The sequence below is a fragment of the Tsukamurella conjunctivitidis genome (assembly GCF_007858475.1).
In the GTDB taxonomy this organism is placed as follows: Bacteria; Actinomycetota; Actinomycetes; order Mycobacteriales; family Mycobacteriaceae; genus Tsukamurella; species Tsukamurella conjunctivitidis.
In genome coordinates this window covers 54,722-95,484 of the sequence record NZ_VIGX01000015.1, presented here as the reverse complement: position 1 = coordinate 95,484, position 40,763 = coordinate 54,722, and the positions used below count along the sequence as shown (strand labels likewise).

Here is a 40,763-nt window from a genome sequence, read left to right as displayed (position 1 = left end):
GGCGCCGAGGCCCGGTCGGCTTGTGCTGGCGGCGCCGTCGGAGGCCCGAGGACGGCCGGGGCGGCCGGTGCCGGCGGCGCGGCGGGGGCGACCGGTGTGGGCGTGGGCTTCGGCGGAGCCACGGGCAGCGTCCCGCGCGCGGCGGGCGGCGCCTTCCGCGTCGCGGGCACCGCCGGGCGGGCCACGGGGAGGGGGCGCGACGCGGTGACGGACGGCCGCGACGCCCGCGTGCGAAGCGGCAGCGTGGACGGGGTGCCCTGCGGTACGGGCGTCCGGCGGCGTCGCTCGCGGAGCGTCGTGGTGGTCCGATCCACCGAGCCCCGGGGGTTCGAACCGGTCATGAGGCCGCGCTCTCCGAGAGATCCAGGGACGACGGTGCGGGAAGGTACCCGCTGTCGATGAACCACTCGAAGTACCGGCGGAGCAGTGCACCGTCGATCGGCGGGCAGACGATGCCGGTACCGGCCAGGCCCTCCCGCACGTTCGCGTCGTCGAAGGTGGCGTCGGGCATGTTGTCCAGCGGGGTGGACGAGAGGAACGGCGCCAGCGCCGCGGCGGTCTCGTCTCCCTCACGCTCGGCCATGTCCGCCGCGCGCTCGCACCACTGCCCGAACGGGAGCTCCTCGCCGGCGTAGCCGAAGTCGGACATCCACCGCACCAGGTCCGGCACGGCGACGGTCTCCCGGGAGACGACGTGGAACGTGCGCCCGGCGAGTTCCTGCCGGCGTGCGAGGTGCGCGATCGCGCCGACCAGGTAGTCCACGGGCGTGATGTCGGTGGACATGTCCATCGTCGGGGCCGCGCCGAGGGCGACTCCCAGGCGGATGGTCTGCCACAGGAAGTCCGACTGCTGGCACGCGCCGGTCAGGCTGTGCCCCGCGACGCGGCCGGTCCGGTAGACGTACGTCGGCACGCCCCGTGCGCGCGCCTCGAAGACCAATTGTTCACCGACCCACTTGGACTGGGTGTAGCCGAAGGTGAATCGCGGGTCCTGGACCGGGCTGCGGTCGTCCTCCGCGAAGATCGTGTCCTGCGGGTAGGAGAACCGGGAGAAGACGTAGGTCGTCGAGACGAAGTGGACGGGTTTGACGGGACCGTCGCAGGCCAGGGCGAGCACCTGCACGGTGCCGTCGACGTTCGCGGACTTCAGGGTCGGGTAGGGCCGGAGGAAGTTCACGTCGGCGCCGCAGTGCATGATGCCGTCCGTGGTGGATGCCAGGTCCGCCCAGGCCGAGGGGCTCAGCCCGAGGCGCTCGCGCGTCAGGTCGCCGACGACCGGGACGATCCGGTCCGCGTAGGAGTCGTCCCAGATGCCGTAGCCGCGCATCGTGGACCGGATCCGTTCCATGCCCTCCCGGGGATCGCCGGCCCGGACCAGGCAGTGCATGGTGGCCCCCGAGGTGCGGATCAGCTCAGCGAGGAGGAAGGAGCCGACGAAACCCGTCGCGCCCGTGACGAACAGGTTCCGCGGGTCGACGACGCTCCGCACCGGTGCGCCCGGCGCGGGCCGGATCTCGTCGGGGAGAACCACCTCGTCTGCGAGGACCAGGGGGCTTTCGAAACCTGCGCCGCCCCGCTCGAGGATCGCCGCCAGCCGCTCGATGGTGAGCTCGCCGGCGAACAGGGCCGGTAGGGGAACCACCCGGCCGAGCTTCTCCCGGATCCGGAAGACCAGTTTCGTCGCGAGTAGCGAGTGCCCGCCGAGGAGGAAGAAGTCGTCGCGGACGCCGGGAGCGGTCGGCAGGCCGAGCAGGTCGCTCCAGATCGCGGTCAGGTCGCGCTCCAGGTCGGTGCGGGCGGCGATGTACTCCGTGCCGCTCACGGCGGAGAGCTCGACGGACGCACCGCCGCGGGCCGCGAGTGCCTTGCGGTCGATCTTGCGGTTCGGCGTCAACGGGAAGGCGTCGACGACGGCGAACGCGCTCGGCACCATGTACGGCGGCAGGGTCTCGCGGAGGTGTCCCAGCAGGGCGGCGGCATCTCCCAGTGCCTCTGCGGAGCACTCGAGATAGGCGGTGATGGCGGATCCCTCGGCGTCGACCGCGGCGATCGCCCGGACGCCGGGTACCGCGGTCTCGAGTGCGCTCTCGATCTCACCGAGCTCGACCCGGAAGCCGCGCACCTTCACCTGGGTGTCGATGCGGCCGCCGAATTCGATCCGCCCGTCGCGGAACCGGCGTACCGCATCGCCCGTCCGGTAGGCGCGCACCGGCTCGGAGCCGGCCAGGGTCACGAACCGGTCGGCGGTGAGGTCGGGCCGTTCGTGGTAGCCCAGAGTCACTCCGTCGCCGATGATGCACAGCTCGCCGAAGACGCCGTGGGGTACGGGCGCGGCGGTGGCGTCGGTGACGACTATCCCGGTTCCGCGGATCGGGTGGCCGATGGGGATCGTGCCGGCGGCGACGTCGGCGTGGGTGACGCGGTGCACGGTCGACCAGATGGTGGTCTCCGTGGGGCCGTACATGTTCCACAGCTCGTCGGCCGCGACCAGGAGCCGGCCCGCGAGCACGGCCGGCATCGCCTCGCCGCCGCAGAGCGCGCGCAGCCCGCGGGTACCCGGCCAACCGGCGTCGAGCAGCAGGTGCCATGTGGTGGGGGTGGCCTGCATGACGGTCACCGCATGCTCGTCGAGCAGGGCCGCGAGCCGGTCGCCGTCACGGGCGTCGTCACCGTTCGCGATGACCACCCGTGCCCCGGTGGCGAGCGGGAGCAGCAGTTCGAGGACGGCGATGTCGAACGACGGGCTCGTGACGGCCAGCAGGGTGTCCGACGGGGTCATCCCCGGCTCGGCGCGCATCGCCTCCAGGAAGGTGACGACGTTGCGGTGGGAGACCCGCACGCCCTTCGGGCGGCCCGTGGACCCGGAGGTGTACAGCATGTAGGCGGTCCGCGTCGCCGGGTCGCCCGTCGGCGGGTCCGGTACCGGACCCGCGGGCGCGTCGGCGACGTCGATCCACGGGAGGTCCAGGCCCGGCACCTCGGCGAGATCCCCGGCGGTCGTGATCAGTACCGGGATGCCCGCATCGGTGCAGATGAACGCGAGGCGCTCCGCCGGGTAGGCGGGATCGAGCGGCACGAACGAGTACCCGGCGCGCATCGTCGCGAGCATGGCGACGATGACCTCCGCGGACCGCGGCAGGAGCAGTCCCACCGGTGTTCCGGGCGGAGCGTCGAGGTGCTGCGCGATCCGCGCGGCGAGGCGCCCGACGCGGGTGTCCAACTCGGCGTACGTGATCCGCTCCGTGCCCGCGACGATCGCCGTGCGGTCCGCGGAGTCGTGCGCCGCGGCGAGCACGTACTCGTCCAATGCAGGGGTCTCCGGCTGTCGGACCGGCGGTTCGATCGCGGGCGCGGAGCTCGACAGCGGCAGAGTGGAGACCGGTCTCCCGAGGGGAGCCCCGGGGGCGGTGAGAGCACCGAGCACGGCCGTGAAGCCGTCGATCAGGGCGTCGGCGGTCTCCTGGTCGAACAAGTCGGCCGCGACGTCGAGGGTCCCGGTCATCGAGCCCGGCGTGGTCGTGATGTTGAGCAGGACGTCGAACTTGGCGCAGCCGTTGTACAGATCGCGCATCTCCATCTCGGGCGCGCTGCGGTCCTCCTGCATGTTGAGGATCGCCTGGAACAGCGGCGGGCGCGCGGGGTCGCGGCCGAGGTCGAGCGCCGACAGCACGCGATCGAACCGGGCGTCCTGGTGTGAGAAGCCTGCGCGGACGGTGGTGTTCACCTGGGCGATCAGCCCCTTCACCGTCTCACCCTCCGGGAGTTCCACCGGCAGTGCGAGGGTGTTGAGGAACGGGCCGATCACGCGCTCGGTGCCCGGCTGGGAGCGCTGCGCCACCGGGACGCCGACCACGACGCCGTCCTGCGCGGACCACCGGGCCAGCACCGTCGCGTAGGCGCTGAGCACCGTCACGAACGGGGTGACACCGTGCTCGGCGCTGAACGTGCGGACGGCCGCGGCCAGCTCTGCGGAGAGCGCGAACCCCGTCCGGCGTCCCCGATAGGCCTGCCGGGCCGGCCGGGGGCGATCGGTCGGCAGGGTCAGCGCGGTCGGCGCACCGTCGAGCCGCTCCGTCCAGTACGCGATGTCCCCGGCGTCTTCGCCCGCGTCCGCCCGCTCCCGCTCCCACAGGGCCACGTCGGCGTACTGGAAGGGGACGGCGGGGAGCTGCTGCAGCCGGCCCACCAGCCGGCCGGTCGCGAGCCGGCCCAGCTCGGCGAAGAGGATGCCGGTGGAGTAGCCGTCCGCCACCATGTGATGCAGCGTGATCTGCACCCACGTGCCGCCGGAGTCCGTGCGCGCCAGCGTCGCCCGCAGCAGTGGATCCCGCTCGACGTCGAACGGCGTGCGCGCGTCCTCGCCGAACCGGTCCCACATCCGCGCCTCGTCGATCCCGTCGAGCAGGGCGACCTCGGGCCGCTCCGCGGGGGCGATGCGCCCGACCGGTTCGCCGTCCTCGACGCCGAACCGCGTGCGCAGCACCGCGTGCCGCTCGATGACCTCCTCCAGGCAGTCGGTGAGGACGCCGTGCGGGACGTCGATCGGCAGGCGCGCGACCCCGGACATGACGTGCATGCTCGTGCCGGGGTGGAACTGCTCCAGGAACCACATGTTCTCCTGGGTGGCCGAGAGCCGTACGGCGTCGCCGTCGCGCACGCGGGCCGCGATCGGAGGCGCGGCCCGAGCGGTCGACGGTGCCCTCCCCAGCCGGGCCAGCAGCGCGCGGCGCTGGCTGGGACTCAGCGCCGCGAGGCGGTCTGCGATCTCGGTCATCGGGGGCCTCCGGCGTTCGGTTCGGTGGTCTCGGACTGCGCGAGCAGGGCGGCGACCGCGTCGCCGTCCAGGTCCGCGAGCAGTGCCGCGAGGTCGTCGACCTCGGCGTCGGGATCTGTGTCTCCCGCAGGGACGTCGAGGGTGGCGAGGAGCTCGGCCGCGATGGTCGCCACCGTCGCGCCGTCGAGCAGGAAGGCGATCGACGGGGCGGTGCGGAACTGCTGCTCCACCCGGATGCGCAGTTCGGTGGCGAGCATCGAGTCGACGCCGAGGCGGCCGAGGGGCTCGTCGTCGGGGATGTGCTCCTCCGCCATCCGCAGCACGCGGGAGACGGTGAGCCGCACCCCGTCGACCGCTATCGGCGTACGGTCCTCGGCGGTCGCGGAGCCGATCCGGTCGAGGATCGACTCGGACCCGTCGTCCTCCTCGTCCTCCCCGCGACCGAGGTGGGCGACGAGGATCGGGGTGAGCGCGTAGCTGTCGATCACCGTCGGCCAGTGCGCCGAGACGACGCCCTGCTGCACCTCGGAGGAACCGAGCAGCTCCGCGAGCAGCGTCATGCCCGTCGCGGGATCGATGAGGTCGATGCCGCGCTGCCCGTAGAGCTCTCGCAGGCCGAGGCTCGCGATCATCCCGGCGTCCCACGGGCCCCAGTTGATGGACAGCGCGGGCAGACCCAGCGCACGCCGGTAGTGGGCCAGGGAGTCGAGGAAGGCGTTCCCGGCGGCGTAATTGCCCTGCCCGGGTGACGGGATCACCGCGGAGATCGAGGAGAACAGCGTGAAGAAGTCGAGCGGCTCGCCCGCCGTCGCCTCGTGCAGTGCCCAGCCGCCGAGGACCTTCGGCCGGACCACTCGCTCGACCTGCTCCTGCGTCATCCGCACGAGGATCTGGTCGTCGACGGCGCCGGCGGAGTGGATCACGCCGCGCAGCGGCGGAACGCCGGCGCCGTGCAGGACGGTGAGGCGCTCGGCGAGCGCCCCGGCGTCCGTCACGTCGACGGTCACGATGTGCACCGTCGCACCCGCGGTCTCCGCGGCCCGGACCGCCGCCACGGCGTCGCGCTGCGCGGGATCGGTGAGCTCGTCCCACGCGTCCCGCGCGGGGAGCCCGGTCCGGCTGGTGACGATCAGGTGTCCGGCGCCGCGTTCCGCGAGCGCGGCGAGCACGAGCCGGCCGAGCGCGCCCAGCCCACCGGTGACGAGATAGGCGCCGTCACCGCGCATCCGGGCGGGGATCCGGCCGCCGGACCGCGCCGACGGGTGCAGGCGTGCGACCAGGCGCTCGCCGCCGCGGAAGGCGACCTGGTCCTCGTCGGTGGCGGCGACCGTGAGCTCGTCGAACAGCAGTGCGGCGCTGCCGTCGCGGTCCCGGGGGTCGAGGTCCACCAGCCGGGCCTGCAGCCCCATCAGTTCGTGGTGCAGGACCCGGCCGACGCCGAGCAGGGGCGCCTGCAGCAGGCCCTGCTCGCCAACACCGCCGGCGACGGGCTGCGCGCCGTCCGTGACGAGGAACGTCGGTGCCGCGAGGCCGCGCTGCTCGAGCTCGGCCGCCAGGTGCACCACGGAGAGGACGGCGTCGTGTGCCGCCCAGCGGAGCGCGTCGGTCGCCCCGGCCCGGACGTCGAGCGACCAGAGGTGGACGACGCCGCGCAGTCCCTCGGCGGGGACGGCGCGATCGAGGGCCGCCGCCAGGGCGTCACGATCGGCGGGCGGGGTGCCGCCGTCCGCGGCACCCGCGCGGAGCAGTACGGGGGTTCCGCCGGCCGCCGAGAGCCGCTCGGCCAGGTCGTCCGCGACGCCGGATCCGTCCGCGAGGATCAGCCAGACGCCCTCGGCGCGGGCGCGGTCCGCGTCGTCCGCCGGCTGCGGCTCCCACGCCTGCTCGTACACCCAGTCGGTGCCCACCCGCGGCGAAGCGGCCACGTCGTCGAGGATGCGAACGGTGAAGCCCTCCACCTCGGCGACCACCCGGCCGTCCTCGCCGGCCAGGACCACGTCGCCGCTGATCGTGGCGGAATCGTCCGAGGTGCGGGCGACGGCCCGTGCGAGTACGGGGCCCTCGGGCCGGGCGTGGATCACGACGCGGTCGACGCCGACGGGGATCAACTTGGCGCCCGCGGCCCGCTGGAAGGCGAGCGGTAGGAGCAGTTGGAAGGCCGCGTCGAGCACACTCGGCTCGAGGACCGGCGACCGGTCGGCGACCGGTTCCGCGGCGGCGGCGCGGATCCGTGCGCTCGCGACGCCATCGCCGACGATCACGTCGTGCAGCAGTCGGTACGCGGGCCCGTACGCGAATCCCGTGTCCCGGAATCCCGCGTACAGGGTGTCGGTGGCGATCGACGCGCCCACGGCGGGCGCGACGTCGATGTGCGGTCGGACGGACGGTGCGGGCCGCAAGGTGGCCGTTGCGTGCCGGGCCCACCGCCCGGCTCCCGGAACCCTGCCGTGCATGGCGATCCGGCCGGACTCGGGGTCGAGGCTCGTGTCGATCAGGTAGGTCCCGCCGCCGCCGTGCACCAGCGCCGTCTCGAACGCGACGTCGAGCAGGGTGCAGGCCGTGGCGCCGTACTCGTCACGCGCGACCTCCGCCGCGATCTCGAGGTATCCGGCGCCGGGGAAGAGCGTCGAGCCGTGCACCACGTGGTCGCCGAGGGACCGCGGTGCGGTGCCGTCGAGCAGCCGCCGCCAGGCGGGGAGGGCGCCGTCGGTGCGGTTGCCGAGGTAGGGCTCGACGGTGTCCGCGAGCCGCTCCCGGCGTCCCGCAGCGCCCTCGGACCAGTACCGGCCGGTCTGCCACGGGTAGGCGGGCAGCGGCCGCATCGGGGCGCGCGGCGCGAGCGGGCCGAAGTCGACGTCGACCCCCCGGATCCACAGGTCGGCCAGCGCCGCGGCGAAGGAGACGGCGTCCTCGCCGTCGCGGCGCAGCGACGCCGTCGTCGACACCGATCGCCCACGGGCCGCTGCGGCCTCCGCGATCGCCCGGCCCAGCACCGGGCTGGGTCCGATCTCGACGAAGGTCGCGGCACCGGCGTCGAGCAGCGCGTCCGTCGCTGCGCCGAACAGCACGGGGCGGCGGATGTTGCGCCACCAGTACTCGGCGTCGTGCGGTTGGGAGCCGTCGGTCGGGATCGTCGCGCCGGTCACCGTCGAGTAGAGCGGGATCGACGGTGCGCTCGGGGCGAGTCCGGCGAGGGCACTGCGGACCTCCGCTTCGAGGGGATCCATCGCGCGGCTGTGGTACGGGACGTCGCCGGGGACGAGACGCGCGAAGACGCCGTCGGCGCCGAGCCGCTCCGCGAGGGACTCCAGCGCCGGGAGGGCGCCCACGAGTGCGACCGAGTCGGGCCCGTTGATCGCGGCGAACTCCACCTCGCCGCGCGTCACCTCGGGAAGCTCGCCGGCGGTGGCCTCGCCGAGCGCGACGGCGAGCAGTCGCCCGCCTCCGCTCGCGGTGTGCTGGATACGGGCGCGGTGCACGATCACGGTGATCGCGTCCTCGAAGGTCAGTGCGCCCGCCTCGAGTGCGGCGGCGACCTCGCCGGCGCTGTGCCCGACGACGAGGTCGGGCCGGACGCCGAACGCCTCCCACAGCCGGGTCAGCGCGTACTGCACGCCGAAATTCGCGATCTGCGCGACCACCGACTCGGCCATGCGCGACTCGGACTCGGGGGCCAGGAGTTCGGCGGTCAGCGACCAGCCGGCGAGCGGTGCGATCGCGGCGTCGCAGCGGTCGATCGCAGCGCGGAACACCGAATCGTGCTGCAGTAGGCCGCGGGCCATTCCCCACCACTGCGGGCCCATTCCGGTGTAGACGAAGACGAGCGGCCGGGCGTCGGCGAGCGCCGAGCCGGCCCGGACGGCCTGGTGCGGGATGCCCTCGGCGGCGGCGCGCAGGGCGTCCGCGGCCTCGCCGGCGTCGGCGGCGACCACCGCGAGTCGTGCGGTGCGGTGGGCGCTGCGCCGGTGTGCGAGCGCACCGGCGAGCGGGACCGGACCCTCGGACTCGACCAGTCCCGCGTAGGCGCCCGCGAGCTGCGCGAGGGCGGAGTCGCTGCGCGCCGCGAGCGGGAGGACGGTCGCGATCCCGTCCCGCGCGGGCTCCACCGCCGGGGCGTGGCGCACGGGCAGGTCGACGGGGGCGGATTCGAGGATCGCGTGGGCGTTCGTGCCGCCGAAGCCGAAGGAGTTGACGCCCGCCCGCACGGTGCCCTCGGGACGCAGCGACCTCGGCTCGGTGGCGATCTCGATCCGCAGCTCGTCGAGGTCGATGGCGGGGTTGAGGGCGTCGAGGTGGAGGTGCCGCGGGACGCGGCGGTGACCCAGGGCGAGAGCGGATTTGATGAATCCGACCACGCCGGCGGCGGCTTCGAGGTGGCCCAGGTTCGTCTTGACCGAGCCGATCACGAGCGGACGGTCCGCCGGGCGATCGTCGCGGTAGACCTCGCCGATCGCGTTCGCCTCGATCGGATCGCCCACCGGGGTGCCGGTGCCGTGCGCCTCCACGTAGTCGACCGTGTCCGGGGCGATGCCCGCGGTCGCCAACGCGGCCTCGATGGCGCGCTTCTGGCTCGCGCCGTTGGGGACCGTGATGCCGTTCGTCCGCCCGTCCTGGCTGACGGCGGTGCCGAGCACCGTCGCGTAGATCCGGTCGCCGTCGGCCCGGGCCCGAGCGAGGGGCTTGAGGACGACGAGCGCGGCGCCCTCGCCGCGGACGTACCCGTTGGCCGCCGCGTCGAACGCGCGGGAGGTGCTGGTGGGGGAGAGGAAGCCGCCCGTCGACGCGGCGACCGTGAAGTTCGGGCTGAGCATCAGGTTGACGCCGCCGGCGAGGGCGAGCTCGCTCTCGCCGTTCCAGATCGACTGGCACGCCAGGTGGATCGCCACCAGCGAGGACGAGCACGCGGTGTCGATGGACATGCTGGGGCCGAGCAGATCGAAGGCGTGGGAGATGCGGTTGGACAGCATCGTCATCACGACGCCCGTCGCCGTGTGGGCGGCGACGGTGGGCGGCTCCGCGGCGGAGGTGGAGAACTGCATCTGGCTGTAGTCGAGGGTGAAGCCGCCGGTGAAGACCGCGGTCCGCGAGCGCTCGAGGTCCTCCGCCCGCAGGCCCGCGTCCTCGATGGACTCCCACGCGACCTCGAGCAGCAGCCGTTGCTGCGGGTCCATCGAGCTCGCCTCGACCGGGGAGATCCCGAAGAAGGCGGGGTCGAACGCGTCGACCGGGTCGGTGAGGAAGCCGCCGCGGCGCACGCGGCTCTTGCCCGGTGTGCGCTCGGACTCGTAGTAGCGGTCGGTGCTCCACCGGTCGGCGGGGATGTCGACGACGGCGTCGCGGCCCTCGTCGAGCAGTTCCCAGAAGTCCTCGGCGGAGCGTACGCCGCCCGGCAGGCGGCAGCCGATCCCGACGACGGCGATCGGATCGCGGCGGGCCCCGTCCGGGCGCCCGCGGCCCAGTAGCTCGTCATCCTTCACGGCGATTTCCCCCATCCCATGGCCGAATACGGTCCGACGGTCACTCCCCAGTCACCGTGCTCCTACTGTGTCGTTCGGTCCTTAAGGCCCGCTTGTTACGTGCCAATCGATGCGATGAGGCATCGGCGCGGCCGCGGAGCCCGGTCCGCGCGCCGGTCCCGTGGCCGCGCGCGGACAGGTGTCGGTAGTCTGGAGTCGTTTGCCCCCGGCACACCGGTGGGTCGTTTTCGCGTGAGACAGGGCAGGGACTGTGGCTGAGTTCATCTACACCATGCAGCTCCTAGAACAGTCTTAACAGCCTGCAGCCTGAACGTCAATAGGCTGGCATTAAGCCCCAGTTCAACACACTCTTTGGCGAGATCCATCTACTGATCCGACAGCGGTTTGCTTCAACCGATCGCAACTGAGGGTAGTAACCAGACAGGAACCGTTACTACACTCCCTCCATGGGTTCAATCAGTCGCACGGAACGCAACGGGAACGTCCGATACGTCGCACGCGTCTCCCTCGCCGGCAAGCAGACAGCCAAGAGCTTCACCAACGAGAGGGCGGCCAAGACATGGATTCGAGAGCGTGAAGCCGCGAAGAGCGACCTGACCGGAAGGCCCGATCGCGACCCCGTCCGTAAGGCCGTCGAGGCGCACCTGTCGGACGCCGCTACAACCGGAGCGAGGCTCACACGAAAGCACCTGCTCGAAAACCTCGGTGACCTTGAGTGGAAGCCGCTCGACACAGTCCGCCCGGAAGACGTGACCAGATGGCGAGACACGCTTGTGACAGGCCGCCCCTGGGCAGACGGAAAGCCACTCGCAAGGACCACCGTCAACACACTGATGTCGATCCTCTCCGCGATCTTCAACGAAGCGGTCTCGAAGGGGCACATACCCCGGAACCCCGTGAAGGGAGTTCGACGGGTGCCGGGTGCGTCGATAACGGTGGAGCCGCACGAGCTAATCACGGCGGCAGAAGTTCGTGCTGTTGCAGGGGCGGCAGAGGAACCGGTTCGGACGATGATCAGGATGATGGCGCTGACCGGCTTGAGGCCGGGGGAGGTCTGCGGTCTTCGAGTGCGATCAGTTGATCTGGACAAGGGGGTTGTTCGGATCACCGAGCAGGCCGACGGACATTACGGCGACTGGGGGTGGAAGGCTCCTAAGACTCCGCAGGCTCGGCGGGTTGTGCCGCTTGGGCAGGCAACGATTGAGCTGCTGCGGTCGCGCGTGGAGGATGGGACGGCGGGGGAGCCGTTGTTCTTGACGGAGCTTGGTCGGATGTACTCGACGCCGAGGCTGGGGGCGTTGTGGCGGCGTGCCGCGAAGAAAGCGGGCGTTGAGGGACACAGTCTGAAGTCGCTGCGGCACTTCTACGCGAGCGCGTTGATTGAGGCTGGGCGGTCGCCGGTGGCTGTGTCGGAGTTGTTGGGGCATTCGTCGCCGACGATTACGTTGGAGGTGTATTCGCATCTTTGGCCGGGGGAGCACGCGGCTACGAGGGCTGCTGTCGATGCGCTGGACCTGTCGTGAGGCTGTCGTTGAACTCGCTTCTGCTGTCGAGTGGGATTTCGGAATACGCTTCCGATTTCCCCAGTTGATTGAGCACTGTGCGCGGGGCTACTGCGGACTAGCCGCGCCATCGCGGACGCCTCGAACGTCTCACGGGAGACTGTGAATCGGGATGTGGCCTCACCTGGCCCAAACTGGGCCACCTGAAACAGGTGCGTACAATGACGCACCTGTGCTCGGCCAGGAAGTGCTATCAACACTTCCTGGGGTGTGGCGATCACTTCCGGAGCTGGAAAGATTGTCACCCGGCATACCCGCGGTCTGGAGCAGCCATCGTCGGCGTGTCGCACCTACGGCGTGTCCTGCGGTTTCCCCGCCCCGTAACGGCGTGTTCGCGAACATGACAGCCGCAAGACGTTGTGTGGACGGCTGGAGGGCGTAGCCGGGTATAGCGTTCTCCTCATCGGCATTCGAGTCGAGTTGAGCACAAGGGGAACAGCTTTGGAGTTCTTGACGACGGAGCAGGTGGCCGGTCGTTGGCAGGTCAATCCTGCGACCGTTCTCGGCATGGCGAAGGCGGGGCGCATACCGTGTGTGAAGATCGGGCGGGCGTACAGGTATCCGTTTGAGGGGCTTAGGCGATGGGAGACGGCCCACTTGCTGAGGTGATCAACCGGTCGCGCAAGTTTCCAACTTCTGGATTTTGCGCACTATGGCGACGGAGGCGGAAGTGTCGCAACGCGTTGCGGAAGGCGCTTACGGCAGCCAACCACAACGGCGGTATCCGCCGTGCCCCACTCGTATGGAAGTTGTTGCCATACTGGTCAATTCGAGACGGTGGGGCTTGACGGGCCGCTACCGGGCGTTCATGCTGACGAGGATCGTGGCGGCAGCAGAGCAGGGGGCGTGCATGGATCGGTACCTGACGACGCGGGAGGTCTGCGCACTCACCGGGTATCACGAGAAGACCATTCACAACGCGGCGAGGCAGTACAAGTCGACCCGCGGACGCAAGGGGCTCAAGTCCTGCCGGCAGGGACGTCACGGTGACTACCGGTACCTCGAATCCGATGTGCATGCCTGGATGCAGGGGCGTTGAAGCGTCTCGGCGGCCTTATCGCGGGCGTCACCGCTTGAGGGGTCCGGTAAATTTACCGGACCCCACCCAGTGCAGGCGTGTGATGGCCTCGTGCGCGCGGGTTCCAGGCGGCGTCATCTCGCGGGCAGTGAATCTGATCGTCATGACCGGCTCCCCGTGATAGCGCGGATGATCTGGAAGACGGCGGCGCACCAGAGCGCGATGAAGAGGATGCCGATCGCCGAGTAGATCTGCATCTCGTTGCCCTGGCTTGTGATCGCGGTGATCGCTGCAATTGCGACGAAGACCCATTGGAGGATCTGGAATAGTTCGCCTCCGTGGGCCTGTGCTCGTGGCTTGTGTGGTGGTTCGGGCTTGAGTGGTTTGAGGTCGTTTCTGTTCATGCTCTGATGATGCTCCCGACCTGGTCTGTGAGGGTTCAGTATCGCCGAATTTGCTAGCAGATATCGCTTACAGTGGGAACTGATATACTTAGTATGTAAGGACGTTTTCGAAAGGCGTCCAATTCTCGGCCATCGCCGAATCATACTCCCTAATCAGGCTTCGTACCTGTACCCGTACCCGTGTCAACCCGGGCTTCGGGCGTACCCGAGTACACGGGTACAAGGCTTCCAACTCGAACTTTTCATGAGGGACAACAATGACTTCTGTTTACGTCGATGTCGCCCGACGCCTCGCGGGCAACTTCAACCCGCCCGCGCCGACGATCCTGACCACCGCGGGCGGACACCCCCTCTTCTATTCGGGAGAACTGAACCTCGTTTACGGTGACGCTGAGTGCGGGAAGACCTGGCTGTGCCTAGCCGCTGTGACCGAAACCCTCACCAACGGTGACGGGGCAGCAGTGATCGACCTGGACCACAACGGAGCCGACTCCACCCTGTCCCGCCTTCTCAACCTCGGCACCGATGCATCCGACCTCAGCGACCCCGACCTCTTCCGCCTCTACGAGCCACTCGACAAGATCGATCTCGATGCCGTGGTTCAGGATCTCCTCGACTGGGAACCGGAACTGGTTGTTCTCGACAGCCTCGGCGAGATCATGCCCCTCTACGGGGCGTCCTCGAACTCCGCCGACGACTTCACCCTTGTCCACAAGGACGTCATCAAGCCGCTCACCGCTGCTGGCATTGCCGTAGTGGTCGTGGATCACCTCGCGAAGAACGCTGACTCTCGTGCGATGGGACCTGGCGGAACGGCTGCGAAGCGCCGCGCTGTCGGCGGCCTCTCAGTCCGCGTCACCGTTGAACGCCCGTTCGCGCCAGGTATGGGCGGCTCCGCCAAGTTGCAGCTGAACAAGGACCGCCACGGCGGCGTTCGGAGGAACTTCGCCACAGATGCCGGCGGCGGGGAACCGGTAGTCGGACGCTTCACCCTCACCCCGGCAGCAGACGGCCATGAAGGCGTCGATTGGGAGATCGAGAGCATGACCACGAAGGCAGCGGCCAAGCAGGACCGTCCGGTACGTGACCGAGCCACCGGCGATGCCGCCAAGCTCCGGGACGCAGGTTTCGACTTCAACACCGTTCGCGAAGTCAAGGAGTATCTGCACGTGGGGCAGGCACGCGCCCAGAAAGCTTTGGACGCGTACCGACTTGGTGTCGATCAAGAGGCTGCGTAGACCCCACGTACTCGTGTACCCGGGTACATCCGATAGGCGGGTGTGCACGGGTACAGGTACATCGAGAAGAACACACTGTTCGCCCGCTGCTCTTGCGGGTGAACGCCCGCGCGGCGAGCGCATTCCAGGGGGCGGATCGCCGCCCCCTGGACCCCCTCGACCCTAAGCGAGCTTAGGGGGTGAGAAACCTTCTTATTCAGTAGATTTGGAGATCCATCATGAGCTTGAACATCGATCAGAGCGGGCCTCGGCATGTTCTGGCCGCTCTTGCAGCGCATCCGCCTGGCACGGTCTTCACGACCGATGATGTAGCGGCGGCGGTGGTCCTCGCTCACGGCTCGGTGCCTTCCATTCTCGCCCTGTTGGTGAGGGAGCGTCTGGCTGAGCGCGTCGTGCGGGGACGCTACGTCATCACTGACGCGGGTCGCGCACACCTCTCGGAGCTGAGCCGGTGACCTTCACCGTGTCCGCCGCCAACCGAGGACGCGGCTGCCGAGTCGAACACCCCGACGGCCGACACCTCATCACCAGAACCCGAACAGAAGCCGAGCAAGTCGCTCGCCTCCTCCTTGGCCATCACATCCGACGCGCGGAAAAAAACGACGCCCTCAGGGAGAACGTTTTTCCTTTGAGGATCACTCGCGGCGATACGGACTACGAACTGCGCCGAGGAGATTTCCACGTCAAGGTCCAGCATTCCGAGCTGGTGCCGCTCGCGAACATGCTCGTGGATATCGCTGAAGGCAGCGCTGCGCCGGAGGAACTATGACTACCCGAGATCACCGCCGTGAGTTGATACCGCTCATCGCTACCCGACCGCGCCACCTCGCCGAGCTAGCCGACATCCTCGGTATCTCCGACATCGTGACGGCAACCGTGCTGGGCTGGCTCCGACTCCACGGATACGCCGTGCACCTCGACGCGCACGGCTACATCGCCACACCCGCCGGGATCGCATGGCACCAGACCGAAGGAGCAACACAATGACAACCCACGCATGGCGACTCTGGAACGTCGACGAAACCGGACACCTCTCATCACCCGTCCGACAACTCGAAGGCAACATCGTCGACCACCTCGCAAACCCGACAGCATACGCCGAATGCGAACACGGCGGCATCACCGAAAACTGCAAATGCGGGCTTCACTACATGGACGACCCATGGGTACTACTCGGCGGATTCGTAGCACTGCAAGATGATGTTGTGCTCACCTCAGGAATCCCAGGCGACATCGTCCTGCCCGGCGCAATCCCCATTCAACTCTACGGGGGACACGAATACCGCACCGAACGCTACACAATAACCGGAATGATCGCCCCCGAACGATTTCAGAAAGCCCTCATGTCGCGGTTCGCTGTGCCGGTACTGCCAGGGATAACGGGCAGGCCGCACATTATGGGCATTCTACCCAACAGTGTCCCGCAGCTCGCAACGATCGTTGACCAGCTCACGGCAATCCAGTGATCGGGTGGAGAATCTGGCTAGTCGACGGAACGGCTCTCGTGCCGCCGGCCTACCGAACAGAACCGACTCCACAACAACGCCTAGACCGCCAATCCGCCTTCAACAACCCCCAGCGCATAAATAATGCTGAGTGTGCCCACGGCGGAATCAGCATCGATTGCGCCTGCGGAATCCACTTCGTACCCGAATACACGCCGCTACTCCCGCACATTTCACGACATGTACACGCGCTCACAATAGGCACCGCAAGCGGCATCATCCTCAGCGATGTTGACACCGAACAGTGGCCGACTGCGAAACGCTCCGAAACTTACACAATATCGGGCATCCTCATACGCTCTGACCTCGTTAAGACTGTTGGCACCAAATACGGCTGCGTAACAATCGGGTGGACGCACGGACACCTACGCAATTCGCGCTCGTGGCGAGCCTCGGACCTTGCTGATATAGCCAAGCTGCAACGTAGAACTGGAAACCTCCGATGACGTATTCGTATCTAATACAGACTGACACCGAACCCATCGCGGTAGCCCTCACCGCCAGTGGGAGGATCGCGCTGTCGCAGGACGGAGTGACCGTGTACCTGCCGGGGGCCTCGTGGGACACGCTCCGCGCGGCCGTAGACGCCCTCCATCCGCCAGACGCGCCGAACATCTCCACGCCCGCACGCACCGGACGCACCTGGTGAACATCTACCCCATGCCCCGAGTCATGCACTCCTGCGAACAACGCACCCTAGCCATCGACACCACCCGCAAGGCGGTCGTCCACATCGACGATGTGCCTCGGCTCATCGACCTGCTTCAGGCCGCTCTTGACGCACAGCGCAGGCACGACCAGCGCGGCGACCAGTGACCGACGCACAGGTGCTCCACACCCTCGTGGCGCAGCTCCTTGACAACCTCAATTCGCGCGGAAAGGAAGAACAATCCAACTCACGAATCCGCACGGAGGACAACACCTCTCCAGCACACGTACAGCACCACGACTGCTCACAGTAGGTCTGAGCCAACACCCTCACATGGTCACCATCACGGCCCAGCACGCACGCACAACCCTCACCTACGCCGAAGCATGGAAGCTGATCGACACCTTGAGCGATGCGCTTGAAGTCTTCGAAAGGAACAGATGAGAAATCCGAAACCAATCGATATCGACAAGACCATCGACGAGGTCATGAAGGCCGAATATGAATGGCTCGAATCCCTCGGCGCTGAGCATGTCAGATTGCGCCAGCCCAGGCCGGGGCCGAGCTATTTCGAGGACTGGGATATCGACTAAGCGGCGACCGGTTCGCCCTCGTCGGCAAGACCGGCAGCAAAACCTTCCGCGTAGTTTTTCAGATCCTCGACACACTGTTCCTGCGTCCGCTTTACGATGGCTCGTTCTTGACGCTCACCGGCGCTGAGCAACAGCAGGAACCCCGCGCCAGCGAACACCAGACCACCAAGCAGGAACGCGCCCAGATCGGGAGTGAGCGTGATGCCGGCGATGACCACAACCAGGGCGATGATAGCGCGCATAGCAAGAACCTCCGAGATGGAGAAGCGAATGGGAATACATCAACAATAGCCCACCGGCACACGCAAACACAAGCACTAAAAGACCGTCACGGGAATGGGTGGGGGGAGGGCATGACCCCAACCTCGTGACCGACTCCTTTGCGTGTCGGCCTGCCCCCGCACGCCAGGATTCAGCCCTTGGAGCTGGGACGATTCACCTGCGGCTTCGAAGCGGAAAACGGTATTCGGGCGGAAGAATGAATTGGACTTAAGAAGTGGAACGATGATGAATGATCGATTGAAGAATGTGGTGCGGTCTCCTTTGACTGCGAATGCGGTGCGCCTCTATTTGGGGCTCGCGACTATCGCGGTGGATCGGGTGACGCCTGAGACTGACTTCACGGACGTAGGGCGAATATCGGGCATGTCTCGGTCATCTGCTTTCCGCGCGGCGGCGGAGTTGGAGCGTGACGGCTTCATCGTGCGCATCTCGGATACGTGGTGTGCGCCGATCTGGAGGCTCACATAGATGGACCCAACCGATACCATGGGCGAGGCTGGAAAGTCGCTCTACGTGGCTCTCAGCGCCCATTACGTTATTGATGATGTGAACCTTGCGCTGGTGCTGGAAGCGTGCAGGATTGTGCAGCAGACTGCACGGATCAATGATGCTCTTGAGGGTGCTCCGCTGACTGTGGTGAACGCGCGCGGGGACACGATTTGCAACCCGCTTGTCCCTGAACTCCGGCAGCTTTCGACGGCGTTGCGAGGGATCTTCAACAGCCTGGGTGTGTCAAAGCTCGAACAATACCGGTCAGCTCGACAGCGCGGCCCAGCTGGACAACTGATTGATAAACACCGCGAGCGGATTGATATTCAGAACCATATCGCAGAGTTGCAGAAAGAACTAGAGGATCGGCAGCGGATGGAAGACTTCCTCGCCGGCAACCTCGACTAACAAGAAGGATTGAAATATGGACATGGGACACAACGTAATTACCGCGCAGGACCACGCGCGCGCCGTCTACGAGGTCACCGCGACTAACCTCGGTGAAGTGCGCAAGGCCGTCGATGCCCTCGACCAGCTGGGAATCCGCGTGAAGGCGGAGAAGGACAAGTTCAACAAGATCCGCAATTTCGCGGGCGAGATCGCAGCGATCAGCAAGTTCAAGGCGACCGAGCTGAATGTCGATGATGTTCTGCGCGAGGCTCGCGAGGACGCTCCGAAGCTGGACGAGATCGCTGCGCGTGTGTCCGGTACGCACCTCCATGAGTTGCGGCAGGGTCTGGCTGTCCACGGGGAGGCTGCGTGCTCGGCGATCGATAAGGTCCGCGCCGACCTTCATGCGCGCTGGTTGGAGCTGTCGCCAGAAGTTGGTCACTTCAGCGCTGAGGATGCGATCACTCACGATCGGGTGGACCTGTGGCAGGAGTTCCGGACGTTGGCAGGCCAGTGGAGCACTGTCCGTGTCTGGGAGAACGCTCTCCTGCGGGTTAATGCGCTGCCGTCGGAGCGGGGGCGGAACTCTGCCGGCGGTGGTCGGGTCCGCAAGGGGCACGACGTGTGGCAGCGGTACTCGGGGCTGTTTGACCTGCGCATCGAGGACGACCTCGCGCCGGTTGCGTATGCGGTTGCTGCGGAGAAGTTGGAGGGTGCGGGCGATGGAGTGACGGACGCGAACTCGAACATGTCGTTGGTCGCCCTCAAGTAGAGCCTGGGAGGTCGACTTGCTCCCGGTTTGTATGAGTTTGGGCGGTGATCATGGCAGGATTCTGCTCATGATCCCTGCTCTCGAAGCCAACGGTTGGCTCCCGCGCGGTCGGTTCTGCGCTGGCCTGGATGAGGTGGAAGAGCGGTTTGTACTCAGCGGCGAGTTCGGTGACTCGGCGAGGCGTCCCGAGGTCTGGGAGGACTTCAAGTCATTGCTGGCGTTGATCGCGGACTTGAAGGCGAAGGTGCCTGCCGTGTTTCTTGGCGGGAGCTTCGTGACCGACGCCATGGAACCCAGCGATGTCGACGCGGCGATCATCGTAGACACGTCCCGCATAAGGCGACCCGAAACTCTACAACGGGTTGCCAATACGATTGCGGGAGCTAAGCGTGCAGGGCTGGCCGTGGACGGGTTCATGATCCCGTGGCACCCTGATGGGACCCAGTACGGCCAGGAGCCCGCTTACGTCGAGCTGCGGGGCGTGTGGGACGACTTCTGGCAACGCTACGTGCCGAAGCCTGACCGCAACCCCCCTCAGCGGCATCACGCCATGCCGTTGAGGGGCTACTTGGAGGTGACAGTCGATGGCTACAGGTAGATCGTCCGACCCTCGCCACCTCGCGGAGCTGGCACGCCGGATCGAGGACCTCGACCTTCCGACGTTCGAGTCGTCTGAGGAAGTCGCGCGGTCTGAGGTTGCGCGGGCTGCCAGACATTTCGGCTTCGCGCAACCGTCGTTCAGGTCTTCTCTGAAGCTGCGCTTCACCGGCGAGGGAGTGAACGGCAACTCGCTTGAGGGTGACGTCGCGGCTGACGTGATTGGAGCGATTTCTGAATCCGTAAGCGAGGCAGGGTCGAGCCTTCGCAATCTTAGCAGTGCCGAAACGAAATTGTACCTTTCCCCGACAGTCGAAGCCGGGTCGACGATCTTGGAGCTGTACAGCGCTCCGGCGCCTTCTGCGGAAAGACTGGACATCGAGATCGATGACACCCCGGTCGACGGGGCAATCGATGCACTATTGGATGTTTTGGCAAGCGATTCGGATCAGCTTGAGGTTCCTGGGGCTCTTGGAAAGAAGCTCTACGCGCTGTCCAAGAGCATCATCGACGGCCGTGTCGATTTGGAGCTGACTTGGACCCGTCCTCGTGGCGCGAGGCGAAAGTTGGGATTCGATCGGGAATCGGCTCGGGCACTCCGAGACACGCTTGATGTGGACACAGTCAAGACGATCGATGTCGAAATGCGCGGCCAGCTTACATCGATCTCGACCGGCGGTGAGATCGCGATCGTGCCCCAAGGGAAGAAGACGGCGGTGAAGGTCGACGCCCGGAAATGGTCGCCGACGGAGTTGCGCACCTTGTGGGCGGAGAATGTTGTTGCAACCTGGGCGGAGACGTCCACTAGTCACCCCATGCGTGCACACGTTTCGGTGGTGCGAAAACTCTTGACCATCAGGGCGGACGCAGCCGTCGAATGACCGAGCGGGAACCAACCGACGATGAGCTGGTCGACGCCTTCGAACGCGCTCACCCAGGAGCGGATGACCGTATGCGGCTTGCGCTGTGGTTGGGGCGGAAGGTGACCGCGGAGGAGTGGCCCGACTCGTGATGCACGCTGGTAATCTCCACGCATGACGAACCCGAACACGCCGTTCATCCCGCCGCAGATGCTCCCCGTACCTCTGTACCGTCAGCCGGTAGTAGTCGCAGCCCTGATCGTGTTCGCGGGCCTGATCTTCGCGGGATTGATGGTGTGGCAGCCGTTCGCGAAGCCCGATCACCTGAGGGTGCACGACACCTTCACGACGACAAAGTCATGCGTCACGTACAAGTCGTCAGTTTCATGTAACTAGACACGGAAGCGCCCCGCTCAGTTAGTCAGAGCGGGGCGCTATTCGTCGTTATCGGGATCTCCCGACGCTACCGGGCGTTGTACGCGTCAATCACCGGCTGAGCGATACGCCCACGATCGGACACCGTATGCCCATTCTCCCGCGCCCACTGCCGAATCGCGTTCGACTGCTTGCGATCCAGAGGTGTGCTGCTGCTGGAGCTGGTGCGGGCGCGCGGCTTGCGGCTGCTGACCTTCCTGCCGGCCTCTACGAACGGGGCCACGGCCTTGCGGAGCTTGTCGGCATTCTTCTTGCTCAGGTCGATCTCGTACTCAACGCCGTCGATTGCGAAGGTCACCGTCTCGTCTGCCGAGAGGGTGTCGTCGATGTCGTCGGTGAGGGTGACTACTACTTTGCGGGCCATGCAGTGAACTGTACAAGCCGCGCCTGAAACGACTCACTGGGTCGACTTGTCCAACATCGCCAGGATTTCACCGCCGACTTCGACCAGAGTGCGGAGCGTTTGCACCGGAACGCCGTATATCTCGTGCGTGTCGTCAATCAGGATGTGTACCATCCCGTCGCCGAAATGAGCGACTTTCACGCCGTCGCGCTCGATGCGCAGTTCGCGCGTAAGCCGTGCGCACGCATCGTCCAGCCATGTGGTGACCTGAGCCCGGATGGTCGCGATCTGTTCCTGGGTGAGGTTGTAGGGCTGCGGCATGAGGGCATCGAGGGCGTCGTGAAGCTGGGAGTCCGCGGCGGAGGAGATCTCGGGTGTGGTGGTCATGACGGTTCCTTTCGAGGTGATGGTGGTCGGTGCGGGGGATAGGGGCAGGCTCATGCGAACCACGCCCAGGCGAGCCATACGAACGCGTAGAGGGCGACGTAGGTGCCTGTAACGAAGGTGAGCGCGCCGAGGAACCTGCGCAATGCCAGGCGGGCCGCAGAACCAGCGGTGGGTAGACTGGGGTCAATGGGCATGACGGGGAGATCCGTTCTGCTTGTGGCCCTCGTGAGCGTGGCAGCGCTCCGAGGGTCAACTTATGGACAGGTCGCGGAGCAGCGCAGTAGCAGATCAGTAACCCGCAGCCCGCACGAGGCGAAGTAACACCAGGTCACGGAGGTATTGCGGTGAGTGAGTTCATCTACACCATGAAGAAGGTGCGCAAGGCGCACGGCGACAAGGTCATTCTCGACGACGTGACGATGTCGTTCTACCCGGGTGCGAAGATCGGCGTGGTCGGGCCGAACGGCGCGGGTAAGTCGTCGATCCTCAAGATCATGGCGGGCCTGGATCAGCCGTCCAACGGTGAGGCCTTCCTCGATCCGGAGGCCACCGTCGGCATCCTGATGCAGGAGCCCCAGCTGGACGAGTCCAAGACGGTCAAGGAGAACGTCGAGGACGGCCTCGGCCAGACCATGGTCAACCTGCGTCGCTACAACGAGGTCGCCGAGCTCATGGCCACCGACTACACCGACGAGCTCATGGAGGAGATGGGCAAGCTGCAGGAGCAGCTGGACGCCGTCGACGCCTGGGAGGTCGATTCCCAGATCGAGCAGGCGATGGACGCGCTGCGCTGCCCGCCGGGGGACTCCACGGTCGAGCACCTCTCCGGCGGTGAGAAGCGCCGCGTCGCGCTGTGCAAGCTGCTGCTGAGCAAGCCCGACCTGCTGCTGCTCGACGAGCCCACCAACCACCTCGACGCCGAGTCGGTGCTGTGGCTCGAGCAGCACCTCGCGAGCTACCCGGGCGCCGTTCTGGCCGTGACCCACGACCGGTACTTCCTCGACCACGTCGCGCAGTGGATCTGCGAGGTCGAGCGCGGCAAGCTGCACGGCTACGAGGGCAACTACTCCACCTACCTGGAGAAGAAGGCCGAGCGCCTCGAGGTGCAGGGCAAGAAGGACCAGAAGCTGCAGAAGCGGCTCAAGGAGGAGCTCGCCTGGGTCCGCTCCGGCGCCAAGGCCCGGCAGACCAAGAACAAGGCGCGCCTCGAGCGGTACGACGAGATGGCGGCGGAGGCCGAGAAGCACCGCAAGCTCGATTTCGAGGAGATCCAGATCCCGACGCCGCCGCGTCTGGGCAACGTGGTGGTCGAGGTCAAGAACCTGGACAAGGGCTTCGACGGGCGCGTCCTGATCAAGGACCTGAGCTTCACGCTGCCGCGCAACGGCATCGTCGGCGTCATCGGCCCCAACGGCGTCGGCAAGACCACGCTGTTCAAGACCATCGTCGGCCTGGAGTCCCCGGACTCGGGCGACGTGAAGGTGGGCGAGACGGTCAAGCTCAGCTACGTCGACCAGAACCGCGCGAACATCGACCCGAAGAAGACCGTCTTCCAGGTGGTCTCGGACGGGCTCGACTACATCACCGTCGGCCAGAACGAGATGCCCGCCCGCGCCTACGTGAGCGCGTTCGGCTTCAAGGGACCGGACCAGCAGAAGCCCTCGGAGGTGCTCTCCGGCGGTGAGCGCAACCGCCTGAACCTGGCGCTCACGCTCAAGGAGGGCGGCAACCTGATCCTCCTCGACGAGCCGACCAACGACCTGGACGTCGAGACCCTCTCGAGCCTGGAGAACGCGCTGGAGCAGTTCCCCGGCTGCGCCGTGGTGATCTCCCACGACCGGTGGTTCCTGGACCGGACCTGCACGCACATCCTGGCGTGGGAGGGCAACGTCTCCGAGGGGCAGTGGTTCTGGTTCGAGGGCAACTTCGAGGCCTACGAGGCGAACAAGATCGAGCGCCTCGGCGCCGAGGCGGCGCGCCCGCACGCCGTGACGCACCGCAAGCTCACGCGCGACTGAGCCCCTCCGCGAACGACGACGCCCCCGGCCCGCGCCGGGGGCGTCGTCGTTCATTACTCGCCCGTAGCCCCCACCCCGGACGTAATGTGGTGCCCGGAGCTCACTGGCTCCGTCACACCATGGCAACGGCGCCGCGTGCTGACCCCGCATTTGGCGTGCCGCTGCCACGACCCCGCAGGAGGAGCACGCCCGTGGCGCAGTCCGCGATCGATCCGTCCGTCTTCACTCGCGTCGCGTCCGTCGTGGCCGCGCAGCCGCCCGGAAAGTCACCGTCGGACTTCGTGACCTGGCTGTCCGAGGACAACGCCCGCATCCTCGGGGCCCGGGTGGACGGTGACGGGACCGGCGTCCTCGCCGAACCCGGCGCGAACCTGCGGGCCGTCATCGACGCGATGCCCGCGCCCGAGCCCGGGGCCGTCTCGGTGGTGGAGCTGGCGCAGCCGCTCGGTGATGCCGCCGGCTCGCCGTTCCTCCTGGCCGCGGCGCCCGCGGACGGCGGCCCGGTGGAGCTGTTCGCGATGGCGCTCACCGTGCTCGGCCTGCACCACAACGTCTTCGGTATCCCCATGGTCGGCGCGAAGATCGAGCGCGTGCTCGCCCGCATCGGCGTGGACCGCTCCGATCCGGCCAACCAGCGCCTGATGGAGTACATCCAGACCTACCCGCGCCTGCGGCTCGTCGTCGCCGACGAGGACGAGCTCGCCCGTGTCTTCGGCGCCCTGCGCGATCTGGGGGACGACGACCTCGCACTCTTCCTGCGGACCGACAAGCTCGCGCGGTTCGCCCGCGCCCTCGTCTACCTTCCCCGGGACCGGTACACCTCGCGTGCGCGCGGTGTGCTCATCGACGTGCTCGAGGACGAGACCGGCATGCACGTCGACCGGTTCACCGCGCGCGTCACCGAGTCGGCGATCGCTCGGATCCAATTCGTGCTGCTGCCCCGCGGTGAGGACGCCGTACCCGTCTTCCAGGCGGGCGACGAGGCCCGCATCCGCGCGCGGCTCGGCGACGTGAGCCGGACCTGGGACGAGGACGTGCTGTCGGCGGCCGCGGCCACGGGCGCCGATGCCGCGACCGTCTCGGCGTACCTCCCGGGCATCTCGCCCAACTACAAGGAGGACCAGTCCCCGGAGGTGGCGCTGCTCGACATCCGTCGGATCGCGGCCCTGCCGGCGCAGGGCAGCGACCTGGTCTTCTACGACCCGCCCGGGGACCGCGGCGCGAACCTCGGTTTCACCATGTACATGACCGGCGGTCAGGTCACGTTGTCCCAGGTGCTGCCGGTTCTGCAGTCCCTGGGCGTCGACGTCCTGGACGAGCGGCCGTACACGGTGCGCCGGCCCGACGGTGCGCTGTGCTCGGTCTACGACTTCGGGCTGCGGGTCTCGCCGGTCCTGCGCGCGACCGCCGCGGAGGGCGTCGCCGAGGCGGACCTCCCCGCTCACCTGGCACGGCTGCGGGGCCTGGCGAGCGAGGGCGCCGCCGCCGTGTGGCGCGGCGAGGCCGAGGTCGACAGGTTCAACGAGCTGATCTTCGCCTTCGGCCTGGATTGGCGGAGCGTCGCGCTGCTGCGCGCCGTCGGCCAGTACCTGCGCCAGTGCGGCTTCCCGTACAGCCCGGGCCACATGGCGCAGGTGCTGCTCGAGCACCGTGACGCGGTCCTCGCACTGGGCCGGCTGTGGACGGCCACCTTCGACCCGATCGCGGCCGATTCCGACGCGGCGGAGGCCGCCGAGGCCGACCTCAAGGCCGCCTTCGCCGCGGTGACCAGCCTCGACGCCGACCGGATCCTGCGCGCCTACCTGCACGTCATCCAGGCGACCGTGCGCACCAACTTCTACGCCGACAAGCCGGTCATCTCCATGAAGCTGGAGCCGGGCCGCATCCCCGAGGCGCCCAAGCCGCGGCCGCGCTTCGAGATCTTCGTGTACTCGCCCCGCGTCGAGGGTGTGCACCTGCGCTTCGGCATGGTCGCGCGCGGTGGCCTGCGCTGGTCGGACCGCCGCGAGGACTTCCGCACGGAGATCCTCGGCCTGGTCAAGGCCCAGGCGGTCAAGAACGCCGTCATCGTGCCCGTCGGCGCCAAGGGCGGCTTCGTCGTCAAGCAGGCCCCGCAGCTGACCGGCGACGCCGCGGCCGACCGCGATGCGCAGCGCGCCGAGGGCGTCGCGTGCTACCGCATGTTCATCTCGGGCCTGCTGGACGTGACCGACAACCTCGGCCCCGACGGTGCGGTCCTCCCGCCCGAGCGCGTCGTGCGCCGGGACGCCGATGACACCTACCTCGTGGTCGCCGCGGACAAGGGCACGGCGTCCTTCTCCGACATCGCCAACGACGTCGCCGCCGGCTACGGCTTCTGGCTCGGCGACGCCTTCGCCTCGGGCGGCTCCGAGGGCTACGACCACAAGGGCATGGGCATCACCGCCCGCGGCGCCTGGGAGTCGGTGAAGATGCACTTCCGCGAGATGGGCGTCGATACCCAGTCCGAGGACTTCACGACGGTCGGCGTGGGCGACATGAGCGGCGACGTCTTCGGCAACGGCATGCTGCTCTCCGAGCACATCCGGCTGGTCGCGGCGTTCGACCACCGCGACATCTTCCTCGACCCGAATCCCGACGCCGCCACCGGTTTCGCCGAACGGCAGCGGCTCTTCGACCTGCCGCGGTCGTCGTGGAAGGACTACGACACCACGAAGATCAGCGAGGGCGGCGGCGTCTTCAGCCGCGATGCGAAGTCGGTGCCGATCAGCCCGCAGGTGCGGGCAGCACTGGGCCTCGCCGACGACGTCACCGAGCTGACGCCGCCGGAGCTGATGCGGGCCGTGCTCCTGGCCCCCGTCGACCTGCTGTGGAACGGCGGCATCGGTACGTACATCAAGGCCTCCACGGAGACGAACCTGGACGTCGGCGACCGCGCCAACGACGCGATCCGGGTGGACGGACAGCAGTTGCGGGCGAAGGTAGTGGGTGAGGGCGGCAACCTGGGCGTCACCCCACTCGGCCGCATCGAGTTCGACCGCGCCGGCGGCCGGATCAACACGGACGCGATGGACAACTCGGCGGGGGTGGACTGCTCCGACCACGAGGTGAACATCAAGATCCTGCTCGACCGGCAGATCACCGCGGGCGCGATCCCCGAGGGCGAACGCCACGACCTGCTCGTCAGCATGACCGACGACGTCTCGCGACTCGTGCTCGCCGACAACGTCTCGCAGAACACGGCCCTCTCGGTCGAGCGCTCGCTCGCCCCGAAGATGGTCGACGTGCACGCGCGGATCCTCGCGGACCTGTCCCGCAACCGCGGCGTCGACCTGCGACTCGAGGCGCTGCCGACCCGCAAGGAGACCGACAGGCTCCAGGCCGCCGGGCTGGGGCTCAGCTCGCCGGAGCTGGCGAACCTCATGGCGCACGTCAAGCTGGCCGTCAAGGACGACGTGCTGTCCGGCGACCTGCCCGACAACGACGTCCTCGTCGCCAAGCTGCCCGAGTACTTCCCGGACCGGCTGCGTGAGCGGGCGGGCGAGGCCGTCTTCGCGCACCCGCTGCGCCGCGAGATCGTGGCCACGCAGACCGTGAACGAGATGGTCGACAACGCAGGCGTCAGCTTCGTCTACCGCCTTGCGGAGGAGACGGGCGCCGGCGCCTCCGACGCCGTGCGCGCCTTCGTCGCGGTGAGCCGCGTCTTCGATCTGCCCCGCACGTGGGCGGAACTCAAGGAGGTGCCCGTCTCGGCGAGCGAGACCGCGGCACTTCTCGCGGAGAGCCGCCGCGTGCTCGACCGCGGGGCCCGGTGGATGCTCACCAATCGGCCGCAGCCGATCGCGATCGGTGCCGAGGTCAACCGCTACGCCGATCGGATCGCCGCGCTGTCGGCCGCCATGGGCTCCTGGGACCTGCGCTACGACCGGCACGCGTGCGCCTCGTCCGACCGCGCGATCGCCGCGGGCGTGCCAGCGGAACTCGCGTACACCGTGGGCCGCGCGCTGTACCGGTTCAGCCTGCTGGACGTGGTGGACATCGCGGACATCGCCGAGCGGGAGGACGACGAGGTGGGCCGGCTGTACTTCGCCCTCATGGAGCGCCTGCGGGTGGACGAGATGCTGGCCGCCGTCGCCGAACTGCCCCGCGGTGACCGGTGGAGCGAGATGGCGCGGCTCGCGCTGCGCGACGACCTGTACGGCGCGCTGCGAGGCCTGACGATCGAGGTGCTCAACTTCACCGATCCGGCCGAACCGGCGACGCAGAAGATCGGCGACTGGGCCTCGCACAACGCGCGTCGGCTCGAGCGCGTCGGTGCACTGCTCGGCGAGATCCTCGATCCCGCCGACGGCACGAGCCCCATCGCCAACGACGAGTCGCGGCTCTCGGTGGCGACCCGGGCGCTGCGCTCGCTGCTGCGGCACGTGGGGTAGCGGCGGGACGGTCCGCTAGCGTGGAGTCGTGACCGATTACAGCTTCACCGCGGCGGGCGTCACGGGAGTGCGCACCGTCTCCGACGACGGTGCCGTTCTCACGGTGCCGGTGGACGTGCGCTGGTCCGACATGGACGTCTACCAGCACATCAACAACGCCCGCATGGTGACGCTGCTGGAGGAGGCGCGGATTCCGCTGCTGTTCGCACCGGACGCGCCCACCCGTGACCTGCTCGACGGGTTGCTGCTCGCGAAGCTCGAGGTCGAGTACCGCGGACAACTGCGGCATCAGGATTCGCCGCTGCAGATCACGCTGTGGACCTCCGCGGTGCGCGCCGCCGACTTCGTGGTGCACCACGAGGTGCGACCGGCGGGCGCCGCGCTCGACACCGCTCCCGCGGTGGTCGCTCACGTGCGGCTCGCGGCCTTCGATGTCGCGGAGCAGCGCGTGCGCCGCCTGTCGGGGGAGCAGCGCGACTACCTGAAGTCGTTCTCCCGGTGAGTGATCGGCGACTGACGGTCGCGGGAGCCGGACCGCGCGCGAACCTCGCGGCGTTCGTCACCCGTCTGCTCCGCACCGACGACTCGGCTGTCATCCGGGTGCGCCGCCGCGGCGAGGAACACCTGGAGGTCTGGGGCCGGACCGGATTCGGGGTGCTCGCCGTGCGGGTGCTCAGCGGTGCCGTGGCCCCCGAGTCCCTGGTGTGCAGCGCCGCGACCGTGCTCGACTCGCTGCGCCTGGCACCGTCGGACGAGGGCGGCTACGTGGATGTGGGCTTCGCCCTCGACTCCGCGTGGCGCGGCGCCCTGCCGCCCGTGACGGGCTTCGCGCACCTGGACGACGTGCCGGCGCAGGCGCTGCGCGCGGTCGCGGCGCGGGGCGTCGAAGTGGGGCGTGAGGCGGGCGGTCCGGCGGGCCCGCCCCCGTCCCTCCTCGACTCGGAGGTGGTGAGCGTGCGCTCGGGTGGTACGACCGTGCCGATCAGCCTGCGGACGGCATTCGCCCTGGAGGCGATGGGATTCGCCGCCGACGGTGCCGACGAACCGGTCCGGGTGTCGGCGTCGGCGACGTGGGTGCGTGTGGACGCTCGATTCGGCTCGCTCTACCAGCGGCGCGAGGCGGGGCCGGGCCTACTGGTCTGAGCGCTTCGCCGCCTCGTAGAGCTGGGCGGTGCGGTTCTGTTGCGCGAGCCGCCGCAGGGTCTGCAGCACCTTGTCCGACAGGACCGTGCCGACGATGGCGGTCCGCAGCGCCTGTGCGTCGTCCTCGGTGAGGGTGTCGAGGTCGGAGGCCGCCACGATCTCCGCGGCGTCCGCCCACCGTTCCACGGTGTCCCGGCCGCCCACGTCGCAGGTGTCGGCGAGCGCCTTGAGCTGGGCGCCGAGCTGGGGGAGCAGCACCTCGCCGTCCTCGATCCGCCAGCCGCGCCGCTCGACGAACTCCGTCGCCACGGCGGTCCAGTCGGCGTCCGCCTCGAACCGTTCCGAGTCCATCAGCGCCTCCTGCGCCACCCCGAGCAACTCGTGGCGCGGCACCGTCGGGCTGTCGAGTGCGTCGATGACACGCCGCACCTGCGCCAGCGAGAGTCCGCCCGACTCCACCAGTGCGCGGATGAGGCGGACCCGCTCGACATGTGCGGGGCCGTACTCGGACTGCGTACGGGTCACGGGCTCGCCGGGCGCGAGCAGCGACTCCCGGAGGTAGTACTTGAGCGAGGCGGTGCTCACGCCGGTCTCCGTGGAGAGTTCCGACAATTTCATCCCTCGATCTTGACATGGGATAGCCCCACTCTCCAATATGGGTAGTGGCACTATCCAAGCTGGCTCCGGCAGGGAAGAGACTCATGAACCACGATCTGCAGACCGACACCCACGAGGGCGACCTGGTCGTGTTCCTGCTGGGAATGCGCCCGCGGCGCACCTGGCGCCTGGGGCAGGCGGCGTTCGTCGGGCGCTCGCTGCGCCGGATGCAGGCCGAGATCGAGCGCGACCGCGTGAACGGAGGCGCCCTGGGATACCTGGGCGGCTTCGCGGCGATCGCGCCCGGCGGGCCGCTCCTCGTGCAGTACTGGCGCAGCTTCGAGGAGCTCGAGCGGTACTCGCACTCGACCGATTTCGCACACCGTCCGGCGTGGCTGCGGTTCTACACGATGGCCCACGCCGAGGGACGCTCGACCGTCGGCATCTGGCATGAGACCTACCGGGTCCCGGCAGGGGCGCACGAGTCGATCTACGCGGACCTGTCGGCGCCCGTCGGGCTGGCCGCGGCCGTCGGCGCGCAACCACTCTCCCGGCGGGGCCGGACCTCGCGGGAGCGGATCGGGGCGTGACGGCGCGGCGCGTGACGGCGCGGCGCCGGCGGCGTATCAGGCCAGCCAGCAGGCCGCGTTCGGCGGCAGCAGGCCGTCGACCAGCGCGGCACTGGAGAGGATGACCTCGCCGCCCGGCAGCTCGACCGGGCCGTCCGAGGCGTTGAGCACGCACGTCAGGCGGCCGTCCGTCCGGCGGAAGGCGAGCGCGCCGGGGCGGGGCGCGCCGTACCACTCGATGGCGTCGCCCCGGAACTCCGGCCGCATCCGGCGCAGCTCGATGGCGGTGCGGTAGAGCGTCAGCGTCGAATCGAGGTCCTCGAGCTCGGCCTCCGCCGTGAGGGCCTTCCAGTCGTCCGGCATGGGGAGCCAGGTGTCGGCGTTCGTCGAGAAGCCGTACGGGGGCAGCGTTCCCTGCCAGGGCAGCGGCACCCGGCAGCCGTCGCGGCCGCGTTCGGTGTGCCCGGAGCGCTCCCAGGTCGGGTCCTGCAGCGCCTCGTCGGGCAGGTCGACGTTCGGCAGACCCAGCTCGGAGCCGTTGTACAGGAAGACGGTGCCGGGCAGCGCCAGCTCCACCAGGATCATCGCCCGTGCGCGGGCCGTCCCCAGCTCGCCGCCGCCGAAGCGCGTCACCTCGCGCGGAACGTCGTGGTTGGACAGGGTCCACGTCGGGATCCCGGTCACCGCTTCGACCGCGATCAGCGAGTTGTCGATCGCCTCGCGGATCTCGCGCGCGTCCCACTTCGCCTCGGCCAGCCGGAAGTTGAAGCCGAGGTGCAGTTCGTCGGGCCGGATGTACTCGGCGAACCGGTCGTTGTCCTTGACCCAGATCTCGCCGACCGTCACGCGACCGGGGAACTCGTCCACCACCCGGCGGATGCGCCGGTGGATCGCATGCACGCCGGGGTTGTTGAACCGCAGGTCGTTCTCGTCGTTGTCCATGATCTGGTTGTTCGCCAGATCCATGTCGGGCAGGCCCGGGGGCTTGGCCATGCCGTGCGCCACGTCGATGCGGAAGCCGTCCACGCCGCGGTCGAGCCAGAACCGGAGAGTCTGCGCCAGATCCTGGAAGACGTCCTCGTTCTGCCAGTTCAGGTCGGGCTGCTCGGGGGCGAAGATGTGCAGGTACCACTGGCCGGGCGTGCCGTCGGCCTCGGTGACCCGGTGCCATGCCGGCCCGCCGAAGATGCTGGGCCAGTTGTTCGGCGGCTCGTCGCCGTTCGGTCCCCGCCCGTCGCGGAAGACGTAGCGATCGCGCTCCGGGCTGCCCGGGCCCGCCGCCAGCGCTGCCTGGAACCACGGGTGCTGGTCCGACGTGTGGTTCGGCACCAGGTCCATGGTCACGCGGATGCGATGCGCGTGCGCGGCCGCGATCAGCTCGTCCATGTCTGCCAGGGTGCCGAACAGCGGGTCGATGTCGCGGGGATCGGAGACGTCGTAGCCGTGGTCCGCCATCGGGGAGCGCATCACGGGCGAGAGCCACAGCGCGTCGACCCCGAGCAGTTCCAGGTATCCCAACCGGTCGATCACACCGCGCAGGTCACCCACCCCGTCGCCGTTCGCGTCGGAGAACGAGCGGGGGTAGACCTGGTAGAAGATCGCGTCCTTCCACCACGGTGCCTCGGTGTAGTGGGGCGTACGGGCGGGTGGCGTCATCTCACTCCTGTCAAGCGCCCATGGGGGTGTTCACGAGCATCTGTGCGGCCATTTCACAGTAGGCCCTGAGCTGCGCTTTGTGGTCGGGGCTCATGCGCGCGTCGTCGATCGACGCGATGGCGACGTCCATGCACCGCAGCCACGCGTCGCGTTCGATCTCCGTGATCCGGAAGGGCACGTGCCGCATCCGCAGTCGCGGGTGTCCGCGCTGCTCGGAGTACGTGCGCGGGCCGCCCCAGTACTGCTCGAAGAACATCCGCAGCCGCACCTCCGCCGGGCCGAGATCCTCCTCCGGGTACAGCGGCCGCAGCAGCTCGTCGCGCGCGACCTCCTGGTAGAAGCGATGGATCAACTCCTCGAAGGTGTCCGCGCCGCCGACGGCGTCGTAGAAGCTCTGCTGGTCCGGCGTGCTCACGCCCTCCAGTCTCGCACGGCGCGTCGTGCGCCCCGTCCGAGGTTCGGCGTCGCGCCGGGCCCGCATTAGTGTCGTGGCCGTGAGCAGGGAGCCGAGCGAGCGCGCCGACGATGCCGAGGTCCGGTGTCTGCGCGAGCGCGTCGCCTCGCTGACCGCCGAACTCGAGGAGGCCCGTCGGACCCTGCCGATGTTCCGGGCGATCGCCGAGGCGGCGACCGACCTCATCTACGTCAAGGACCTCGCCGGACGGTACGTGTTCGTCAACGAGGCGGTCGCCCGGCTCTACGGGCTCCGGGTGAGCGACTTCCTCGGCAACGACGACCGGCAGATGTTCGACCCGGCCGCCGCCGCGCAGCTGCGGGAGACCGACCGGGCGATCATGCGCAGCGGGACCCCACAGGAGCTCGAGGAGTCGACGACCGTCGACGGGCTCGCCCGCACCTTCCTGTCCACGAAGTCCCCGTACCGCGACGCGGACGGCGAGGTCGTCGGTCTGATCGGGGTGTCCCGCGACATCACCGACACCCGCAGCACCGCCGAGCAGGTCGCCCACCTGCGGGCGCTGCAGGCCGCCGCGACCGCGGCGGCGACCGCGGACTCGGCCGACGTGGCCGATCTCACGACCTTCCGCACCTTCCAGGCGATCGCCGACGCGGCGCCCGACTCGGTCTACGTCAAGGACCGGCAGGGGCGGTTCATGTTCCTCAACCGCGCGGCGGTGCGGGTGCTCCAGGCGACCGAGCTGCCGATCGGAGAGGTCCTCGGGAGCACCGACGACGACTTCCTCGACGCGGGCGTCGCCGCCCGGATCATGGACACCGACCGCGAGGTCATGGCGACGGGCATCGCGCAGGAGGTCGACGAGGCGGCCGTCGTCGACGGCCGGCCGCGGACCGTCCGCTCCCTCAAGGCGCCGTACCGCGATGAATCGGGCCGCGTCATCGGTCTGGTCGGGATCTCGCGCGACGTCACGACCACCCGGCAGCTGGAGGCCCGGCTGCTGCGCGCCGAGGCGCGATGGCAGTTCGCGCTCGACACCGTCGGAGAGGGCATTTGGGACTGGGATCTCGCCTCGCGCGAGGTGTACTACTCGCCCCGCTGGAAGAGCATGCTCGGCTACTCGGCCGACGAGATCGGGGACACCACCCTGGAGTGGGAGCGGCGGGTGCACCCCGACGATCTGGAGTCCGCCCTCCGCGCGCTGAACCGGCACATGCGCGGTGAGACGGCGGAATACCACTGCGAGCACCGGATCCGCACCAGGTCGGGCGACTATCTGTGGGTGCGCGGCCGGGGCCGGGTCATCGAGCGCTCCGCGGACGGTGCGATCGTGCGGATCATCGGAAGCCAGACCGACGTCACCGCCGAGGTCAACGAGCGGCGCGCGCTGCAGGACGCGGCGCACGAGCTGGGGCGGCTCGCCGAGATCGACGAGCTGACGGGGATCGCGAACCGGCGCGGCTTCGGTCGCGCGCTCGAGGCGGCGCTGCGCGATGCGGCGGACACGGGGGACACGGTGCACCTCGCCCTCATCGACGTCGACGGCTTCAAGAGCTACAACGACACCCACGGACACGTCGGCGGGGACCACGTGCTCCGCGAGTTGGCGGCGGTCATCGCGCGCATCCCGGCTCGCCGCGGCGAGGTCGCCGCACGGTACGGCGGCGACGAACTCGCGCTGCTCCTCGTCGGCGACGTCGACCTCGCCGCGGTGCTCGACGCCGCCCGGCGCGACATCCTCGCGCTCGGTCTCGCACCGAACGGGCTGCCGGTCTCCGTCAGCATCGGCGGCGTCTCCGCGGCGGCCGCCACCACCGCCCCGGGACTGCTGCTGCACGAGGCGGACCGCCGCCTGTACCGGGCGAAGGCGGACGGCCGGAACCGGGTCGTAGCGGGGTAGGTCACCTCACGTTCACCCGCTATCCGCCGATTCGCCTCGGGAAATGCGCTGAAATCGGCGTGCGAATCGTCGGCCGTCGTGGTGCACTACTAGAGGCGATACGGACCTCGGCCGACCCCGGGCGGGTCCGCGACGGTGAGGAGTGTCGATGAAGCGAACGCACGCCGCGGGTGGCACCGCGACCACGGCGCTCGCCGACGACTCCCGTTCCGGCGGTGCGGTGTGGGGCAAGCGGCGCGTGCTGCTGCTCAACGCGACCTACGAGCCGCTGACCGCGATATCGATGCGCAGGGCGATAGTCCTGATGCTCAGGGATAGGGCCGACGTGGTCCACGACGATCCGAACGGTCCGCTGGTGCATTCAGCGGACCGTTCGCTGTCTGTGCCCTCGGTGATCCGGTTGCGGACCTATGTGCGGGTCCCGTACCGGGCGCAGGTGCCCATGACCCGCGCCGCGCTGATGCACCGGGACCGGTTCCGCTGCGGCTACTGCGGCGGCAAGGCGGACACCATCGATCACGTGCAGCCCCGGTCCCGCGGCGGCGGCCACGGGTGGGAGAACTGCGTCGCGTGCTGCGCCTCCTGCAACCATCGCAAGGCCGACCGTCTCCTGTCCGAAATCGGGTGGACGCTGCGCACCGAGCCCCGGGCGCCGCAGGGGCGGCACTGGCGGCTGCTGTCCACGCTCAAGGAGGTCGACCCGATGTGGAGTCGGTATCTCGACCTGGATGCGGCATAGGCTAAGTTGTTCACTGATCGACCAGCGCGTCTCGGACGTTGGCGCAGACAGGAAAGGGGCCCACAGTGAGCTTGCTCAACATCGTCGGCGGGATCACCGTCGTTGCGACGATCGTGATCGTCGTCCTGTGTGTCATCTCGATGGCCACCGGCCGCAACGAGAAGTACCAGCAGCCGGGCGAGTACAAGCTCGGTGAGCCGTGGACCCGCGAGCCCATGCTGTTCAGCGCGGTCGACGAGGCCCCGGTGGGCCCGCACGGCGCCCATCACGGCGACCATGACAACGAGAACCTGATCGGGGGTGCCGCTCGTGGCAAGTGGTGATCACACGCAGACCGTCGCCGTTCCGCAGGGCGAACTGCCCATCGGCACGGCCATCACGTCGAGCGGCCGGATCTCGGCCGCGCGCCAGGCGAGCGACAGCCCCGCGAATCCGCCCTTCTCGCGCGAGGAGCTCATCGGCCTCGACGAGGCCCTGATCCGTGCCACCCGCGACGCCGGCGCCCGGTTCTCGGTCTACATCGGCGACCTGGGCGACGACCCGCACGCCGGTGCCGAGGCCGTGCTCCGCCAGGCCCCCGAGCCCGAGTACGCGGCACTGATCGCGGTCTCGCCGAACTCCCGCGACATCGTGGTGCTCACCGGCAGTGGCGTCGCCGACCGCCTGGGCGACAAGGTCGCGCAGCTCGGCGTCACCGCCGCCATTCCGCCCTTCCAGGCCGGCGACCTGATCGACGGACTCATCGCAGCGCTGCGCGTCATGGCCTCGGCCGTGAAGCCGCCCACGGCGTAACTCCAGTCGAAGGAACGGCCCACCGGATTCCGAATCCGGTGGGCCGTTTCCGCGTTCGGGGGCGAGGGTGCGCGTCAGCGCTCGGCGGCCGCGAAACCGCGGGCCTCCTGGTACAGCTCGGTGGCCTCTTCCGGGGTGTCCACCTGGGGCGCGGAGCCGAGCAGGGGCTGGGTCGCGGTCTCCCGCATCGCAACGACGGCGATCAGACCGACGATGGCGCTGACGATCAGGTAGAAGCCCGGGACCAGGTCGTTCTCCGTGGCGTCGACGAGCGCTGACGTGATGAGCGGGGTCGTGCCGCCGAACGCCGAGACGGCCACGTTGAAGCCGAGCCCCAGCGCGCCGTAGCGGACGGCCGTCGGGAACAGGGCTGGCAGGGTCGAGGCCGTGGGCGCCGCGAAGCACGCGAGCACCGCGCCGAAGACGATGCACGCAACGACCGGGCCCCACAGCGAACCGTGGCTGAAGAGCCAGAACGCGGGCACCGCGACGACGATCTGCACGACGGCCGCGGTCGCGAAGACCGCCCTCCGGCCGACGATGTCGCTCACGTGCCCCATCAGCAGGATCAGGGCGACCACGACCAGCATCGCCAGGAGCACCAGCATGTCCGCGGTCAGCTGGCTGCGGTGCGCCACCTCGGTGAGGTAGGTCGGCAGGTACGCCGTGATCATGTAGTTGGTCACGTTGTACAGGATCACCAGGCCCATGCACACCAGCAGCGGGCGCCAGAGCTTCGTGATGATCATGAGGAGCTCGTGCTGGGGCTTCTCGACCGCCTTCAGCGCGCTCTCGTGCGCGTCCAGTTGCGCCTGGAAGGCGGGGGTGTCCTCGAGCTTGAGGCGCAGATACAGGCCGATCAGGCCCATCGGGCCCGCGATGAAGAACGGGATGCGCCAGCCCCAGGAGAGCATGTCCGCCTCGGAGAGCGTCGCATTGAGGACCGTGACCAGCAGCGAGGCGCAGGAGTACCCGATGAAGGTGCCGAAGTCGAGCCAGCTGCCGAGGAATCCGCGGCGCTTGTCGGGGGAGTACTCGGCGATGAAGGTGGTCGCGCCGCCGTACTCCCCGCCCGTGGAGAAGCCCTGAACGAGCCGGGCGCAGAGCAGCAGGATCGGCGCCCAGACGCCGATCGCGGCGTACGACGGGATCAGGCCCACGGCGAAGGTGCCGACCGACATCATGATCATGGTGGCCGCGAGCACCTTCTGCCGGCCGACGCGATCGCCCATCAGTCCGAAGACGATGCCGCCCAGCGGGCGGACGAAGAACGCGGCCGCGAAGGTGCCGAAGGTCGCGAGCAACTGGCCCGTGTGGGAGAGGCCCTCGAAGAACACCGTGCCCAGCGTCGTGGCGAGGTAGGCGTAGACGCCGAAGTCGAACCACTCCATCATGTTCCCGAGCGCCGCCGCGGTGATCGCCCGCTTGAGCATCGGCTGGTCGACGACGGTGATGGACTCCTCGGTGAGGGGCGGTTTGCGCCGGAAGAGCCCTGCGAGGGTGCGGCGGCGCGAGGACCGAACGTTCTCGGCACCCCAGCCGGCTATGTGCAGTTCGCCCGATTCCGTCCGCGTCCTGTCCATTTCTCCACGCTAACAAGATCCTCTAACTATGACGCGCGGGGTTCGGGAACGGCGGCTGGTATGCACCGGTATGCGGCGGTATCGCGCCGGGGTCAGTCGAAGTGCTCCCCGTCGACGTACCACCATCGACCGTCCTCGCGCACGAATCGGGACCGCTCGTGCAGCACGCCGAACTCGCCGTCGGCCAGGTAGGTGGCGCGGAACTCCACGACGCCCGTCCGGTCGGTCGCTCCGCCGGCGACGGTGTCGACGATCTGCAGGCCGCGCCAGCGCACGTCCTCGTCGAGATCGAGCTCCGCCGGGCGGGTGCTCGGGTGCCAGGACGCGAGCAACCACGCCGCGTCGCCGTCGCGGAAGGCGGCGAACCGGGAGCGCATCAAGGCCTCCGCGGTGTCGGGGATGTGGTGCTCGTCCATTCGTGCAGCGTACGGCGATGGCCGTCACGTTGTGCACGCGGCTCAGTCGTGTTCTGATCGAATCGAAGTATTGAAGTTTCAATGAATGGACACGGTATGAACCTCAACCGGACGATCCGCAACGCCGTCGCCGCGGTGCTCACGGTCGGCGCCCTGGTGCTCGGCGTCGCCGCGCAGGCGAGCGCCGCCCCGTCGACGCCGAAGGAGGTGGTCACCGCGTTCTACACCGAGGGCTTCGTGCAACGCGACATCGCCGGCGCGGCGCAGCGCTACATCGGCGACCACTACATCCAGCACAATCCGGGCGTCGCCGACGGCCGGGACGCATTCGTCGCCGTGCTCGGGCCGGTCGTGAAGGACCCGAAGTACAGCACGTCCATCGTGCGCGTCGTCGCGGACGGCGACGTCGTGGTCGTCTACGCGAAGTCGGTCTACGACGGCAAGGCGCAGGCGGTCGCCGACATCTTCCGCGTCGCGAACGGCAAGATCGTCGAGCACTGGGACGTGATCCAGGACGATCCCGGCAAGACCGTGAGCGGTCACCCGTTCATCAGCTGACCCGCACGACGACGCGGCCCCGGGATCGGATGATCCCGGGGCCGCGGTCGTTGCGCCGTCAGACCCGATCGAAGGCCCGCGCTGCGAGCGAGCGGACGATGCCGGCGCGTCCCTCGAGCACCAGGCGGCGCAGCGCCGACGGGTGCTCGCCCGCGAGCCACGCGTCCGCGGCGGCCACGGCCTCGTCGGAGATGTCCCACGACGGGTACAGGCCCACGACCACCGTCTGCGCGACCTCGGAGGAGCGGCGGCCCCACACCTCGTCGATCGCCGCGAAATAGCGCGCCGTGAACGGAGCCAGGAGCTCGCCCTGGCCCGGTGCGACGATGCCGGCCGCGATCGCACGGGTCAACGTGTTCGACAGCGAGTCGTCGCCGAAGACCTTCTCCCAGGCCTCCTCCTTGACCCGGACGTCCGGTCGCGCGGCCAGCGCGGCGGCCGCGGAACGCTCGCCGGCGGCGGTCGGGTCACGGAGTGCTTCGGCCTCGATCTCCTCGGCGCCGGCGGCACCGGCGCGCGCCAGGGCCGTCAGCAGGCGCCACCGCAGATCGGTGTCGACGGTCAGCCCGTCCAGCCCCACGGAGCCGGGCTCGGCACCGTCGTACAGTGCGCGCAGTGCCTCGACCTCGGCGCGGCCCAGGGCGGACGCCGCCAGGGCGTTGACGAACGCGAGCTGGAAGTCGGAGCCGGCCTCGGCCTCGCGGGCCAGCCGCAGCAGGCCGGAGGCGAGCCGCTCGCGGCCCTCCGCCGCGGCCCATGCCGGATCGGCGTAGGACTCGACGGCCGTCTGCGCCTGCAGCACGACGCGCTGCACCACGCCCACCTCGGTTTCGGCGCCGATGCCGCCCAGCACCAGCTCCACGAAGTCGCGGGCCCGCATCTCGGCCTGCCGTGTCATCTCCCACGCCGCCGACCACCCGAGGGTGCGGGGGAGCGACTCGGCGATGTCGGCGATCCGGCTCGTGACCGTCGCGAGCGAGACCGGGTCCAGCCGCACCGAGCAGTAGGTGAGGTCGTCGTCGTTGATGAGCACCAGCTCGCCGCGGTGCACGCCGACCAACTCCGGAACGTCGGTGCGCTCGCCGGCGACGTCGAGCTCAACGCGCTGCGTACGCACCAGCTTCCCGTCCTCGTCGGCGTAGACGCCCACGGCCAGGCGATGCGTGCGGAGCTCGCCCGCGCCGGGCTGCGCGCCCTCCTGGACGATGGTGAACCGGGTGAAGTTCCCTGCCTCGTCGACGTCGAAGTCGGGGCGCAGGATGTTGATGCCGGTGGTCTTGAGCCACTGCGCGCCCCAGTCCGACAGGTCGCGGCCCGACGAGGCCTCCAGCGCGCGCAGGAGGTCGTCGAAGGTGGCGTTACCGAACTTGTGCTCCACGAAGTACGTGCGCAGGCCCGCGAGGAAGGGTTCGAGGCCCACGTAGGCGACCAGCTGCTTGAGCACCGACGCGCCCTTGGCGTAGGTGATGCCGTCGAAGTTGACCTCCACGGCCTGCAGGTCGGGGATGTCGGCCGCGACGGGGTGCGTCGAGGGCAGTTGATCCTGGCGGTACGCCCACGACTTCTCGACGTTCGCGAAGGTGGTCCACGCGGCGGTGTACTCGGTGGCCTCGGCCTGGCTGAGGACGGAGGCGAAGGTCGCGAAGGACTCGTTCAGCCAGAGGTCGTCCCACCAACGCATGGTGACCAGATCGCCGAACCACATGTGCGCCATCTCGTGCAGCACCGTCTCGCAGCGGCGCTCGTACAGGTAGCGCGTGACCTTCGACCGGAAGACGTAGTCCTCCAGGAAGGTGACGGCGCCGGCGTTCTCCATGGCGCCGGCGTTGAACTCGGGGACGAACAGCTGGTCGTACTTGCCGAAGGCGTAGGGGATGCCGAAGTTCTTGTGGTAGAAGCCGAAACCCTGCTTGGTCTCGGTGAACAGGCGCTCGGCGTCCATGTACTCCGCGAGGCTCGCGCGGCAGAACAGGCGCAGGTCGATCGTGCCGTGCTCGTCCGTGTAGGCGTCGCTCCACACCGCGTACGGCCCGGCGATGAGCGCCACCAGGTAGGTCGACATCGGCTCGGTCGTGACGAAGGTCCAGCGGTGCGCACCGGTCGGCAGCGGCTCGCGCGTCGCCTCCGCGCCGCCCGTCACCACGGTCCAGGCCGACGGTGCCGTGACGCTCACGTCGAAGACGGCCTTGA

35 protein-coding genes and 1 pseudogene (1 of these 36 cut by a window edge) are annotated in these 40,763 nt (G+C 68.7%); 23 read left to right on the top strand and 13 right to left on the bottom strand.

The window, feature by feature from the left end:
* The 3 genes and pseudogenes from FK530_RS26425 to FK530_RS19515 all read right to left on the bottom strand — a co-directional run.
* Positions 1-341, bottom strand: a pseudogene (locus FK530_RS26425) (hypothetical protein); the annotation flags it as partial.
* Positions 338-4,774 (bottom strand): non-ribosomal peptide synthetase, encoded by a 4,437-nt coding sequence (locus FK530_RS19520; RefSeq protein WP_146488647.1) that lies wholly within the window; start codon positions 4,772-4,774, stop codon positions 338-340. The gene FK530_RS19520 and the pseudogene FK530_RS26425, both read right to left, overlap by 4 nt.
* Complete coding sequence (locus FK530_RS19515) at positions 4,771-10,251, bottom strand: type I polyketide synthase (RefSeq protein ID WP_158645152.1); 5,481 nt, start codon at positions 10,249-10,251, stop codon at positions 4,771-4,773. Before FK530_RS19515 ends, FK530_RS19520 begins: the two co-directional genes overlap by 4 nt.
* A gap of 446 nt (positions 10,252-10,697) precedes the next feature.
* Between FK530_RS19515 and FK530_RS19510 the strand changes: the two genes are divergently transcribed.
* The 3 genes from FK530_RS19510 to FK530_RS25945 all read left to right on the top strand — a co-directional run bounded on the left by FK530_RS19510 (position 10,698) and on the right by FK530_RS25945 (position 12,852).
* Positions 10,698-11,774, top strand: a complete 1,077-nt coding sequence (locus tag FK530_RS19510; RefSeq protein WP_146488645.1) for a tyrosine-type recombinase/integrase — start codon at positions 10,698-10,700, stop codon at positions 11,772-11,774.
* 396 nt (positions 11,775-12,170) lie between these two features.
* Positions 12,171-12,422 carry a helix-turn-helix domain-containing protein gene (locus tag FK530_RS27025; RefSeq protein ID WP_146488644.1) on the top strand — a complete coding sequence of 84 codons (252 nt, stop codon included), beginning with the start codon at positions 12,171-12,173 and terminating at the stop codon, positions 12,420-12,422.
* A gap of 199 nt (positions 12,423-12,621) precedes the next feature.
* Complete coding sequence (locus FK530_RS25945) at positions 12,622-12,852, top strand: helix-turn-helix domain-containing protein (protein ID WP_158645150.1); 231 nt, start codon at positions 12,622-12,624, stop codon at positions 12,850-12,852.
* Positions 12,853-12,992: 140 nt separating this feature from the next.
* On the opposite strand, the gene FK530_RS19495 is transcribed toward FK530_RS25945, so the two are convergent.
* Positions 12,993-13,235 (bottom strand): hypothetical protein, encoded by a 243-nt coding sequence (locus FK530_RS19495; RefSeq protein ID WP_146488642.1) that lies wholly within the window; start codon positions 13,233-13,235, stop codon positions 12,993-12,995.
* Between the two features lie 257 nt (positions 13,236-13,492).
* Between FK530_RS19495 and FK530_RS19490 the strand changes: the two genes are divergently transcribed.
* From FK530_RS19490 to FK530_RS25940, 5 genes are all read left to right on the top strand, one after another.
* A complete protein-coding gene (locus FK530_RS19490) occupies positions 13,493-14,473 on the top strand; it encodes an AAA family ATPase (protein WP_146488641.1) in 981 nt (326 codons plus the stop codon).
* Positions 14,474-14,691: 218 nt separating this feature from the next.
* Positions 14,692-14,928, top strand: a complete 237-nt coding sequence (locus FK530_RS19485) for a hypothetical protein (RefSeq protein WP_146488640.1) — start codon at positions 14,692-14,694, stop codon at positions 14,926-14,928.
* Positions 14,925-15,242 (top strand): hypothetical protein, encoded by a 318-nt coding sequence (locus tag FK530_RS19480; protein ID WP_146488639.1) that lies wholly within the window; start codon positions 14,925-14,927, stop codon positions 15,240-15,242. Before FK530_RS19485 ends, FK530_RS19480 begins: the two co-directional genes overlap by 4 nt.
* Positions 15,243-15,456: 214 nt before the next feature.
* Entirely contained in the window at positions 15,457-15,939 is a 483-nt protein-coding gene (locus FK530_RS19475) for a hypothetical protein (RefSeq protein WP_146488638.1), read from the top strand.
* A 684-nt stretch (positions 15,940-16,623) separates the two neighbouring features.
* Positions 16,624-16,794 (top strand): hypothetical protein, encoded by a 171-nt coding sequence (locus FK530_RS25940; RefSeq protein WP_158645149.1) that lies wholly within the window; start codon positions 16,624-16,626, stop codon positions 16,792-16,794.
* Between the two features lie 422 nt (positions 16,795-17,216).
* Here the strand turns inward: FK530_RS25940 and FK530_RS19470 are convergent, their stop codons facing one another.
* Positions 17,217-17,462: a hypothetical protein gene (locus tag FK530_RS19470; protein WP_146488637.1), complete on the bottom strand. Its 246-nt coding sequence runs from the start codon at positions 17,460-17,462 to the stop codon at positions 17,217-17,219.
* A gap of 508 nt (positions 17,463-17,970) precedes the next feature.
* Between FK530_RS19470 and FK530_RS19465 the strand changes: the two genes are divergently transcribed.
* The 5 genes from FK530_RS19465 (at position 17,971) to FK530_RS19445 (ending at position 21,006) form a co-directional block, all read left to right on the top strand.
* Positions 17,971-18,399, top strand: coding sequence for a hypothetical protein (locus tag FK530_RS19465; protein ID WP_146488636.1), 429 nt, complete (start codon positions 17,971-17,973; stop codon positions 18,397-18,399).
* A 16-nt stretch (positions 18,400-18,415) separates the two neighbouring features.
* The gene (locus FK530_RS19460) at positions 18,416-19,153 is read left to right on the top strand and encodes a hypothetical protein (protein ID WP_146488635.1); all 738 of its coding nucleotides are present in this window, start codon (positions 18,416-18,418) and stop codon (positions 19,151-19,153) included.
* Between the two features lie 67 nt (positions 19,154-19,220).
* Positions 19,221-19,751 (top strand): DUF6932 family protein, encoded by a 531-nt coding sequence (locus tag FK530_RS19455; protein ID WP_146488634.1) that lies wholly within the window; start codon positions 19,221-19,223, stop codon positions 19,749-19,751.
* Positions 19,738-20,631 (top strand): hypothetical protein, encoded by an 894-nt coding sequence (locus FK530_RS19450; protein ID WP_146488633.1) that lies wholly within the window; start codon positions 19,738-19,740, stop codon positions 20,629-20,631. The genes FK530_RS19455 and FK530_RS19450 overlap by 14 nt, the downstream gene beginning before the upstream one ends.
* 153 nt (positions 20,632-20,784) lie before the next feature.
* A complete protein-coding gene (locus tag FK530_RS19445; protein WP_146488632.1) occupies positions 20,785-21,006 on the top strand; it encodes a hypothetical protein in 222 nt (73 codons plus the stop codon).
* Between the two features lie 67 nt (positions 21,007-21,073).
* On the opposite strand, the gene FK530_RS19440 is transcribed toward FK530_RS19445, so the two are convergent.
* Both FK530_RS19440 and FK530_RS19435 read right to left on the bottom strand, forming a co-directional pair.
* A complete protein-coding gene (locus FK530_RS19440; RefSeq protein WP_146437695.1) occupies positions 21,074-21,409 on the bottom strand; it encodes a histone-like nucleoid-structuring protein Lsr2 in 336 nt (111 codons plus the stop codon).
* Positions 21,410-21,442: 33 nt separating this feature from the next.
* Positions 21,443-21,775 (bottom strand): hypothetical protein, encoded by a 333-nt coding sequence (locus FK530_RS19435; RefSeq protein ID WP_146488631.1) that lies wholly within the window; start codon positions 21,773-21,775, stop codon positions 21,443-21,445.
* A 344-nt stretch (positions 21,776-22,119) separates the two neighbouring features.
* Between FK530_RS19435 and ettA the strand changes: the two genes are divergently transcribed.
* The 4 genes from ettA to FK530_RS19415 all read left to right on the top strand — a co-directional run bounded on the left by ettA (position 22,120) and on the right by FK530_RS19415 (position 29,348).
* Positions 22,120-23,793 carry an energy-dependent translational throttle protein EttA gene (ettA, locus tag FK530_RS19430; protein ID WP_146488630.1) on the top strand — a complete coding sequence of 558 codons (1,674 nt, stop codon included), beginning with the start codon at positions 22,120-22,122 and terminating at the stop codon, positions 23,791-23,793.
* Positions 23,794-23,984: 191 nt separating this feature from the next.
* Positions 23,985-28,205 carry an NAD-glutamate dehydrogenase gene (locus tag FK530_RS19425; RefSeq protein ID WP_146488629.1) on the top strand — a complete coding sequence of 1,407 codons (4,221 nt, stop codon included), beginning with the start codon at positions 23,985-23,987 and terminating at the stop codon, positions 28,203-28,205.
* A gap of 67 nt (positions 28,206-28,272) precedes the next feature.
* Positions 28,273-28,707, top strand: coding sequence for an acyl-CoA thioesterase (locus FK530_RS19420; RefSeq protein WP_166443318.1), 435 nt, complete (start codon positions 28,273-28,275; stop codon positions 28,705-28,707).
* Positions 28,704-29,348 carry a DUF8185 domain-containing protein gene (locus FK530_RS19415; protein WP_146488627.1) on the top strand — a complete coding sequence of 215 codons (645 nt, stop codon included), beginning with the start codon at positions 28,704-28,706 and terminating at the stop codon, positions 29,346-29,348. Before FK530_RS19420 ends, FK530_RS19415 begins: the two co-directional genes overlap by 4 nt.
* Here the strand turns inward: FK530_RS19415 and FK530_RS19410 are convergent.
* The gene (locus tag FK530_RS19410; RefSeq protein ID WP_146488626.1) at positions 29,337-29,966 is read right to left on the bottom strand and encodes a MerR family transcriptional regulator; all 630 of its coding nucleotides are present in this window, start codon (positions 29,964-29,966) and stop codon (positions 29,337-29,339) included. The two genes, FK530_RS19415 and FK530_RS19410, sit on opposite strands and share 12 nt — an antisense overlap.
* An 83-nt stretch (positions 29,967-30,049) precedes the next feature.
* On the opposite strand from FK530_RS19410, the gene FK530_RS19405 reads away from it, so the two are divergent.
* Positions 30,050-30,535, top strand: a complete 486-nt coding sequence (locus FK530_RS19405) for a DUF4188 domain-containing protein (RefSeq protein WP_146488625.1) — start codon at positions 30,050-30,052, stop codon at positions 30,533-30,535.
* A gap of 36 nt (positions 30,536-30,571) precedes the next feature.
* On the opposite strand, the gene FK530_RS19400 is transcribed toward FK530_RS19405, so the two are convergent.
* On the bottom strand, positions 30,572-32,170 hold the full coding sequence (locus FK530_RS19400; RefSeq protein ID WP_146488624.1) for a glycoside hydrolase family 13 protein: 1,599 nt from the start codon (positions 32,168-32,170) through the stop codon (positions 30,572-30,574).
* Between the two features lie 10 nt (positions 32,171-32,180).
* Positions 32,181-32,594: a globin gene (locus FK530_RS19395; RefSeq protein ID WP_231706714.1), complete on the bottom strand. Its 414-nt coding sequence runs from the start codon at positions 32,592-32,594 to the stop codon at positions 32,181-32,183.
* A 70-nt stretch (positions 32,595-32,664) separates the two neighbouring features.
* Between FK530_RS19395 and FK530_RS19390 the strand changes: the two genes are divergently transcribed.
* The 4 genes from FK530_RS19390 (at position 32,665) to FK530_RS19375 (ending at position 36,016) form a co-directional block, all read left to right on the top strand.
* On the top strand, positions 32,665-34,485 hold the full coding sequence (locus tag FK530_RS19390; protein ID WP_146488622.1) for a sensor domain-containing diguanylate cyclase: 1,821 nt from the start codon (positions 32,665-32,667) through the stop codon (positions 34,483-34,485).
* Between the two features lie 148 nt (positions 34,486-34,633).
* Positions 34,634-35,224 (top strand): HNH endonuclease, encoded by a 591-nt coding sequence (locus FK530_RS19385; protein ID WP_146488621.1) that lies wholly within the window; start codon positions 34,634-34,636, stop codon positions 35,222-35,224.
* A gap of 65 nt (positions 35,225-35,289) precedes the next feature.
* Complete coding sequence (gene ctaJ / locus FK530_RS19380) at positions 35,290-35,547, top strand: aa3-type cytochrome oxidase subunit CtaJ (protein WP_068526454.1); 258 nt, start codon at positions 35,290-35,292, stop codon at positions 35,545-35,547.
* Positions 35,534-36,016 (top strand): DUF5130 domain-containing protein, encoded by a 483-nt coding sequence (locus tag FK530_RS19375; protein WP_146488620.1) that lies wholly within the window; start codon positions 35,534-35,536, stop codon positions 36,014-36,016. The genes ctaJ and FK530_RS19375 overlap by 14 nt, the downstream gene beginning before the upstream one ends.
* Positions 36,017-36,090: 74 nt before the next feature.
* Here the strand turns inward: FK530_RS19375 and FK530_RS19370 are convergent, their stop codons facing one another.
* A complete protein-coding gene (locus FK530_RS19370) occupies positions 36,091-37,599 on the bottom strand; it encodes an MFS transporter (protein WP_146488619.1) in 1,509 nt (502 codons plus the stop codon).
* Positions 37,600-37,691: 92 nt separating this feature from the next.
* Entirely contained in the window at positions 37,692-38,015 is a 324-nt protein-coding gene (locus FK530_RS19365) for a YchJ family protein (RefSeq protein WP_146488618.1), read from the bottom strand.
* A gap of 96 nt (positions 38,016-38,111) precedes the next feature.
* Between FK530_RS19365 and FK530_RS19360 the strand changes: the two genes are divergently transcribed.
* On the top strand, positions 38,112-38,573 hold the full coding sequence (locus FK530_RS19360; protein ID WP_158645148.1) for a nuclear transport factor 2 family protein: 462 nt from the start codon (positions 38,112-38,114) through the stop codon (positions 38,571-38,573).
* Between the two features lie 58 nt (positions 38,574-38,631).
* Here FK530_RS19360 and pepN read toward each other — a convergent pair whose 3' ends face one another.
* Positions 38,632-40,763: the 3' portion of an aminopeptidase N gene (gene pepN, locus FK530_RS19355; RefSeq protein WP_146488616.1), read on the bottom strand. The gene runs 436 nt beyond the window's last position; the window shows 2,132 of its 2,568 coding nt (coding positions 437-2,568); the start codon falls outside the window, past its right edge — the gene reads right to left on this strand; its stop codon occupies positions 38,632-38,634.

Coding starts and splice junctions, on each gene's coding strand:
- FK530_RS19460 (WP_146488635.1), top strand. CDS start 18,416: ATGGACATGGGACACAACGTAATTACCGCGCAGGACCACGCGCGCGCC.
- FK530_RS19360 (WP_158645148.1), top strand. CDS start 38,112: ATGAACCTCAACCGGACGATCCGCAACGCCGTCGCCGCGGTGCTCACG.
- FK530_RS19485 (WP_146488640.1), top strand. CDS start 14,692: ATGAGCTTGAACATCGATCAGAGCGGGCCTCGGCATGTTCTGGCCGCT.
- FK530_RS19455 (WP_146488634.1), top strand. CDS start 19,221: ATGATCCCTGCTCTCGAAGCCAACGGTTGGCTCCCGCGCGGTCGGTTC.
- FK530_RS19410 (WP_146488626.1), bottom strand. CDS start 29,966: ATGAAATTGTCGGAACTCTCCACGGAGACCGGCGTGAGCACCGCCTCG.
- FK530_RS19435 (WP_146488631.1), bottom strand. CDS start 21,775: ATGACCACCACACCCGAGATCTCCTCCGCCGCGGACTCCCAGCTTCAC.
- FK530_RS19405 (WP_146488625.1), top strand. CDS start 30,050: ATGAACCACGATCTGCAGACCGACACCCACGAGGGCGACCTGGTCGTG.
- FK530_RS19520 (WP_146488647.1), bottom strand. CDS start 4,774: ATGACCGAGATCGCAGACCGCCTCGCGGCGCTGAGTCCCAGCCAGCGC.
- FK530_RS19440 (WP_146437695.1), bottom strand. CDS start 21,409: ATGGCCCGCAAAGTAGTAGTCACCCTCACCGACGACATCGACGACACC.
- FK530_RS19475 (WP_146488638.1), top strand. CDS start 15,457: ATGACAACCCACGCATGGCGACTCTGGAACGTCGACGAAACCGGACAC.
- FK530_RS19370 (WP_146488619.1), bottom strand. CDS start 37,599: ATGGACAGGACGCGGACGGAATCGGGCGAACTGCACATAGCCGGCTGG.
- FK530_RS19365 (WP_146488618.1), bottom strand. CDS start 38,015: ATGGACGAGCACCACATCCCCGACACCGCGGAGGCCTTGATGCGCTCC.
- FK530_RS19490 (WP_146488641.1), top strand. CDS start 13,493: ATGACTTCTGTTTACGTCGATGTCGCCCGACGCCTCGCGGGCAACTTC.
- FK530_RS19495 (WP_146488642.1), bottom strand. CDS start 13,235: ATGAACAGAAACGACCTCAAACCACTCAAGCCCGAACCACCACACAAG.
- FK530_RS19465 (WP_146488636.1), top strand. CDS start 17,971: ATGGACCCAACCGATACCATGGGCGAGGCTGGAAAGTCGCTCTACGTG.
- FK530_RS19400 (WP_146488624.1), bottom strand. CDS start 32,170: ATGACGCCACCCGCCCGTACGCCCCACTACACCGAGGCACCGTGGTGG.
- FK530_RS25945 (WP_158645150.1), top strand. CDS start 12,622: ATGCTGACGAGGATCGTGGCGGCAGCAGAGCAGGGGGCGTGCATGGAT.
- FK530_RS19470 (WP_146488637.1), bottom strand. CDS start 17,462: ATGCGCGCTATCATCGCCCTGGTTGTGGTCATCGCCGGCATCACGCTC.
- FK530_RS19445 (WP_146488632.1), top strand. CDS start 20,785: ATGACGAACCCGAACACGCCGTTCATCCCGCCGCAGATGCTCCCCGTA.
- FK530_RS19450 (WP_146488633.1), top strand. CDS start 19,738: ATGGCTACAGGTAGATCGTCCGACCCTCGCCACCTCGCGGAGCTGGCA.
- FK530_RS19385 (WP_146488621.1), top strand. CDS start 34,634: ATGAAGCGAACGCACGCCGCGGGTGGCACCGCGACCACGGCGCTCGCC.
- FK530_RS19510 (WP_146488645.1), top strand. CDS start 10,698: ATGGGTTCAATCAGTCGCACGGAACGCAACGGGAACGTCCGATACGTC.